General features: G+C 70.6%; 51 protein-coding genes (2 of these 51 running past the window's edge). 31 read left to right on the top strand and 20 right to left on the bottom strand.

Annotation, left to right across the window (positions count from 1 at the left end):
- Window positions 1-916 carry the 5' portion of an acetoin utilization protein AcuC gene (locus tag FVE25_RS21505; protein WP_157248790.1) on the bottom strand. The gene continues 248 nt to the left of window position 1, outside the view, so the window shows 916 of its 1,164 coding nt (coding positions 1-916); it begins with the start codon at window positions 914-916; the stop codon falls past the left edge of the window.
- A 108-nt stretch (window positions 917-1,024) separates the two neighbouring features.
- On the opposite strand from FVE25_RS21505, the gene FVE25_RS21500 reads away from it, so the two are divergent.
- The 6 genes from FVE25_RS21500 (at window position 1,025) to FVE25_RS21475 (ending at window position 6,331) form a co-directional block, all read left to right on the top strand.
- Window positions 1,025-2,161 (top strand): sensor histidine kinase, encoded by a 1,137-nt coding sequence (locus FVE25_RS21500; RefSeq protein WP_157248789.1) that lies wholly within the window; start codon window positions 1,025-1,027, stop codon window positions 2,159-2,161.
- The gene (locus FVE25_RS21495; RefSeq protein WP_157248788.1) at window positions 2,158-2,811 is read left to right on the top strand and encodes a response regulator transcription factor; all 654 of its coding nucleotides are present in this window, start codon (window positions 2,158-2,160) and stop codon (window positions 2,809-2,811) included. The genes FVE25_RS21500 and FVE25_RS21495 overlap by 4 nt, the downstream gene beginning before the upstream one ends.
- Window positions 2,812-2,891: 80 nt before the next feature.
- Window positions 2,892-3,782 carry an ABC transporter ATP-binding protein gene (locus FVE25_RS21490; protein ID WP_157248787.1) on the top strand — a complete coding sequence of 297 codons (891 nt, stop codon included), beginning with the start codon at window positions 2,892-2,894 and terminating at the stop codon, window positions 3,780-3,782.
- Window positions 3,779-4,540 carry an ABC transporter permease gene (locus FVE25_RS21485; RefSeq protein ID WP_157248786.1) on the top strand — a complete coding sequence of 254 codons (762 nt, stop codon included), beginning with the start codon at window positions 3,779-3,781 and terminating at the stop codon, window positions 4,538-4,540. The genes FVE25_RS21490 and FVE25_RS21485 overlap by 4 nt, the downstream gene beginning before the upstream one ends.
- 88 nt (window positions 4,541-4,628) lie before the next feature.
- Complete coding sequence (locus FVE25_RS21480; RefSeq protein ID WP_157248785.1) at window positions 4,629-5,573, top strand: ATP-binding cassette domain-containing protein; 945 nt, start codon at window positions 4,629-4,631, stop codon at window positions 5,571-5,573.
- Window positions 5,570-6,331, top strand: a complete 762-nt coding sequence (locus FVE25_RS21475) for an ABC transporter permease (protein WP_219825596.1) — start codon at window positions 5,570-5,572, stop codon at window positions 6,329-6,331. The genes FVE25_RS21480 and FVE25_RS21475 overlap by 4 nt, the downstream gene beginning before the upstream one ends.
- Window positions 6,332-6,369: 38 nt before the next feature.
- On the opposite strand, the gene FVE25_RS21470 is transcribed toward FVE25_RS21475, so the two are convergent.
- The 6 genes from FVE25_RS21470 to FVE25_RS21445 form a co-directional block, all read right to left on the bottom strand.
- Window positions 6,370-9,513: an AfsR/SARP family transcriptional regulator gene (locus tag FVE25_RS21470; RefSeq protein ID WP_157248784.1), complete on the bottom strand. Its 3,144-nt coding sequence runs from the start codon at window positions 9,511-9,513 to the stop codon at window positions 6,370-6,372.
- 55 nt (window positions 9,514-9,568) lie between these two features.
- Complete coding sequence (locus FVE25_RS21465; protein ID WP_157248783.1) at window positions 9,569-10,753, bottom strand: ABC transporter permease; 1,185 nt, start codon at window positions 10,751-10,753, stop codon at window positions 9,569-9,571.
- A complete protein-coding gene (locus FVE25_RS21460; protein WP_157248782.1) occupies window positions 10,750-11,481 on the bottom strand; it encodes an ABC transporter ATP-binding protein in 732 nt (243 codons plus the stop codon). The genes FVE25_RS21465 and FVE25_RS21460 overlap by 4 nt, the downstream gene beginning before the upstream one ends.
- A complete protein-coding gene (locus tag FVE25_RS21455; protein ID WP_181019664.1) occupies window positions 11,478-12,830 on the bottom strand; it encodes an efflux RND transporter periplasmic adaptor subunit in 1,353 nt (450 codons plus the stop codon). The genes FVE25_RS21460 and FVE25_RS21455 overlap by 4 nt, the downstream gene beginning before the upstream one ends.
- Before the next feature lie 65 nt (window positions 12,831-12,895).
- Entirely contained in the window at window positions 12,896-13,690 is a 795-nt protein-coding gene (proC, locus tag FVE25_RS21450; protein WP_157248780.1) for a pyrroline-5-carboxylate reductase, read from the bottom strand.
- A 33-nt stretch (window positions 13,691-13,723) separates the two neighbouring features.
- Window positions 13,724-14,605: a proline dehydrogenase family protein gene (locus FVE25_RS21445; RefSeq protein WP_157248779.1), complete on the bottom strand. Its 882-nt coding sequence runs from the start codon at window positions 14,603-14,605 to the stop codon at window positions 13,724-13,726.
- 171 nt (window positions 14,606-14,776) lie between these two features.
- On the opposite strand from FVE25_RS21445, the gene FVE25_RS21440 reads away from it, so the two are divergent.
- The 8 genes from FVE25_RS21440 (at window position 14,777) to FVE25_RS21405 (ending at window position 26,776) form a co-directional block, all read left to right on the top strand.
- On the top strand, window positions 14,777-15,109 hold the full coding sequence (locus FVE25_RS21440) for a hypothetical protein (RefSeq protein ID WP_246267262.1): 333 nt from the start codon (window positions 14,777-14,779) through the stop codon (window positions 15,107-15,109).
- 110 nt (window positions 15,110-15,219) lie between these two features.
- A complete protein-coding gene (locus tag FVE25_RS21435) occupies window positions 15,220-18,999 on the top strand; it encodes a LamG-like jellyroll fold domain-containing protein (protein ID WP_157248778.1) in 3,780 nt (1,259 codons plus the stop codon).
- 269 nt (window positions 19,000-19,268) lie between these two features.
- On the top strand, window positions 19,269-21,140 hold the full coding sequence (gene dnaK, locus FVE25_RS21430; RefSeq protein WP_157248777.1) for a molecular chaperone DnaK: 1,872 nt from the start codon (window positions 19,269-19,271) through the stop codon (window positions 21,138-21,140).
- The gene (gene grpE, locus FVE25_RS21425) at window positions 21,140-21,790 is read left to right on the top strand and encodes a nucleotide exchange factor GrpE (protein ID WP_157248776.1); all 651 of its coding nucleotides are present in this window, start codon (window positions 21,140-21,142) and stop codon (window positions 21,788-21,790) included. Before dnaK ends, grpE begins: the two co-directional genes overlap by 1 nt.
- A gap of 15 nt (window positions 21,791-21,805) precedes the next feature.
- Complete coding sequence (dnaJ, locus tag FVE25_RS21420) at window positions 21,806-22,984, top strand: molecular chaperone DnaJ (RefSeq protein ID WP_157248775.1); 1,179 nt, start codon at window positions 21,806-21,808, stop codon at window positions 22,982-22,984.
- A gap of 4 nt (window positions 22,985-22,988) precedes the next feature.
- Window positions 22,989-23,339, top strand: coding sequence for a heat shock protein transcriptional repressor HspR (locus FVE25_RS21415; RefSeq protein ID WP_157248774.1), 351 nt, complete (start codon window positions 22,989-22,991; stop codon window positions 23,337-23,339).
- A gap of 6 nt (window positions 23,340-23,345) precedes the next feature.
- A complete protein-coding gene (clpB, locus tag FVE25_RS21410; RefSeq protein ID WP_157248773.1) occupies window positions 23,346-25,949 on the top strand; it encodes an ATP-dependent chaperone ClpB in 2,604 nt (867 codons plus the stop codon).
- Between the two features lie 212 nt (window positions 25,950-26,161).
- Window positions 26,162-26,776 carry a hypothetical protein gene (locus FVE25_RS21405; protein WP_157248772.1) on the top strand — a complete coding sequence of 205 codons (615 nt, stop codon included), beginning with the start codon at window positions 26,162-26,164 and terminating at the stop codon, window positions 26,774-26,776.
- Between the two features lie 56 nt (window positions 26,777-26,832).
- On the opposite strand, the gene FVE25_RS21400 is transcribed toward FVE25_RS21405, so the two are convergent.
- Window positions 26,833-28,281 (bottom strand): catalase, encoded by a 1,449-nt coding sequence (locus FVE25_RS21400; protein ID WP_157248771.1) that lies wholly within the window; start codon window positions 28,279-28,281, stop codon window positions 26,833-26,835.
- 86 nt (window positions 28,282-28,367) lie between these two features.
- Window positions 28,368-29,732 (bottom strand): MFS transporter, encoded by a 1,365-nt coding sequence (locus tag FVE25_RS21395; protein ID WP_157248770.1) that lies wholly within the window; start codon window positions 29,730-29,732, stop codon window positions 28,368-28,370.
- Between the two features lie 72 nt (window positions 29,733-29,804).
- Here FVE25_RS21395 and FVE25_RS21390 point away from each other — a divergent pair, with 72 nt between their 5' ends.
- The 4 genes from FVE25_RS21390 (at window position 29,805) to FVE25_RS21375 (ending at window position 34,172) form a co-directional block, all read left to right on the top strand.
- A complete protein-coding gene (locus FVE25_RS21390) occupies window positions 29,805-30,629 on the top strand; it encodes a helix-turn-helix transcriptional regulator (protein WP_157248769.1) in 825 nt (274 codons plus the stop codon).
- Between the two features lie 49 nt (window positions 30,630-30,678).
- Window positions 30,679-31,740 carry a CapA family protein gene (locus tag FVE25_RS21385; protein WP_157248768.1) on the top strand — a complete coding sequence of 354 codons (1,062 nt, stop codon included), beginning with the start codon at window positions 30,679-30,681 and terminating at the stop codon, window positions 31,738-31,740.
- A gap of 10 nt (window positions 31,741-31,750) precedes the next feature.
- Window positions 31,751-33,472: an SDR family oxidoreductase gene (locus FVE25_RS21380; RefSeq protein WP_157248767.1), complete on the top strand. Its 1,722-nt coding sequence runs from the start codon at window positions 31,751-31,753 to the stop codon at window positions 33,470-33,472.
- A 127-nt stretch (window positions 33,473-33,599) separates the two neighbouring features.
- Entirely contained in the window at window positions 33,600-34,172 is a 573-nt protein-coding gene (locus tag FVE25_RS21375; protein ID WP_157248766.1) for a TetR/AcrR family transcriptional regulator, read from the top strand.
- Between the two features lies 1 nt (window position 34,173).
- Here the strand turns inward: FVE25_RS21375 and FVE25_RS21370 are convergent, their stop codons facing one another.
- Window positions 34,174-34,497: a hypothetical protein gene (locus FVE25_RS21370; protein WP_157248765.1), complete on the bottom strand. Its 324-nt coding sequence runs from the start codon at window positions 34,495-34,497 to the stop codon at window positions 34,174-34,176.
- 163 nt (window positions 34,498-34,660) lie between these two features.
- Between FVE25_RS21370 and FVE25_RS21365 the strand changes: the two genes are divergently transcribed.
- Entirely contained in the window at window positions 34,661-35,191 is a 531-nt protein-coding gene (locus FVE25_RS21365) for a tetratricopeptide repeat protein (RefSeq protein ID WP_246267260.1), read from the top strand.
- 467 nt (window positions 35,192-35,658) lie between these two features.
- Here FVE25_RS21365 and FVE25_RS21360 read toward each other — a convergent pair whose 3' ends face one another.
- Window positions 35,659-35,874 (bottom strand): DUF397 domain-containing protein, encoded by a 216-nt coding sequence (locus tag FVE25_RS21360; protein WP_157248764.1) that lies wholly within the window; start codon window positions 35,872-35,874, stop codon window positions 35,659-35,661.
- A 66-nt stretch (window positions 35,875-35,940) separates the two neighbouring features.
- A complete protein-coding gene (locus tag FVE25_RS21355) occupies window positions 35,941-36,801 on the bottom strand; it encodes a helix-turn-helix domain-containing protein (protein WP_157248763.1) in 861 nt (286 codons plus the stop codon).
- A 716-nt stretch (window positions 36,802-37,517) separates the two neighbouring features.
- Between FVE25_RS21355 and FVE25_RS56350 the strand changes: the two genes are divergently transcribed.
- From FVE25_RS56350 to FVE25_RS21330, 6 genes are all read left to right on the top strand, one after another.
- Window positions 37,518-37,649, top strand: a complete 132-nt coding sequence (locus FVE25_RS56350) for a hypothetical protein (RefSeq protein WP_281367870.1) — start codon at window positions 37,518-37,520, stop codon at window positions 37,647-37,649.
- Window positions 37,650-38,300: a hypothetical protein gene (locus FVE25_RS21350; protein WP_157248762.1), complete on the top strand. Its 651-nt coding sequence runs from the start codon at window positions 37,650-37,652 to the stop codon at window positions 38,298-38,300.
- 134 nt (window positions 38,301-38,434) lie between these two features.
- Window positions 38,435-40,621: a molybdopterin-dependent oxidoreductase gene (locus FVE25_RS21345; protein ID WP_157248761.1), complete on the top strand. Its 2,187-nt coding sequence runs from the start codon at window positions 38,435-38,437 to the stop codon at window positions 40,619-40,621.
- Window position 40,622: 1 nt separating this feature from the next.
- Window positions 40,623-41,234: an HD domain-containing protein gene (locus FVE25_RS21340; protein WP_157248760.1), complete on the top strand. Its 612-nt coding sequence runs from the start codon at window positions 40,623-40,625 to the stop codon at window positions 41,232-41,234.
- Between the two features lie 30 nt (window positions 41,235-41,264).
- Window positions 41,265-42,173 (top strand): Rieske (2Fe-2S) protein, encoded by a 909-nt coding sequence (locus FVE25_RS21335; RefSeq protein ID WP_246267258.1) that lies wholly within the window; start codon window positions 41,265-41,267, stop codon window positions 42,171-42,173.
- A gap of 33 nt (window positions 42,174-42,206) precedes the next feature.
- Window positions 42,207-42,935 carry a Rossmann-fold NAD(P)-binding domain-containing protein gene (locus FVE25_RS21330; RefSeq protein ID WP_157248759.1) on the top strand — a complete coding sequence of 243 codons (729 nt, stop codon included), beginning with the start codon at window positions 42,207-42,209 and terminating at the stop codon, window positions 42,933-42,935.
- Here the strand turns inward: FVE25_RS21330 and FVE25_RS21325 are convergent.
- The 4 genes from FVE25_RS21325 to FVE25_RS21310 all read right to left on the bottom strand — a co-directional run bounded on the left by FVE25_RS21325 (window position 42,914) and on the right by FVE25_RS21310 (window position 45,780).
- Entirely contained in the window at window positions 42,914-43,126 is a 213-nt protein-coding gene (locus FVE25_RS21325) for a hypothetical protein (protein ID WP_246267256.1), read from the bottom strand. The genes FVE25_RS21330 and FVE25_RS21325 overlap by 22 nt on opposite strands.
- Window positions 43,127-43,180: 54 nt before the next feature.
- Window positions 43,181-43,936 carry a sulfite exporter TauE/SafE family protein gene (locus FVE25_RS21320; RefSeq protein WP_157248757.1) on the bottom strand — a complete coding sequence of 252 codons (756 nt, stop codon included), beginning with the start codon at window positions 43,934-43,936 and terminating at the stop codon, window positions 43,181-43,183.
- A gap of 45 nt (window positions 43,937-43,981) precedes the next feature.
- Window positions 43,982-44,902: an SPFH domain-containing protein gene (locus FVE25_RS21315; RefSeq protein ID WP_157248756.1), complete on the bottom strand. Its 921-nt coding sequence runs from the start codon at window positions 44,900-44,902 to the stop codon at window positions 43,982-43,984.
- A gap of 89 nt (window positions 44,903-44,991) precedes the next feature.
- Complete coding sequence (locus tag FVE25_RS21310) at window positions 44,992-45,780, bottom strand: ABC transporter ATP-binding protein (protein WP_157248755.1); 789 nt, start codon at window positions 45,778-45,780, stop codon at window positions 44,992-44,994.
- A gap of 85 nt (window positions 45,781-45,865) precedes the next feature.
- Here FVE25_RS21310 and FVE25_RS21305 point away from each other — a divergent pair, with 85 nt between their 5' ends.
- Complete coding sequence (locus FVE25_RS21305) at window positions 45,866-46,588, top strand: hypothetical protein (RefSeq protein WP_157248754.1); 723 nt, start codon at window positions 45,866-45,868, stop codon at window positions 46,586-46,588.
- Here the strand turns inward: FVE25_RS21305 and FVE25_RS56345 are convergent.
- Window positions 46,575-49,028, bottom strand: coding sequence for a protein kinase domain-containing protein (locus tag FVE25_RS56345; RefSeq protein WP_157248753.1), 2,454 nt, complete (start codon window positions 49,026-49,028; stop codon window positions 46,575-46,577). The two genes, FVE25_RS21305 and FVE25_RS56345, sit on opposite strands and share 14 nt — an antisense overlap.
- Before the next feature lie 138 nt (window positions 49,029-49,166).
- Here FVE25_RS56345 and FVE25_RS21295 point away from each other — a divergent pair, with 138 nt between their 5' ends.
- Window positions 49,167-49,823 carry a hypothetical protein gene (locus FVE25_RS21295; RefSeq protein ID WP_157248752.1) on the top strand — a complete coding sequence of 219 codons (657 nt, stop codon included), beginning with the start codon at window positions 49,167-49,169 and terminating at the stop codon, window positions 49,821-49,823.
- Window positions 49,824-49,873: 50 nt separating this feature from the next.
- On the opposite strand, the gene FVE25_RS21290 is transcribed toward FVE25_RS21295, so the two are convergent.
- Entirely contained in the window at window positions 49,874-50,506 is a 633-nt protein-coding gene (locus FVE25_RS21290; protein WP_157248751.1) for a response regulator, read from the bottom strand.
- Window positions 50,503-51,618, bottom strand: coding sequence for a GAF domain-containing sensor histidine kinase (locus tag FVE25_RS21285; protein WP_219825595.1), 1,116 nt, complete (start codon window positions 51,616-51,618; stop codon window positions 50,503-50,505). The genes FVE25_RS21290 and FVE25_RS21285 overlap by 4 nt, the downstream gene beginning before the upstream one ends.
- A gap of 93 nt (window positions 51,619-51,711) precedes the next feature.
- Between FVE25_RS21285 and FVE25_RS21280 the strand changes: the two genes are divergently transcribed.
- The 4 genes from FVE25_RS21280 to serB all read left to right on the top strand — a co-directional run bounded on the left by FVE25_RS21280 (window position 51,712) and on the right by serB (window position 55,481).
- Window positions 51,712-52,368 (top strand): SDR family NAD(P)-dependent oxidoreductase, encoded by a 657-nt coding sequence (locus tag FVE25_RS21280; protein WP_157248750.1) that lies wholly within the window; start codon window positions 51,712-51,714, stop codon window positions 52,366-52,368.
- Window positions 52,365-53,516 carry an S-adenosylmethionine:tRNA ribosyltransferase-isomerase gene (locus FVE25_RS21275; RefSeq protein WP_246267250.1) on the top strand — a complete coding sequence of 384 codons (1,152 nt, stop codon included), beginning with the start codon at window positions 52,365-52,367 and terminating at the stop codon, window positions 53,514-53,516. The genes FVE25_RS21280 and FVE25_RS21275 overlap by 4 nt, the downstream gene beginning before the upstream one ends.
- 90 nt (window positions 53,517-53,606) lie before the next feature.
- Window positions 53,607-54,155: a DUF11 domain-containing protein gene (locus FVE25_RS21270; protein WP_157248749.1), complete on the top strand. Its 549-nt coding sequence runs from the start codon at window positions 53,607-53,609 to the stop codon at window positions 54,153-54,155.
- Between the two features lie 105 nt (window positions 54,156-54,260).
- Window positions 54,261-55,481, top strand: a complete 1,221-nt coding sequence (gene serB, locus FVE25_RS21265; RefSeq protein WP_157248748.1) for a phosphoserine phosphatase SerB — start codon at window positions 54,261-54,263, stop codon at window positions 55,479-55,481.
- Between the two features lie 243 nt (window positions 55,482-55,724).
- Here serB and FVE25_RS56340 read toward each other — a convergent pair whose 3' ends face one another.
- A protein-coding gene (locus FVE25_RS56340; protein ID WP_157248747.1) for an FUSC family protein crosses the window boundary here: on the bottom strand, window positions 55,725-57,671 show its 3' portion. It continues 213 nt past the right edge of the window; 1,947 of the gene's 2,160 nt are visible here — the last part of the coding sequence; its start codon lies off the right edge, out of view; its stop codon occupies window positions 55,725-55,727.

Genomic DNA, 57,671 nt, shown 5'->3' with positions numbered 1-57,671 from the left:
CCCTCGGCACGACCTGGACCAGCTCGTAGCCGCCGCCACCGGTCGCCAGCCACCTGCCGCCCGCCGTCTCGTGCGCCAGCCGGTGCAGCATCGCGTAGGCCGTGCGCTGGCCGTCCAGGCTGAGCATCAGGTTGGCCAGCGGATCCAGCGCGTGGCTGTCGCAGCCGTGCTGGGTCACCAGGATCTCCGGCCGGAACTCGCGCAGCAGCGGCGGCACCACCGCGTCGAAGGCGCGCAGCCAGCCGCCGTCACCGCAGCCGGCCGGCAGCGCCACGTTCACCGCGCTGCCCTCGGCGCCCGTCTCCTCCGGCCAGCCGGTGCCGGGGAAGAGCGTGCGCGGGCTCTCGTGCAGGCTGATCGTCAGCACCCGCGGGTCGTCGTAGAAGATCGCCTGCACGCCGTCGCCGTGGTGCACGTCCACGTCCACGTAGGCGACGCGGGAGACGCCCTGGGACAGCAACCAGGCGATCGCCACCGCCGGGTCGTTGTAGACGCAGAAGCCGCTGGCCATGGCCGCCATCGCGTGGTGCAGGCCGCCGGCGACGTTCACGGCGTGCTCCGCCGTACCCTCGAAGACCGCGCGGGCGGCGGCCAGCGTCGCGCCGGCGATCAGCGCGGATGCCTCGTGAACGCCCGCGAAGGCCGGGTTGTCCGGCGTGCCCAGCCCCGCCGACAGGTCCGCGGCGCCCGCGGCCGAGACCTGCCTGACCTTGTCGATGTAGCCGCGCTTGTGGACCATCGCCAGCTCGTCGTCCGTGGCGGGGGCGCAGCCGGTCAGCTCCACCGCCTCCAGCACGCCCAGCTCGCGGGCCAGCGCCATCGTCAGTTCGACCCTGACGGGGGCAAGCGGATGCCCGGGTCCGAAGTCGTAGGAGGTCAGGGCGTCGTCCCAGATCACCCTCGCCGCACCAGACATGAGTCTCCCTCTTCGCCTTGCGCCGACGTTACCGCAGCCGGGCGCCACCGGCCCACGGCCATGATCGCCGAATCCCGTGGAGCCTCCGGCGGCGCATAAAGTCGAGGCATGCGCTTCCCCCGGCTGACCCGCTTCCTGGGCAACCCGTGGGTCCAGGACATCGCGCTGGTCGCCCCCTTCATGATCGCCGGTGGCTTCACCCTGGCCTACACCCTCGTCAGGCCGGGCCCCGTGGGCCCGCTGAGCCCTGCGCTGCTGCTGATCACCTCGCTGCCGCTGGTGTGGCGGCGGCGTCATCCCCTCGCCGTCGCCGCGCTCGTCGTCGCCCTCGACGTCACCGGTCCGTTGCTCACCGGGCCCGACAGCATCTACCTCGGCGTTCAGGCGATGATCGCGCTCTATTCGGTCGGCCGGTACCGCGCGGGCCGGGCCGTGCTGTTCACCGGGCTGGCCGCCGGGCTCGCCTACGCGACCCTCGTCACCATCAGGGACTACGACCCCGCACGGCCCTTGATGGTCATCACGGCCATCGTCTTCAGCGTGCTGATGCCGTTCTTCAGCCTCGGGATCGGGCAGTTCGTACGGCTGCGCGGCGAGCTGAAACAGCGCAGGCAGGCGGAGATGCGCGAGGAGGCCATCCGCGGCGAGCGCCGGCGCATCGCCCGCGAGCTGCACGACGTCGTCGCCCACCACCTCAGCGTGATCAACGCGCTGGTCGGCGGCGCCCGCACGGTGCTGCCGCCCGAGCCCGCCGAGGCCCGCGAGGCGCTGGAGGCCGCCGAGCAGAGCGCCAGGCAGGCGCTGTCGGAGATGCGTCAGCTCCTCCAGGTCCTGCGCGCCGACACCGCCGACGGGCCCGACGCGGCCACCGGCGTCGGCGCCTCCCGCCTGCCCGAGCTCATCGAGAAGTCCGGCAACGCCTCGCTGCGCGTGCACGGCGAGCCGGTGCACCTGCCCACCGCCATCGACCACGCCGTCTACCGAGTCGTCCAGGAGGCGCTCACGAACACCCGCAAACACGCGCCTGGCTCGCGCGCCGGGGTACGGCTGGCCTACCTGTCCCAGGCCGTCGAGGTCGAGGTCGTGGACGACGGCTCGCCGGTCAAGAGCGCGGCCGCCGGTTCCGGGTTCGGACTGGGCGGCATGGCCGAGCGTGTGGCACTGTGTGGCGGTCGTCTGGAGACCGGGCCGCGCCCCCGTGGCGGGTTCCGGGTGTACGCGCTGCTTCCGTTGGAGAGGGCATGATCAGGGTGTTACTGGTCGACGACCAGGCGCTGGTGCGCACCGGGTTCCGGCTCATGCTCAACGCCCAGCCGGACATGGAGGTCGTGGGCGAGGCCGGCGACGGCGAGGAGGCCGTCGCGCGCAGCCGCGAGCTCCGCCCCGACGTCGTGCTCATGGACCTCCACATGCCCGTCCTGGACGGCGTCGCCGCCACCGAGCTGATCACCGCCGAACTGCCCGGCACCCGGGTCCTCGCGCTCAGCACCTTCGACCTGGACGAGAACGTCCTCGCCGCGCTCCGGGCCGGGGCCGGCGGCTTCCTGCCCAAGGACATCTCCCCCGAGGAGCTCGTCGAAGGCGTCAGGGTCGTGCACCGGGGCGAGTCCGCCGTCGCCCCGCGCCTGCTCACCAGGCTCATCGGCACGTTCGTGCGCGCCGTCAGGACCCGCCCCGCCCCGGCGGTCCTGCCCGAGCTGACCGACCGGGAGCGCGAGGTGCTGGTCCACATCGCCAAGGGCCGCTCCAACCCGGAGATCGCCGAGCGGCTGGACGTCTCCCCCTCCACCGTGAAGAACCACGTCACGAGCGTGTTCGGCAAGACAGGGGTACGCGACCGGGCCCAGGCGGTGATCCTCGCCTACGAAGCGGGCCTGGTCAGCCCCGGGGAGTAGGAGCACGATCCCAGACGGGCGGCCGGGAAACAGTTCTCGGGCAGGACGCCCTGCCGCGATCCGCCCGACACCCTTGAACCATGACCTCCATCAAGGCTACGGACCTCACCAAACGCTACGGCCAGACCACCGCGGTCGCCGGTCTGTCGTTCACCGTGGAGCCCGGGCAGGTGACCGGCTTCCTCGGGCCCAACGGCGCCGGAAAATCGACCACCATGCGCATGATCCTCGGTCTTGACCATCCCAGCGGAGGCTCCGTGGTCGTGGACGGCGTGCCGTACCACCAGCTCAAGCACCCGCTGCGCAGGATCGGCGCGCTCCTCGACGCCAAGGCCGTGCACGGCGGGCGCAGCGCGCGCAACCACTTGCTGGCCATCGCCCAGAGCAACGGCCTGCCCGCCTCCCGGGTCGAGCAGGTCCTGGAGACCGTCGGCCTCAGCCAGGTGGCCAGGCGCCGCATCGGCGGCTTCTCCCTCGGCATGTCCCAGCGCCTCGGCATCGCCGCCGCGCTGCTCGGCGACCCGGAGATCCTCCTCTTCGACGAGCCGGTCAACGGCCTCGACCCCGACGGCATCCTGTGGATCCGCACCTTCATGCGCAAACTCGCCGCCGAAGGGCGCACCGTCTTCGTCTCCAGCCACCTGATGAGCGAGATGGCCCAGACGGCCGACCACCTCATCGTCATCGGCAAGGGCGAGCTCATCGCCGACACCAGCATGTCGGAGTTCATCGGCCGCAGCTCCCAGGGCTTCGTGCGGGTGCGCTCGCCCCGGCTCGCGGAGGTGGCCCAGCTGCTCAAGACCGGCGAGCTCCACCACGACCACCTGCGCGTGACCGGCCTGGAGCCGCTGGAGATCGGCACGCTCACGGCCCGCGCCGGCCTGCCGCTGGAGGAGCTCACCTATGTCCAGCCCACGCTGGAGGCCGCCTACATGGAGCTGACCAAGGACAGTCTGGAGTACACCTCATGATCGACGTGATGCGGTCCGAATGGACCAAGCTCCGCAGCCTGCGCTCCACGGTGTGGACGCTCGCCTCCGCCTTCGTCATGATGGTCGGGCTCGGCGGCCTGGTCACCGCGGTCACGGTCGCCAACGCCTCCGCCGACGCCCAGGCCGGCCCGGCCGGCGCCGTGCAGCTGGCCACCGTCGCCCTCCCCTTCGCCGCCATCGCCATGGCGACCCTGGGCGTGCTGGTCATCTCCGGCGAATACCGCACCGGCATGATCCGGACCTCGCTGCAGGCCGTACCCCAGCGCCTGACCCTCCTGTACGGCAAGGCCGCCGTGTTCACCGTGGCCGCGGTGGTGGTCGGCCTGCTGTCGGCCTACACGGCCTTCTTCGTGGCCCAGATCATCCTGGCGACGAAGGACCTGGACGCCTCGCTGGGCGACCCGGGGGTGTTGCGGGCCGTCACCGGGACCGGCCTGTACCTCGCGGCCAGCGGCATGTTCGGCCTCGCCCTGGGCTCGGTGATCCGGCACACGCCCGGCGCGATCGTCACCGCCATCTCGCTGACGCTCGTCCTGCCCCAGCTCACGACCATCCTGCCCGGCGCGTGGGGGGAGACGGTGGCCAAGTTCTTCACCTCCAACGCCGGCCTCCAGGTCACCTATGTCAACCCCCGGCCGGAGTGGCTGGAGCCCTGGGCCGGGTTCGGGGCGTACCTCGCCTGGGTGGTCGTCACGCTGCTGGCCGGCTCCGTGCTCCTGCGCCGCCGCGACGCCTGATCCACCGGGCGGTGCCGCGCTCGCGTGTCAGCCGCCGTGTCAGCACCACGACGGCCCCGTATCAGAGGGGTCGTCGAAGGTAGCGGACATGAACGGTTCAGCGATCGCGGCCACGGGGCTGCGGAAGGCGTACAAAGACAAGATCGTGCTGGACGGCGTCGACCTGAACGTCCGGACCGGCACGATCTTCGCGCTGCTCGGGCCCAACGGCGCGGGCAAGACGACGACGGTGAACGTGCTGACCACGCTGCTGACGCCCGACGCGGGCAAGGTGGTCGTGGCCGGGCACGACGTGGTCACGCAGACCAGGGCGGTGCGCGCGGCGATCGGCGTCACCGGGCAGTTCTCGTCGGTGGACGACCTGCTCACCGGCGAGGAGAACCTCCTGCTGATGGCCGATCTGCTGCACCTGCCCAAGGCGCAGGGCAAGGCCATCGCCCGCCGGCTGCTCGAGCGCTTCGAGCTGGTGGAGGCGGCGGGCAAGCCGGCCGCCTCCTACTCCGGCGGCATGCGCCGCAAGCTGGATCTCGCCATGACCATGGTCGGCAAGCCGCAGATCATCTTCCTGGACGAGCCCACGACCGGACTCGATCCGCGCAGCCGCCGCACGATGTGGGAGATCATCCGGGAGCTGGTCGCCGACGGGATGACCATCTTCCTGACCACCCAGTACCTCGAAGAGGCCGACCAGCTCGCCGACCGCATCGCGGTGCTCGACCAGGGCCGGCTGGTGGCCGAGGGCAGCGCCGCCGAGCTCAAGCGCCGGGTCCCCGGCAGCCACGTGCGGCTGCGCTTCAGCGATCGGCCCGCGCTCGACCTCGCCGCCCGCGTGCTGCCCGAGTCCGCCAGGGACGACGACGAGCTGACCCTGCGGGTTCCCGGCGACGGCGGGGTGCGGTCGCTGCGCGCGCTGCTGGATCGGCTGGACGCGCACTTCATCGAAGCCGAGGAACTGTCGGTGCACACACCGGATCTGGATGACGTCTTCCTGGCCCTCACCGGTCACGCACGCACGGAGGTTACCGCCCGATGAATGCCGTCTCTGCCACCCTGACCGACTCCGCGACCATGCTGCGGCGCAACTTCCGGCACACGATGCGCAACCCGCTGGCCCTGTTCAACGGCATCATCATGCCGCTGGTGCTGATGTTCCTGATGATCTACATCTTCGGTGACGCGTTCAGCGTCGGCGTCAACTACGCCGACTACGTGACGCCGGGGCTGATCCTGACGACCATCTGCTACGGGGTCGGCCCCACCGCGACCGCGGTGAACTCCGACATGACGACCGGGTTCATCAACCGGCTGCGCGTCATGCACGTCTCCCGGGCCGCGGTGCTGAACGCGCACGTGATCGCCACCATGTTGCGCAGCCTGGTGGCCATCGCGTTCATCATCGGGGTCTCGTTCCTGATGGGCTTCCGGCCGTCGGCGAACCTTCCGCAGTGGCTCGGCGTGATCGGCATCATCGTCCTGGCGGTCCTGGCGATCGGCTGGCTCACCGTCGCGTTCGGCCTGGCGGCCAAGACGCCGGAGAGCGCGGGTTTCGCCGCCGTCCCGCTGATGCTGCTGCCGTTCCTGAGCAGCGCGTTCGTGCCGGCCGACAAGATGGGCGCGGGTGCGCGGCAGTTCGCCGAATACCAGCCGTTCACCCCGATCATCGAGACCCTGCGCGGGCTGCTGAGCGGCACGCCCTCGTGGAGCTCGGCCATCACGGCGATCGCCTGGTGCGTCGGGCTGGCCCTGGTCGGCTACCTGTGGGCGCGCACGTCGTTCGCGAAGCGGGCGTGATCAGCGAAGCTCAGGGTGAGCCACGTGGCAACCGCGATCTACGACCCGAGCGTGGCCTCGGCCAGTTCCCGCCAATCCCGCTGCCCGCCCTCCCGCATCGCCTCGGTGAACCCCGGTTCACCGAGGCGATCGCGCGTGTCCGCGGCGATCCTGGAGGCGTCCAGCTGCGAACGGTCCGGCGTGCCGCGCACGGTGTCGCTCGCCCCGAGCAGCCGCGCGGCCTGCTCATACTGCCCCTGACGGAGCGCGAGATCCGCGATGCCGATCAGCACCTGGGCGATCAGCGGCGGATGCGTGCTCTCCGTGGCCGCGCGGAACGCCTCGCTCCGATAGGCGCGGGCCTTCTCGAGATCCTCGGCGAGGTAGCCGTACATGTCGTTGGCGGCGGCGTGGACGAACGCGCCCAGTTCCCCGTTGTCCAGCATCGCCAGCACGGTGGCCAGGTGCCGGTGGGCCTGGTCCGGTTCGCCGCGCCAGCGCGCCAGCCTCGCCTTCGACAGCGATAGCTCCGCCAGCGCGTCCGGCCAGGTGATCCCGTCCGCCCACCGCTCCGCCTCCGCCATGGCGGACGCGCTGGCCGCCTGGTCGCCCATCAGCCAGTACAGCTGAGCCTGCCGCGCCCGCGTGATGGCCACGTCCTCGGTCGAGCCCAGCTCGGTCAGCGCGACGACCGCCTCATCGAAGTACTCAACCGCACGGGCGAACTCCCCGCGCATGGCCAGCCGATCGGCCAGGAAGCCCAGCGCCAGCGAGATCCCCCACCGGTCACCCAGCGTGCGGCTCTCGGCCAGGGCGGTCTCGGCGTCGGTGTCCACGTCGGTCTCGTCGCCGCCGAGCGTGAGCCGCAACCGGCCACGGGCCAGCCTGGCCTGCGCGCGGACCCACGGATCGTCGGCGACGACGAGCGCGTCGAACGCGGGCAGGAACTCCTCCGGCCCCTTCAGCATCGCCGCCAGCGGCGCGACGAACCCGAGCAACGGATTGCGCGACCCGCTGCGCTGGGCGAACCGGTGTGCTCCCTCGATCCACTCCCGCGCCTGGTACTGATCGCCGCCGACGCCGGAGCTCACGAACACCGCCGCCTGGGTGTAGGCCAGCGCCCGCACGTCATCGGGCACCTCGCCCGGCAGCGAGGAGGCCGCGATGCTCAGCTCCGTGCCCTCGCCCCGGCGCCCGCTGAGGAAGTAGTACCAGCCCACGGCCCCGAGCAGCCGCATCGCCTCCGCCGCCCAGCCCGCGGCGATCGCCCCGCGCAGGGCCGTACCGATGTTGTCGTGCTCGGCCTCGAGCGTGGCCAGCCACGTCAGCTGCTCGGCCGTGCGCAGGTACGGATCAGCCGTCTCGGCCAGCTCGGTGAAGTAGGCGAGGTGGGCCCGGCGCGCCGACTCGGTCTCCCCGGCTTCGGCGAGCCGGTCGTCCGCGTACTCCCGGATGGTGTTGAGCATGCGGTACCGCGGCAGCCCCTCGCCGTCGGCCAGCAGCAGCGACTTCTCGATCAACGCGGTCAGCAGGTCGAGCACCGGCTCCCCCGCCGCCTCCGCGTCCTCGCACACCCGCTCGGCCGCCTCCAGGCTCACCCCGCCGGAGAACACCGACAGCCGCCGCAGCACCCTGCGCTCGTCCTCGGACAGCAGGTCCCAGCTCCAGTCCACGACCGCGCGCAGCGTCTTGTGGCGCGAGAGCGCCGTACGGCTGCCGCCGGTCAGCAGCTGGAACCGGTCGTCGAGTCGGCGGGCCAGCTGATCGACGGACATCGTGCGCAGCCGTGCCGCGGCCAGCTCGATCGCCAGCGGCATCCCGTCCAGCGCCCGGCAGATCCGCGCCATGGCCGCCAGCGTGGGCGCATCGGAGCCGATGTTCTTGCGCACGAGCTCGGCGCGGTCGCGCAGCAACCGCACCGCGGGCGAGGAAGCGATCTCGGCCGGGTCCGCCGCGTTCGCGGGCAGCGCGAGCGGCTCGACCTGCCACAGCACCTCCCCGGTGATGCCGAGCGGCTCCCTGCTCGTGGCCACGATCCGCAGCCTGCGGCACTCCCCGAGCAGCCGATCCGCGAATGCCGCGGCCTCCTCGATCACGTGCTCGCAGTTGTCCAGGATCAGCAACATCGCGCGCTCCCTGAGCACGGCGATCAGCTGGTCCATCGGCTCTCCGGCCCGCGCGTCACCGAGCAGTGCCTGCTCACGCAGGCCGATCGCGGTCAGGGCGGCCTGCGCCAGGTCGCCGCCGACCGGCACCGAGGCCAGTTCGACCAGCCACGCGCCGTCCGGCAGCTCGGCCAGCATCGTCCGCGCGGTCTCCGTGGCCAGTCTCGTCTTGCCGGTGCCGCCCGGTCCCGTCAGGGTGACCAGCCGGTGCCCGATGGCCAGAACGGCGACCGCGGCGACGTCGGTGTCCTTGCCGACGAAGCTCGTCAGCTCGGCGCGCAGGTTCGTCCTGCGATTCTCCGCCCGTTCGCCCAGTTCGCCGCGCAGCAACGCGGTGTGCAGCGCCGACAGCTCAGCCGACGGGTCGGCGCCCAGTTCGTCGGCGAGCCGCTCCCGCGTCCGCTGGAACAACGTCAGCGCCTCGGCCTCACGCCCTGCCTCGGCCAGGGCCCGCATCAGGGCCGCCACGAACCCCTCGCGCAGCGGATAGGCGGCCACCAGCTCGGTCAGCTCGGACACCAGCTCCGAGCCGCGGCCCAGGCGGATGTCCGCGGCCACCCGGTCTCCGAGCACGGCGACGTGCAGCTCGTCCAGCCGCGCCACCGCGGCGTCGAACACCTCACTGTCGTGCAGGGCGATGTCGGCCATGGCCTTGCCGCGCCACAACGCCAGCGCCGAGCGCAGCAGTTCCGCCTTCTCCGCGGGCTCGGCGGCACGGGCCTGACCGACCAGGTGCTCGAACCGGCTCACGTCCACGGCGTCGCGGTCCACGGCCAGGCGGTACCCGCCGGAGTCCGCCTCGATCACACCGTCCGGCAGCACCCTGCGCAGCCTGGACACCAGCGCCTGCACGGCGTTGACCTCGTCGGCGGGCGGCTGCTCCCCCCAGATCCAGTCCACGAGCCGCGCCCGCGAGACGATCCGGCCGGGTTCGAGGGCGAGCGCGGCCAGCAACGCGCGCAGCCGTCCCCCCGGAACCTCCACAACATCCCCGTCAAGGTTCCGGACCTCGAACGGCCCGAGCAATCCGACTCGCATGCAGGCAATTGTGCCGGACCGAAACGACGACCCACGACCAACGCCCCCACCAAGGCTATTCGGCGCGGAGCGCGGTGACGGGGTCGAGCTTTCCGGCCCGGCGGGCGGGGGCGACGCCGAAGAAGACGCCCACGCCCGCTGATACGCCGAAGGCCAGGGCCAGCGACCACAGGGTGACGGAGGCGGGGACCGGGGTGAAGGTGTCGATGGCCAGGGAGCCGCCCACGCCGAGGAGGATGCCGATGGCGCCGCCGATGGTCGTCAGCAGGACGGCCTCGATGAGGAACTGGCGGAGGATGTCGCCTTGCCGGGCGCCCAGGGCCTTGCGCAGGCCGATCTCCCGGGTGCGCTCGCGGACGCTGACCAGCATGATGTTGGACACACCCACCCCGCCGACCAGCAGGGAGATGCCGGCGATGGCCGCCAGGACGCCGGTCAGCATGTTGATGACGGTGCCGATGGTGCCGAGGAGCTGCGTCTGGGTGACGGCGGAGAAGTGCTCGCCGGGGTAGCGGTCCACGAGGGCGTCCACCACCTTGTGCTGGAGGGGTTCGATCTCGTCCGGGCCGGAGGCGCCGACGGCCATGCCGTTGATGCGCGGGATGCCGAGCAGGCGCTGGGCGGTGGTGACCGGCATGTGGATCTCCTGGTCGCGGGCCACGCCGAAGGCGGAGCCCAGCGGCCCGTACACGCCGACGACGCGGAAGCGGGCGCCGGAGATCGTCACCTGGCGGCCCAGGGGGTCGATGTCGCCGAAGAGCTTCACGGCGACTTCCGAGCCCAGCACGGTGACGCGGCGGCGGGTGTCCACGTCGGTCTCGCTGAGATAGCGGCCCTTGGCCAGGGGGCGGGCGAAGATGTTGGGGAGGTTCTCGTCGGTGCCGATGATCGTGGAGAACGTCTCGGCCCTGCCGACCCGCACGGTTTCGCCCGACTGCAGGGACACCGTCACCTTGCCCGGATCCCCGACCACCCGGCGCACGTAGGCGACGTCGGTGAGGTCGAGGCGGCTCTGCGTGGGGGCGGCGCCCATGTTCAGCCGGCCGGGGACGATCAGGATGATGTTGCTGCCCAGGCCGGAGATCTCCCGCTCGACGGTGTCCTTCGCCCCGGTGCCCACCGAGACCAGGATCACGACCGACAGGACGCCGATGATCACGCCCAGCATGGTGAGCAGGCTCCGCATCCGGTTGACCCGTAATGCCTCCAAGGCCATGCCGAACGCCTCGCGCCCTCTCACCGGTCCTCCTCACGAGCAGTGGCGGTGTCGGCTTCGATGCGGCCGTCGCGGACGTGGATCTGCCGGCGGGCGTGGGCGGCGACGTCCTGCTCGTGGGTGACCAGGACGATGGCGACGCCGCTGCCGGCGTTGAGGCGGTCGAGCATGGCCATCACCTCGGCGCCGTTGCGGGTGTCGAGGTTGCCGGTGGGCTCGTCGGCCAGCAGCACCTTCGGCTCGCCGACCAGTGCCCGGGCGATGGCCACGCGCTGTTGCTCCCCGCCGGACATCTGGGAGGGGCGGTGGTCCAGGCGGTGGCCGAGGCCGACGGCCTCCAGCGCGGCTCGCGCCCGCTCGCGGCGTTCGGTACGGCCCACGCCCCGGTACACCAGGGGCAGCGCCACGTTGTCCAGCGCCGACGTGCGGGCCAGCAGGTGAAAGGACTGGAAGACGAAGCCGATGGTCCGGTTCCTGAGCTCGGCCAGCTCGGTGTCGGACAGGCCGGACATCTCCACGCCGTTGACCCTCAACTGCCCGGAGGTCGGCCGGTCCAGGCAGCCCAGCAGGTGCATGAGCGTCGACTTGCCGGATCCGGAGGGGCCGACGATGGCGGCGAACTCCCCTTGGCCGATCCGGAGCGAGACACCGCGCAGCGCCTCGACGGCCACGCCTTCGAGCTGGTAGCTCCGCGTGAGCTCAACCGCCTCCAACGCCGCCGGCCCGGCGCCCGCCGCAGGTTCCGCTGTCATGACAACTGCTGGCCTTGCCGTACCGAGTCCGCGCCCTTGACGACCACACGCTCGCCGACCGTGAGGCCGCTGAGGACCTCCACCACCGCCTCGCCCTGGGCGCCCAGCTTGACCACGCGCCGCTGGGCGGCCCCGTTCGCGGTCGCGGCCCAGACGACGCTTTCGCGGCCGCTGGTCACGATGGCCGAGGCGGGGACGGACACGGCGGCGGGCGATTCGCGGACGATCAGGCGGGCGACGGCGCTCATGCCGGGTTTGGGGGCGGGGGCGGCGGTCGAGTCGTCGAAGGTTCCCGGCCCCAGGGTCAGGCGGACGGGGTAGCTGACGCCGCCGGTGCTGGACTGCAGGGGCGTGACCCCGATGCCGGCGACCTTGGCGGTGTAGGTGGCTCCGGGGACGGCGTCCAGTTCGACCTCGGCCTTGGCGCCGGGCTTCACCAGCAGGATGTCGGTCTCGTCGATGTCGGCGGAGAGCGTCAGCTCGGAGATGTCGGTGACGGTGACGATGGTGTCCCCGGCGGAGACGGGTACGCCGGCCGCGACCGTGGTGCCGCCGGTGGAGGGCGTGGCGGGAAGGGCGGCACCGCCTCCGCCGGGGATCTGGCTCAGGAGACCGCCGAGCGCCGCGGAGCCGCCGGAGCCGGAGCCCGAGGCGCGGCCCAGGGTGATCACGCCGGAGAACGGGGCCTTGATGGTGAGCGCGTCCACGGTGCCCTTGGCGACCTTCACCGCGGCCTTCGCCTGGGTCAGCGAGGCGGCCTGAAGGGAGGACATCGACGCGCTGAGGCCGCTGGTGGTCTGGGAGAGCACCTGGGAGACGGTCCGTCCTAACTGGGCGGTGATCCCGGCCAGCGCCTTGGTCTGGGCGCGGTACTGGGTCCGGGCGAGGTCGACGGCCTCGAGCACCTGCTTGCGCAGCCGGAGCTCGCGGATCTTCCTGGCCTCGCGCCGGGCCTGGGCGAAGTGCGCGAGCACCTTGCGGTCGAGCGCGGAGGTGTCGAAGGCGGCCAACTGAATGCGGGGCACGCCGATGGACGGCATGCGCGCGGGGCGGGCGGCCTTCTTGGCCTGGGTGAGCTGGTCCTCGGCCTGGGGAGAGCGGATCTTGGCGAGGATCTGGCCCTTCTTCACGGGTTCGCCGTCGCCGACGTACAGCTTGGCGATGGTGCCCTGGGCGGGGGCGCGCAGGGCTGCGGTGGCGCGGGCGCCGATCGTGGCCGGGGCCTCGACGACCTCGGTGACGGGCGCGCGCCTGACTTCCGCGAGCTGTACGGCGGGCGGCACGTCGGCCGCGCAGCCGGTCAGGACGAGAAGGACGAGCAGCGGGGGGATTCCGCGACGGATCGTCACCCCATCCATCGTAGGCACGCCCCCGTCGGGGTCGCAGGCGACGTCCGGCTAAGCAGCGTTTCCGGTCACCCGGCGGCCAGTTCCCTGCCCCGGTCGCGGGCCGCCTCGATGGCGGCCAGGAAGGCGGCGCGCACGCTGTGGCGCTCCAGTTCGGCGATGGCCGCGATCGTCGTGCCGCCCGGGCTGGTGACCGCCTCGCGCAGGATGACCGGGTGCTCGCCGGAGTCGCGCAGCATGATGGCGGCGCCGACGATCGACTGGGTGACCATGTCGAGGGCCGCCGCGCGCGGCATGCCGAGCAGGATGCCCGCGTCCACCATGGCCTCGACCAGGTAGAAGAAGTAGGCGGGGCCGCTGCCGGACAGCGCGGTGGCGGCGTCCTGCTGCGACTCGGGGATGCGCAGGACCTTGCCGACCGGCTTCAGGAGGTCCTCGGTGCGCCGCAGGTGCTCCTCGCCGGCGTGCGCGCCGGCCGAGATGACGCTCATGGCCTCGTCGAAGCGGATCGGCGTGTTGGACATGACCCTGACCACCGGCACGTCCACACCCAGGCGCTGCTCGACGAAGGCGGTGGTGATGCCGGCCGCGGCCGAGATGACCAGCCGGTCGTCGGGAACGTAGGGGGCGATCTCCGCCAGGAGCGTCGCCATGTCCTGCGGCTTGACGGCCAGGATGAGGGTGTCGGCCGTCTTGGCGGCCTCGGCGTTGGAGACCGTCTGCACGCCGTAGGTGTCGCGCAGCGCCTGGGAACGTTCCGGGCGGCGGGTCGTGGCCACGACGTCACCGGGCTTGAACCCGGCCCGCAGCAGCCCCGACAGCAGCGCCTCGCCCATCTTGCCCGTGCCCAGAATCGCGATCATGTCAGCCTCTCCGAGGGTAGGCAGACAGCCTATCTAGCTTCGCGAGAGCAGGGATCGGGCGAAGAAGGCGAGGTTCGCCGGGCGCTCGGCCAGGCGGCGCATGAGGTAGGGATACCAGTCGGCGCCGAACGGCACGTACACGCGCACCTGGGCGCCGACCCCGGCCAGCCGCTCCTGCTCGGCGGGACGCACGCCGTACAGCATCTGGTACTCGAAGGCGGTGGCGTCGCGCCCGTTGAGCACGGCCAGCGCGGCGGCGATCTCGATGAGGCGCGGGTCGTGGGTGGCGACCATGGGGTAGCCGGTCCCGGACATGAGGATCTTGAGGCAGCGCACGAACGAGCGGTCGATCTCCCGGGCGGAGGTGTGGGCGCCGGGCGCGGTGTAGGCGCCTTTGCACAGCCGTACGCGGGCGCCGTCGAGGCGGGCGCAGCGCTCGGCGGCGTCGCGCAGGTACGCCTGGACGACGATGCCGACGTCGGGGTGTTCCTTGCGCAGGGTGGCGTGGACGGACTGCAGCCCGGGGATCGTGTCGTGTTCCTCGGCGTCGAGCGTGAGCGTGATGCCGCGGCCGGTGACGGCGTCGCAGATCGTGGCGGCGTTGTCCAGGGCGAGCTGCTCCGACAGCCGCAGGCCGAGCGCGGTCAGCTTGACCGAGACGTCGGCGCCGGGCGGCAGCCGGTCGAGCAGGGCGAGGTAGGCGTGGACGGCGTTCTCGGCCTGCGCCCGGTCACGCACCTCCTCCCCCAGGTGGTCGACCGTGACCAGCAGCCGCCGGTCGGTCAGCTCGGTGACGACCGCGCCGATGTCGTCGGCGACGTAGCGCCGGACCAGTTCCCTGGTCAGGCGGGAGGAGGAGACCACACGCTCGGCGCGGTCACTTGTGGAGGCGGCGATGAGAGCCCGACGAAGCACGCCCATCACCCTAACTTCCGCCCCCGTGAACCTGGGCACGATCGCATCCGTCGAAGGGTTATGCGGACAATCCTCCTGGCTGGATGCCTGGTTCTGGCAACGAGTTGCGGTACGGCGACGCCGCCCCAGAATCTGGCCAGCTCCAAGGTCGCCACTCTGACCTCGGGGCCGGTGACGCAAACCCCCACCAAGGGCCCGGAGCCGGTGAAACCCATCGGCAACACGATCAACACCCGCAAGATTCCTTACCTGAAGGCCAAGGCATACGACCGCGGCAGGAAGATCAGGCTCACCTGGTGGTCGGGCGTGGCTCCCTGCACGGTGCTCGACCGGGTGGAGGTGAAGGAGTCCGGCAGCAGGGTCACGATCACCCTCTACGAGGGCACGGACCAGAAGGCCCAGAACGTCGCCTGCATCGAGATCGCCATCCAGAAGACGACGACCGTCAAGCTCAAGACCCCGCTGGGCAAGCGCAAGATCGTCGACGGCGCAAAGCTCAAATAGGCAGTAAAAGCTTAAACAAGCAGGAAAATGTCCAGAAGAGGACATCCCCAGTGACTTCCGCTTCATTCATTGCGTAGATCAAGACAAAACCCGGTCACTGGGGGGTTCTCTTGAAACGGCTCTTACGCACCCTGACGTCCCTGCTCTTACTCATCGCCGGCGTGGCCGCGCTCACCGCGACACCCGCACAGGCCCTGCCGGCGCAGTTCCAGAAACAGGTCGTCTTCAGCGGCCTGACCCGCCCCACCAACGTCGAGTTCGCCGCCGACGGCCGCGTCTTCGTGGCCGAGAAGAGCGGCATCATCAAGGTCTACGACTCCCTCGCCGACACCACCGCGACCGTCTACGCGGACCTGCGCACCCAGGTGCACAACTTCTGGGACCGCGGCCTGCTCGGCATGGCGCTCCACCCGTCCTTCCCCGCCGACCCCCGGCTGTACGTCCTGTACTCCTACGACGCCGTCCCAGGTGGGACCGCTCCACGATGGGGTACGGCCGGCGCCACCGACGACCCGTGCCCCACCCCGCCCGGCCCCACCGGCGACGGCTGCCTGATCACCGGCCGCCTGTCGGTCATCTCCCCGACCGGCGCGGAAACGCCCCTGATCACCGACTGGTGCCAGCAGCACCCCAGCCACTCGATCGGCGACCTGCAGTTCGGCCCCGACGGCATGCTGTACGCGACCTCCGGCGACGGCGCCAGCTTCAACTTCGCCGACTACGGCCAGGACAACCTGCCCGCCTCCGACATCACGCCGGACAACCCGTGCGGCGACCCGCCCTCCCCGGTGGGCACCGCGCTGACGCCGCCGGCCGCCGAGGGCGGCGCGCTGCGCTCCCAGGACATCCGCACCACGGGCGACCCGGCCGGCCTCGACGGCACGATGATCAGGATCAACCCGGACACGGGGGCGGCGGCGCCCGGCAACCCCAACGCCGCCAGCCCCGACCCGAACGCCGCCAGGATCGTCGCCACCGGCCTGCGCAACCCCCTCCGCCTGACCAACCGCCCCGGCACCGCGGAGATGTGGACGGGCGAGGTCGGCTGGAACACCTGGGAAGAGGTCAACCGCGTCGCCGCGCCCACCTCAGGGGTGACGAACTTCGGCTGGCCCTGCTACGAAGGGCCCAACCGGCAGGGCGGCTACGACGCGCTCAACCTCACCCTGTGCGAGAACTTCTACGCGGCAGGCCCGTCCGCGCACGCCGCGCCGTACTTCACCTGGAACCACAGCACCCGGCCGGCGCCCAACGACCCGTGCCCGACCGGCCTGTCCGCGTCCACCGGCGTGGCCTTCTACGAGGCCGGGCCGTACCCGCCCGCCTACGACGGCGCGCTGTTCGTCTCCGACTACGCCCGCGCGTGCATCTGGGTCATGACCAAGGGCGCGAACGGCCTGCCGGACCCGGCCACGATCCAGACGTTCGACAACGGCGTCGTCGTGGTCGACCTGGAGACCGGCCCGAACGGCGACCTGTTCGCGGTGGACTACAACGCCGGCACGATCGTGCGGTACCTGTACAACAACACCCCGCCGACGGCGGCGATCACGGCCAGTGCCACCTCCGGCGACGCCCCGCTCGCGGTGACCTTCTCCGGCACCGGCTCCGGCGACCCCGACGGCGACCCGCTCACCTACGCGTGGGACCTGGACGGCGACGGCGAGCTCGACGACTCCACCTCGGCCACCCCGTCGCACGCCTACACGCAACCGGGGTCGTACGTGGTCCGGCTACGCGTGAGCGACGGCAGAGGCGGCCAGGGCGACGCCACGGTCACGATCAACGTGAGCAACACCCCGCCCACGGCCGCGATCACCAGCCCGACGTCCGCCAGGACCTGGGCGGTCGGCGAGACGGTCACCTTCTCCGGCACCGGCACGGACGCCCAGGACGGCACGATCCCCGGCTCGCGCATGCGCTGGTCGCTGATCCTGCACCACTGCCCCGGCGGCTGCCACGAGCACGAGATCACCACGTTCACCGGGACCGGCGGCTCGTTCCAGGCGCCCGACCACGAGTACCCGTCACACCTGGAGCTCAAGCTCACGGTGACGGACGCGCACGGCCTGACCGACACCAAGAGCGTGCTGCTGCAGCCGAAGACGGTGAACCTGACCTTCCAGACCAGCCCGCCGGGCCTGCTGCTCGGCTTCAACGCCGAACAGACGGTCGCCCCGTTCACCCGCACGGTCATCGTCGGCTCGAGCGTCAGTGTCTCGGCGCCCTCGCCCCAGGGTGACCAGGGCTTCGTCTCCTGGTCGGACGGCGGCGCCCAGGCCCACAACATCACCGCCCCGGCCACGGCGGCCACGTACACGGCGACGTACCAGACCGTGCAGCACCCGCCCGGTCTCGTGGCCGCGTACTCGATGAACGAGGGCGCCGGCACGACGGTCGGCGACGCCTCGCCGTCGGGCAACAACGGCACGGCCACCGCGACCACGTGGGCTCAGACCGGCAAGTACGGCAAGGCGCTGTCGTTCAACGGCACGTCCAGCTGGGTCACGGTCGCGGACTCACCCAGCCTGCGCCTGACCGGCGGCATGACCCTGGAAGCCTGGATCCGGCCGACGACCACGACCGGCTGGCGCACGATCGCGATGAAGCAGTACGCCAACGACCTGGCCTACTCGCTGGACCTCAACGACCGGGCCCACAGTACCATCCACACCACCGCAGAACGCGGCCTCTACGGCACCACACCCCTGCCGGTGAACACCTGGACGCATGTCGCCGCTACCTACGACGGCGCCACCCTGAAACTGTTCGTCAACGGCACAGAAGTGAGCTCCGTCACCGCATCCGGAAACATCCGGACCGACAACGGCACCCTCCGCATCGGCGGCAACGCCGTCTGGGGCGAATACTTCACCGGCCTCATCGACGAAGTCCGCATCTACAACCGAGCCCTCACCCCAGCCCAGATCACCGCCGACATGAACACCCCGATCGGCACCCCGCAACCGCCCGACACCCAGCCGCCCACCGCCCCCGGCTCCCTGACGGCCGCCGGCGGCGCCGGCTTCGCCACCTTGTCGTGGACCGCCTCCACGGACAACGTGGGCGTCGAGGGTTACACCGTCCACCGATCGGCCACCCCGAACTTCACCCCGTCCGGGGCCAACCAGGTCGGCTCCACCCCGTCGACGTCGTTCACCGACTCCGGCCTGGCCGCCGGGACGTACTACTACCGCGTGCGCGCCTTCGACTCCGTTCCCAACACCAGCGCCTCATCCGGAGAAGCGACCGCCACGGTGACGGCGCCGCCGACCGGCCAGGGCCTGGTGGCCGCCTACGGCATGAACGAGGGCATCGGGGTCACGGTCGCCGACTCCTCCGGCATCGGCAACAACGGCACCTCCACCGCCGCCGCGTGGTCGACCACCGGCAGGTACGGCACCGCCCTGTCGTTCAACGGCACCTCCAGCTGGGTCACGGTCCCGGACTCACCCAGTCTCCGCCTGACCGGCGGCATGACCCTGGAAGCCTGGATCCGGCCGACGACCACGACCGGCTGGCGCACGATCGCGATGAAGCAGTACGCCAACGACCTGGCCTACTCCCTCGACCTCAACGACCGAGCCCACAGCACCATCCACACCACCGCAGAACGCGGCCTCTACGGCACCACACCCCTCCCGGTGAACACCTGGACACACGCCGCGGCCACCTACGACGGCACCACCCTGAAACTGTTCGTCAACGGCACAGAAGTGAGCTCCGTCACCGCATCCGGAAACATCCGGACCGACAACGGCACCCTCCGCATCGGCGGCAACGCCGTCTGGGGCGAATACTTCACCGGCCTCATCGACGAAGTCCGCATCTACAACCGAGCCCTCACCCCAGCCCAGATCACCACCGACATGAACACGCCCATCACCTGACCGCGCACCCCTTGGGCAGGCTGGGCCGCTCGTCGGTCCAGCCGCCCCCTTGACCGCAGCAGGACCAGGGTCGCCGGCGACGTCCGGAACCCCGGGCCAAGCTGCGGCGTTACGGGTGGTGTCAGCGATGACCCCTGTCGTGCCGGATAGGGGGAATGCCGGCGCACCCACCGTGGGTTGAGCCGGGTACGCTCAAGTCGTTTGACAAAGACGACTCTCATTCGTAACTTGAGTGCAACGGACTCAACTTTGACTACAAGGACGTACTCATGGCACGTGCGGTAGGTATCGACCTGGGGACGACCAACTCTGTCGTCTCGATCCTCGAGGGCGGTGAGCCCACGGTCATCGCCAACGCGCAGGGCTCGCGGACCACGCCGTCCGTGGTCGCCTTCGCGAAGAACGGCGAAGTCCTGGTCGGCGAGGTCGCCAAGCGGCAGGCCGTCACCAACGTGGACCGGACCATCCGCTCCGTCAAGCGGGAGATGGGCACCACCTGGTCCCAGGAGATCGACGGCAAGAAGTTCTCGCCTCAGCAGATCAGCGCGTTCGTGCTGCAGAAGCTCAAGCAGGACGCCGAGGCGTACCTCGGTGAGAAGATCACCGACGCCGTGATCACCGTCCCCGCGTACTTCAACGACGCCCAGCGCCAGGCGACCAAGGAAGCCGGCACGATCGCGGGCCTCAACGTGCTCCGCATCATCAACGAGCCGACCGCGGCCGCCCTCGCCTACGGCCTGGACAAGGACCAGGACCAGACGATCCTGGTCTTCGACCTCGGCGGCGGCACCTTCGACGTCTCGCTGCTCGACGTCGGCCAGGAGGACGGGCACGGCTTCGTCGAGGTCAAGGCCACCTCCGGTGACAACCACCTCGGTGGCGACGACTGGGACCAGCGCGTCGTCGACGAGCTCGTCAAGCGCTTCCAGAACGCCCACGGCGTGGACCTGTCCAAGGACAAGATGGCTCTCCAGCGTCTTCGCGAGGCCGCGGAGAAGGCGAAGATCGAGCTGTCCAGCCAGTCCGAGACCAACATCAACCTGCCCTACATCACCGCTTCCTCCGAGGGCCCGCTGCACCTCGACGAGAAGCTGACCCGCAGCGAGTTCCAGCGGCTCACCGCCGACCTGCTCGAGCGGACCAAGGGCCCGTTCCACCAGGTCATCAAGGACGCCGGCATCAAGGTCTCCGACATTGCGCACGTGGTGCTCGTCGGCGGCTCGACCCGCATGCCCGCCGTCTCCGAGCTCGTCAAGGAGCTGACCGGCGGCAAGGAGCCCAACAAGGGCGTGAACCCGGACGAGGTCGTCGCCATCGGCGCCGCCCTGCAGGCCGGCGTGCTCAAGGGTGAGGTCAAGGACGTCCTGCTGCTCGACGTGACCCCGCTGTCGCTGGGCATCGAGACCAAGGGCGGCATCTTCACCAAGATCATCGAGCGCAACACCACGATCCCGACCAAGCGCTCCGAGGTCTTCACCACGGCCGAGGACAACCAGCCGTCGGTGCAGATCCAGGTGTACCAGGGCGAGCGTGAGATCGCTTCCTACAACAAGAAGCTGGCCACCTTCGACCTGACCGGCATCGCCCCGGCGCCGCGCGGCATCCCGCAGATCGAGGTCACCTTCGACATCGACGCCAACGGCATCGTCAACGTCTCCGCCAAGGACCTCGGCACCGGCAAGGAGCAGACAATGACGATCACCGGCGGCTCGGCGCTGCCGAAGGACGACATCGATCGCATGATGCGCGAGGCCGAGTCCTACGCCGAAGAGGACAAGAAGCGCCGCGAGGAGGCCGAGGTCCGCAACAACGCCGACGGCCTGGCCTACCAGACGGAGAAGTTCCTCCGCGAGAACGACGACAAGGTCCCCGGCGAGATCAAGACCGAGGTCAACGAGGCGCTCGCCGAGCTGAAGAAGGCTCTCGAGGGCACCGACACCGACGTCATCCGCACCAGCGCCGAGAAGCTCGCCACCGTCAGCCAGAAGATGGGCTCGGCGATCTACGCCCAGAACCAGGGGCAGCAGGGCGGCGAGGGCGCTCCGCAGGACGCCACGCCCGGCTCCGAGCAGGGCAAGGCCGATGACGACGTGGTCGAGGCCGAGATCGTCGACGACGACCAGCCGAAGAAGGACCAGTGATGCCGGGGGATGAGGAGCCGGTGATCCGCGACAACCGCAAGATCGACCCGGAGACGGGCAAGGCACGTCACCCCGCCGACGCCCACGACACCGAGTCCGAGACGGTCAGCGAAACCGGCGACGGCATGGCCGACGCGTGGGCCTCGGCGACGGCCGCGGGCCCGGCGGGCTCCGACGCCAACGGGCTGACCGGGGCCGAAGCCGGCCTGCTGGCCGAGCGCACCGCCGATCTCCAGCGACTCCAGGCGGAGTACACCAACTACCGCCGCCGGGTCGAGCGCGACCGCGCCGCGGTCAAGGAGATGGCGGTGGCCTCGGCCCTGGCCGAGCTCCTTCCCGTCCTGGACGACATCGGCCGCGCGCGCGACCACGGTGAGCTCACCGGCGGCTTCGCGAAGGTGGCCGAGTCGCTGGAGGCCGCGGTCACCAAGCTCGGGCTCGCCTCGTTCGGCCAGAAGGGCGATCCCTTCGACCCGACGATCCACGAGGCGCTGATGCACAGCTACTCGTCGGAGGTGACGGAGCCCACGGCGATCGAGGTGCTGCAGGCTGGTTACCGCATGGGTGACCGGGTGCTGCGCCCGGCGCGGGTGGCCGTGGCCGAGCCCGAGGACGCACCCGTTAACGACGGCAACGACGACGACAACTAGGACGAAGGGCCATCGATGAGCACCAAGGACTACTTGGAGAAGGACTACTACGCCGTCCTTGGTGTGCCCAAGACCGCCACCGCAGACGAGATCAAGAAGGCATACCGGAAGCTGGCCCGGCAGTATCACCCCGACACCAACCAGGGTGACACCGCCAAGGAGGCCAAGTTCAAGGAGATCTCCGAAGCCAACGACATCCTGTCGGACGCCAAGCGGCGCAAGGAGTACGACGAGGCCCGGACGCTGTTCGGCTCCGGCGTCGGCGGCCAGCGCCCGGGCGGTGGCGGTTTCCCGTTCGACTTCGGTGACCTGTTCGGCGGCACCGCCGGGCAGCAGAGCGGAGGCGGCGCGGGCGAGCGGCTGGGCGACCTGTTCGGCGGCCTGTTCAACCGGGGTGGCACCGCCGGCCGTACGACCAGCTCGAGCAGGCCGCGGCGGGGGCAGGACATCGAGTCCGAGGTCACGCTGACCTTCACCGAGGCGGTGGAGGGCAGCACGGTCTCGCTGCGCCTGACCAGCTCCGCCGCCTGCAAGTCGTGCACCGGCACGGGCGCCAGGGCCGGCACCACGCCGCGCGTCTGCCCGACCTGCGAGGGCACCGGTACGGCCAGCCAGAACCTCGGCAACTTCGCCTTCTCCGAGCCGTGCCGCGACTGCAAGGGCCGCGGCTTGATCGTCGACGACCCGTGCCCCGACTGCGACGGCAGCGGCCGGGCCAAGAGCACCCGCACGATCCAGGCGCGCATCCCCGCCGGGGTGGCCGACGGGCAGCGGGTCAAGCTCAAGGCCAAGGGCGCGCCGGGCGAGAACGGCGGCCCGGCGGGTGACCTCTACATCGTCACCCACGTCAAGCCGCACGCCGTCTTCGGCCGCACGGACGCCAACCTGACGATCACCGTCCCGGTGACGTTCGCCGAGGCCGCGCTGGGTGCGGAGATCAAGGTCCCGATCCTCAAGGGCATGCCGGTCACGCTGCGCATTCCCGCGGGCACGCCCAACGGGCGCACCTTCCGGATCCGGGGCCGCGGCGCCGCCCGCAAGGACGGCACCAAGGGCGACCTGCTCGCCAGCGTCGAGGTGCTCGTGCCGGAGGCGCTCGACGAGAAGTCGCGCGACCTGCTGACGGAGTTCAGCACGGCGACCGCGGGTGAGGACCCGCGCGCCGAACTCATCCAGCGAGCCAGAAGCGAGTAAGCCGATGGACGCCAACTATTTCGACCTGTCCGACGACACCCCCGTCTACGTCATCTCGGTGGCCGCGCAGCTCTCGGGCCTGCACCCGCAGACGCTGCGGCAGTATGACCGGCTCGGACTGGTGAGCCCCGGCCGTACGGCCGGCCGCGGCCGCCTCTACTCCACGCGCGACATCATCATGCTCCGCGAGGTCCAGCGCCTGTCCCAGGAGGAGGGCATCAACCTCGCCGGGATCAAGCGCATTCTCGAGCTCGAGACCGAGGCCCTGCGGCTGCGCGAGGAGGTTCTCCGGCTCAGGGCCGAGATGCAGATGGTGCGAGCGCTGATCCGCTACGAGCTGCCACCGGGGGCGTAAGGACATATGGATTACAAGCTCACCCAGAAGAGCCAGGAGGCGCTTTCGGGGGCCATGCGGCGTGCCGCCGCGGAGGGCAACCCGGAGATCGCTCCTGCTCACCTGCTGACCACGCTGCTGGCCCAGACGGGCGGCACCGCCGTACCTCTGCTCGAGGCCGTCGGGGCCGACTGGAAGGCGGTGCGGGCGAAGACCGAGGAGATGCTGGCGGCGCTGCCGAAGGCGCAGGGCGCCACGGTGTCGGCGCCGTCGAGCTCGCGGCAGCTGCTGACCGTGATCAACACGGCGGCGCAGCGGGCCAAGCGGCTGGAGGACGAGTACGTCTCCACCGAGCACCTGCTGGTCGCGCTGGCCGCCGACGGCGGTCAGGCGGCCGAGCTGCTCAAGGCGCAGGGCGCGACGCCCGAGGCGCTGCTGGACGCCTTCGAGAAGGTGCGCGGGCACGCCCGGGTCACCAGCGAGACGCCCGAGGACACCTACCGGGCGCTGGAGAAGTACGGCGTCGACCTGACCGAGCGGGCCCGCACCGGCAAGCTCGACCCGGTCATCGGCCGCGACTCCGAGATCCGCCGGGTGGTCCAGGTGCTCAGCCGGCGCACCAAGAACAACCCGGTGCTGATCGGCGAGCCCGGCGTCGGCAAGACGGCCGTCGTGGAGGGCCTGGCGCAGCGCATCGTCGCCGGTGACGTGCCGGAGTCGCTGCGCAACAAGCGGCTCGTCTCGCTGGACCTCGGCGCGATGGTCGCCGGGGCGAAGTACCGCGGCGAGTTCGAGGAGCGGCTCAAGGCCGTGCTCTCCGAGATCAAGGAGAGCGACGGCCAGGTCGTCACGTTCATCGACGAGCTCCACACGGTCGTCGGCGCGGGCGCGGCCGAGGGCGCCATGGACGCGGGCAACATGCTCAAGCCGATGCTGGCCCGCGGCGAGCTGCGCATGATCGGCGCGACCACGCTGGACGAGTACCGCGAGCGCATCGAGAAGGACCCGGCGCTGGAGCGCCGCTTCCAGCAGGTGTACGTGGGCGAGCCGACGGTCGAGGACACGATCGCGATCCTGCGCGGCCTGAAGGGGCGTTACGAGGCGCACCACCAGGTCGTCATCGCCGACAGCGCGCTGGTGTCCGCCGCCGCGCTGTCCGATCGCTACATCACCAACCGCTTCCTGCCCGACAAGGCCATCGACCTGGTCGACGAGGCCGCCTCCCGGCTGCGCATGGAGATCGACTCGCGTCCGGTCGAGATCGACCAGCTCCAGCGCAACGTCGACCGGATGAAGATGGAGGAGCTCGCGCTCTCCAAGGAGACCGACGAGGCCAGCCAGCAGCGCCTGGAGCGGCTGCGCAAGGAGCTGGCCGACCGCCAGGAGGAGCTCAACGGCCTGGTCGGCCGCTGGGAGCGGGAGAAGGCCGGGCTCAACAAGGTCGGCGACCTGAAGAAGCAGGTGGACGAGGCGCGCAGCACCGCCGAGCGCTTCCAGCGCGAAGGCAACTACGCCGAGGCATCCAAGCTGCTCTACGACGCGATCCCGAAGCTGGAGAAGGAGGTCGAGGCGGCCAGCGCGGCAGCCCAGGGGGCGCATGGGGGGAATGAAAACGGGACCGAGTCCCAGCCGATGGTCAAGGAGGAGGTCGGCGCCGACGACATCGCCGAGGTCATCTCCTCCTGGACGGGCATCCCCGCCGGGCGCCTGCTGGAGGCCGAGACCGCCAAGCTGCTGCGCATGGAGGAGGAGCTCGGCCGCCGCCTCATCGGCCAGGCCGAGGCCGTGCGCGCCGTCTCCGACGCGGTACGGCGCAGCCGCGCGGGCATCTCCGACCCGGATCGGCCCACGGGCTCGTTCATGTTCCTGGGCCCGACCGGCGTCGGCAAGACCGAGCTGGCCAAGGCGCTGGCGGAGTTCCTGTTCGACGACGAGCGGGCGATGACCCGGATCGACATGAGCGAGTACTCCGAGAAGCACAGCGTGGCCCGGCTGGTCGGGGCGCCTCCCGGTTACGTGGGGTACGAGGAGGGCGGCCAGCTCACCGAGGCGGTGCGACGCCGGCCGTACACCGTGGTGTTGCTCGACGAGGTGGAGAAGGCGCACCCGGAGGTCTTCGACATCCTGCTGCAGGTGCTCGACGACGGGCGGCTGACCGACGGGCAGGGCCGCACGGTGGACTTCCGCAACGCGATCCTCATCCTGACCTCCAACATCGGCTCGCAGTTCCTGGTCGATCCGAAGCTGGAGAACGGCGCCAAGCGTGAGGCGGTGATGGGGGCGGTGCGGACCGCGTTCAAGCCGGAGTTCCTCAACCGGCTCGACGACGTGATCCTGTTCGACGCGCTCGGCTCCGAGGAGCTGGGCCGGATCGTCGATCTGCAGATCGACCGGCTGGGCGCGCGCCTGGCCGACCGGCGGCTCACCTTGGACGTCACCCCGGCCGCCCGCGAGTGGCTCACGCTCACCGGCTACGACCCGATGTACGGCGCCCGGCCGCTGCGCCGCCTCGTGCAGTCGGCGATCGGCGACAAGCTGGCCAGGGCGGTGCTGTCCGGCGAGGTGGTGGACGGCGACACGGTTCGGGTGGATCTGGGCGACGACGAGCTCACAGTGGCCCGGGCCGCCTGAGCCAAGCGCCGGTCAACGGCGAGGGGTGGGTTGGATCCCGGGCCGGGGGCGCTCGGTAAGGTCTGGCCCACCCTTCGGACAAGCGCCTCTCCCTGTCTCGGCCGCGTGACTAGCTTCAGCGTTCGTCGGATCACCAAGAACGATCAGGGGGACGTGAAGTGTCATCTCGGAGCATCCGGAGCATCCTTGCGGTAGCCACTCTGACCACGGGAGTGAGCTGGCTGGCGGCGGGACCGGCGAGCGCGGCCGGCCACTGCGCGAGCCAGGCGGCGCTGCTCAAGCCGCCGACCACGGTGGCCTCGATCTGCGACAACCTGACGCACACGCGGCTCAGCGGCACGTACGGCGAGCGGATGACCGCGCCGAGGGACAGCGACGTGGCTGTGTCGGCCGAGACTCTGGCCAGGAAGGCGGGCCTGCCCGGCCTGTCGAAGGCGACAGCGGTGTTCAGTCTCGCGGACATGGGCGGCGCTGCCGCGGCCGCGGGCACGCCGTCGCTGCCTTCCGGGATGCCCAGGAAGGTGAGCATGCAGAGCCTGCCCGCCGCGCCCGACCTGCCTGGCCTGCCCAGCAGCCCGGCCGTTCCCGGCGTCCCGGCGAAGCTGCCGCCGGTGTCGGGCCGGCTGAGCGATCTGCCGGACGCGTCCGGCGTGCCGGGCCTGAAGCCGCCGATCGCGCTGCCGGAGCCGGGCGAGTCGGCGACCGCGACGGTCGGCCGCACGCTGCCGAAGTCGCCGGACAAGGCGCTGAAGGCGGTGCCGCTGCCCGAGGGCAACGAGGTGACCGACGGGGTCACCCAGTTGCTCAGGGGACTCAGGCTGTCCTGACCCCGTGGCGATGATCAGGGCCGCGACCTCACGAGGGTCGCGGCCCTGATCCGTTGTCAGGACAGGCCGAGGCCCTGGGAGACGCCCTGGCCGAGGTCCTTGTGGACGTTGCTCCAGTACTCGACGACGCGCTTCTTCATGTCCGCGCTCACCTCGGGCGCCGAGGCGTGGCCGACGATGTTGGAGACCAGGTGGGCCCGGTCGGTGTCGGACAGCACGTTCTCCCAGAGGGCGCGCGGCTGGGTGTAGTCGTCGTCCTCGGCGTGCAGCCGGTAGGCCGAGCGGATGATCTCACCGGCCACCTCGTACTCGCTGCCGGCGTACCGGGCGGGGTCGGCGACCGGGCCGTTGACGCTGTTGGGCGCGTAGACCGGGTCCCGGGGGTTGCGGACGGTCATGGGGCCGTCGAAGTTGTAGCTGTTGACCGGTGACGCGGGCGCGTTGATCGGCAGCTGGTTGTAGTTCGGGCCGATGCGGTAGCGGTGGGTGTCCGGGTAGGAGAACAGGCGCCCTTGGAGCATCTTGTCCGGGGAGGTGTCGATGCCGGGCACCAGGTTGGACGGCTCGAACGCGGCCTGCTCGACCTCGGCGAAGTAGTTGTCCGGGTTGCGGTTCAGGGTGAGCGTGCCGATCGTGATCTCGGGGTAGTCGCTGTGCGGCCACACCTTGGTCAGGTCGAACGGGTTGAACCGGTAGTCCGCCGCCGCCTCGAACGGCATGATCTGCACGTTCACCGTCCAGGACGGGTGGTCGCCCGCCTTGATGGCGTCGTGCAGGTCGCGGATGTGGTGGTCGGGATCGCTGGAGGCCAGCGTGGCGGCCTGGTCGGCGGTGAGGTTCCTGCTGCCCTGGTCGGTCTTGAAGTGGTACTTGACCCAGTACTTCTCGCCGGCGGCGTTGTACCAGAGGAAGGTGTGTGAGCCGAAGCCGTGCATGTGCCGCCAGCTCGCCGGAGTGCCGCGGTCGGTCATCAGGAAGGTGACCTGGTGCGCGGACTCCGGCGAGAGCGTCCAGAAGTCCCACTGCATGTTGTGGTCGTGCAGGTGGTTGTCGGCGCGGCGCTTCTGGCTGTGGATGAAGTCGGAGAACTTCTGCGGGTCGCGAATGAAGAAGATCGGCGTGTTGTTGCCGACGATGTCGTAGTTGCCGTCCTCGGTGTAGAACTTGATCGCGAAGCCGCGCGGGTCGCGGGCGGTGTCGGCGCTGCCGAGTTCCCCGGCCACGGTGGAGAAGCGCAGGAACAGCGGGGTTTCCGTGCCCTGCTGGAAGAGCTTGGCCTTGGTGTACTGGCTGACGTCCTGGGTGATCCGCAGGACGCCGTGGGCGCCGCCGCCCTTGGCGTGCACCACGCGCTCGGGCACGCGCTCGCGGTTGAAGTGCGCCATCTTCTGGATCAGGTAGTGATCCTGGAGCAGCAGGGGGCCGTTGGGTCCGACGGACAGCGAGTGTTCGTCACTGGGTGCCGGGATGCCGGCGTCGTCGGTGCTGATGGGCCTGATGGTCATCGCGTTTCCCCCGAAAAGTCGTCGGTGGAGGTCTTCGCCCCCTACGGCAACCTATGCCCTAAACCCGAATGACTCAACTAAAGGAGTCACCCAACTTTCGGCCGAACCAGGAAAAGAGATGACAAACCGGCCAAAGCGGCCAGCCCTGCCAGCGCGATCGCCGTGGCGCCCTGACCCTGAGCCATGAACAACGTGCCCACGGTCGCGACCCCGATCACCTGCCCGAGCTGCATGACCGTCAGCAGCGCGCCGCTGGCGTCGGCGGCGAAGTCGTCCGCGACCGCCTGGGTGGCGAGGTTGGTGACCGCGATCTGCACGCCCAGCCCGGCGCCGATGAGCGCGCTGAGGGTCGCGTATGGCAGGCCGCCCCCGCTGACCAGCCCCAGCCCGAAGTAGGCGGGCGCGGCCACCACGTACCCGAACGGCACGAGGGTCCGCTGCAACCTGGCCGGCAGCTTCGGCCACAACAACCCGACCCCGGCGAAGGCCACCGCGCACGGCACCATCATGAGCCCCGACTCCAGCGGCGACAGGCGCACCTCCCCTTGCAGGTGCAGCGCCGAGGTGAACAGGAAGGCGCCCCACGTGGCCGGCCCGAACAACAGCACCCCGAGCCCCGGCTTCATCCCCGGCGCCCGTAGCACGGAGGCGTCCACGAGCGGCCGCCCGCCTCGCCCGGACACCCAGCGCTCCACGCGGACGAAGGCCAGGAAGACCACCGCGCTGAGCCCCATCGAGATCCAGCCCCACAGCGGCCAGCCCAGTTGCCTGCCGAGCACGAGCGGCACCACGAACAACAACACGGCGGCGGACAACGTGATCAGTCCGGCGGGGTCGAGACCGGTCCGGCCGCCCCCGCCGTCCGGCGGCAGCACCCGCAGCCCGGCGACCAGCAGGATCGCCGCGATCGGCACCATGATCAGGAACAGCACCCGCCAGCCGAGGCCGAGGCCGAGCAGGATGCCGCCGAGCGCCTGCCCGACCACGATGCCGCCGCTGACCACGGCCGACCACAGCCCCAGGGCCCGGCCCCGGGCGGCGCCGTGGTAGTTGCGCTGGATGAGCGTGAGCACCTGCGGCATCATCAGCGCGGCGCCGGCGCCCTGGGCCAGCCGGAAGACCACCAGCCAGCCGGTCGAGGGCGCCAGCCCGGCGCCCAGCGTGGTCACGGTGAACAACGCCAGCCCGGTGAGGAAGGCGTTGCGGTAGCCGAACAGGTCGCCGACCCGCGCGCCGGTGATCAGCAGGACGGCGTAGACGATGGTGTACCCGGCGACGATCATCTGCAGGCCGGCGCCGGAGGAGTGGATGTCGCCCTCGATGGTCGGGATGGCGACGTTGACGATGTTGACGTTCAGAATGGCCAGGAACTGCCCGACGAGGATGATCGTCAGGAGGATTCCGCTGGTCTTCGTCCTTTCGGGTGAGGGAGCAAGCGTGCCAGTAGTCATGACGACCAGAATGCGACAAACTGGATACCAGTAACGAGAGCCCGCTTATACTGGTATTGGGGATACCTGGTTATGAAGCGCACAGACCTGGCCGCCTTCCTTCGCAGCCGCCGGGAGCGCGTCACCCCCGGGATGGCCGGCCTGCCCCCGGGCACCCGGCGGCGCACCCCCGGCCTGCGCCGCGAGGAGGTCGCCCAGCTCGCCGGAGTGGGCGTCACCTGGTACACGTGGCTGGAGCAGGGCCGCCCCATCAACGCCAGCATCCACGTGCTCGACGCCGTGGCCCGCACGCTCCAGCTCGACCCCGCCGAACGCCTCCACCTGTTCCGCCTGGCCGGGCACCAGGACCCGATCCCCGCCGCCGACTCCAGCCGGGTCACCGCGGAGATGCGGCAGATCCTCGACCAGCTCAGCCCGATGCCCGCCTGCATCGCCACCAGCCGCCACGACGTCCTGGCCTGGAACGCCGCCTACGCCACGCTGTTTCCCGAGATCACCGGAAGCCAGCAGCACAACACGCTGTGGCTGATCTTCACCCGGCCCGGCGACCTGTCCACCCGGCTGGTCAACGACGAGGAAGAGCTGGCCAGGACGGTCGCGGTCTTCCGCGGCGCCTACAGCAGGCACGCGCACGACCCCTGCTGGCGGGAGTTCACCGAGAAGCTCATCGCCGCCAGCCCGGTGTTCGCCCGCATGTGGGCCCGGCAGGACGTGGCCGACCCCGGACGCCGGACCAAGATCTTCACCAACGACGCGGTCGGCGAGCTCCGCTTCACCACCACCAACTTCAGCTGCGACGCGGCCACCGAAACTCGCATGATCGTGTACAGCCCGGCCGACGAGGCCACTCGCTCCGCGGTCATCTGGTTGACGGCACACGCCCGCGAATCGGTATGACATGGCATGCTCAATCCCTGAAGTGTGGGATCGAGAAAAGTGGCCATAGATGACCATCAGCCGTGTCCTCCTGGCATTAACCATGACCATCGCCATCGGCGCCTGCGCCGCGGCCGCCTCCGAACCCAGCAAGTCCCCCGCCCGCAAGGCCATGCCGACCTCCCCCACCGTCCCGACCAAGAAGACGCCCGTGCGCCGGCCGTACACGATCTCCTTCGGCGGGGACGTGCACTTCGAGGGCATTCTGCGGACCCGGCTGAACGCCAACCCCCGCACCGCGTTCGGCCCGATCGCCACGGTGCTGAGCCGGGCGGACCTGGCGATGGTCAACCTGGAGACGGCGATCACGACCGGCGGCACGAAGGCGCCGGGCAAGGAGTACACCTTCCGGGCGCCGGAGAGCGCCTTCGCCGCGTTGAAGGCGGCCGGGGTCGACGTGGTCACCATGGCCAACAACCACGGCATGGACTACATGCAGACCGGCCTGGCCGACTCGCTGGCGGCGATCAAACGGGCGAGGTACCCGGTCGTCGGCATCGGCAGGAACGAGGACGCCGCCTACAAGCCCTGGCGCAAGACGATCAACGGCAACCGGGTCGCGATCATCGGCGCCACCCAGGTGATGGACGCGGAGTTCATCCAAGCCTGGACCGCCACCGACGCCCAGGGCGGCCTGGCCTCGGCCAAGAACGAGCCCCGGCTGATCCAGGAGGTCAGGAAGGCCCGCAAGAACTCCGACACCGTCATCGTCTACCTCCACTGGGGCACCGAGCTCATGACCTGCCCGAACCCCGCGCAGCGCGCCCTGGCGCCGAGGCTGGTCCAGGCGGGGGCGGACGTCGTCGTGGGCGGGCACGCGCACGTGCTGCTGGGCAGCGGCTACCTGGGCAAGTCCTACGTCAACTACGGCCTGGGCAACTTCCTCTGGTACGGCAACAGCGCCACCGGCGTCCTCACCCTGACGATCAACGGCCGCAAGGTGACCAAGGACGAGTGGACACCCGCCGCGATCCAGGGCGGCACCCCGATCCCGCTGACCGGCACCGCCCGCACCCAGGCGATCACGAGCTGGAAGGCGCTCCGCTCTTGCACGGGCCTGTCCGCCCGTTAGTCTTTAGACTGTGCGTCTAATACCGTCTGGCGAGGTACGGCTAGCGCTCTACGAGGAAGGCGAGCGCGCCAACCCGACCATCCTGCTGGTACACGGCTACCCGGACACCCACCGCGTCTGGGACGAGGTCGCCGGGCTGCTGCGCGACCGCTTCCACGTGGTCCGCTACGACGTGCGCGGCGCCGGCCGCTCCAGCGCGCCGCGCGACCGCCGCCACTACACCTTCGACCACCTGGCCGCCGACCTCGGCGCGGTGCTCGACGAGATCGGCAAACCCCGCGTCCACCTGGTCGGCCACGACTGGGGCTCACTGCAGAGCTGGGAGGCGCTCGGCCGCCCCGGCATCAGCGAGCGCGTGGCCTCCTACACCTCCTTCGGCGGCCCCGGCCTCGACCAGGCCGCCCACTTCCTGAGGTACGGCAGGCGGCGCGAGGTCGCCGGCCAGCTCGCCAGGTCCTGGTACATCGGCGCCTTCCAGCTCCCCCTCCTGCCCGAGCTGGCCTGGCTCGGCCCGCTGCCCCGCGCGCTCGCCCGCACGATGCGCCTGGCCGAGGGCATCGAGCCGCGCCCCGGCCACCCGGACGAGACGCTGCGCCGCGACGGCCGCAACGGCCTGGGCCTGTACCGGCAGAACTTCCTCACCCGGCTGCGCGCCCCCGGCGACCCGGGCGTGGAGGTGCCGGTCCAGCTCATCGAGACCACCCGCGATGTCTTCGTCTCCCCCAAGCTGCTGGCCTCGCTGCGCCAGTGGGCGCCGGAGTTCTGGCACCGCAGGCTCGCCGCCGGGCACTGGGCGCAGCGCAGCCACCCCGAGGCCGTGGCCAGGATGATCACCGAGTTCGCCGTCCACGTCGACGGCGGCGAGGTCTCCCGCTCGCTGCGCCGCGACCGGGTGCGCGAGGGCCGGCCCACGTTCCAGGACCACCTGGTCGTGGTGACCGGCGCCGGCAGCGGCATCGGGCGGGCCACCGCGCGGGCCTTCGCCGCCCACGGGGCCGAGGTGATCTGCGCCGACCTCGACCGCGAGGCGGCCGTGCGGGTGGCTGAGGACATCGGCAAGGTCTTCGGGCGTACGGCTCACGCCGTACAGGTCGATGTCGGGTCGGCCACCGACATGGAAGCGTTCGCCGGAAATATCGTGGCACGGTATGGCGTGCCGGATGTGGTGGTCAACAATGCGGGAATCTCGGTGATCGGGCCGTTCCTTGACCATTCCCTCGACGATTGGCGGCGGACCCTGGACGTGAATCTCTGGGGCGTCATTCACGGCTGCCGCCTGTTCGCCCGGCAGATGGTCGCGCGCGGCGAGGGCGGCCACATCGTCAACGTCGCCTCGCTGGCCGCCTTCGCGCCCTCCCGGCCCCTGCCCGCGTACTCGGTCTCCAAGGCGGCGGTGAAGATGCTCGGCGACTGCCTGCGGGCCGAACTGGCCGGGCACGGCATCGGGGTGAGCACGATCTGCCCGGGCTTCGTCTCCACCGCCATCGCGCGCAACGCCACCTTCGTCGGCGCCGACCTGCGGGCGGAGGCCGAGCTGGGACTCCAGCGGCGCGGGTATCCTCCGGAGCGGGTGGCGGCCCACATCTTGCGAGCCGTACACCGGAATGACGCGGTTGTCCCGGTCAATGCGGAGGGGAAAATCGGATATGCGATGTCGCGGATCTCGCCCAAGGCGATGCGAGCTTTCGCCCGGTTATCCGGCGTGGTGAGAAATCCCGTCATTGGACGGTAACGATCGCCGACTTCGGGGGAAGATGGATTTCGTGTCCACCCCCGAAATTGAAGACGACGGCTGCGCGCAACCTCAGCCACTGCGCCGCCGGCCAACCCAGCGACGCAGTGCACGACGGGTGGAGCGCATGCTCGACGCGTGCGCGACCCTGCTCGACGAGATCGGCTACGAGGCCCTGTCCACCACCCGCATCGCCGAGCGGGCCGGGGTCGCGATCGGCTCGGTCTACCAGTTCTTCCCCGACAAGCGGGCCATCACCCAGGAGCTGACCCGGCGCAACGTGGAGCAGTTCGTCTCCCGGGTGGGCCGCAGGTTCATGGAGGAGGACTACCGAGGCTGGTGGGAGGCGGTCGACGCGATCATCGACGAGTACGTCGACATGCACAGGACCGTTCCAGGCTTCAAGAGCCTGCACTTCGGCGACGCGGTCGACCTCAACCTGCTCGACGTCGACATCGACAACAACGCCGTCATCGCCGGCCGGCTGCGCGGCCTGCTGCTCAGCGAGTACGGCCTGGCCGACAGCGACGAGCTCGACGTCGGCGTGCTCGTCGCGGTCGAGGCCGGAGACGCGGTGCTGAAGCTGGCCTTCCGCCGCGACCCCTCGGGTGCGCCCGAGATCATCGAGGCGGCCAAGCAGATGGTCCGCGGCTATCTGTCCCGCGAGCTCAAGCACCTGTCACCCAGGGGCGAGACCTGACTCACCTCCGCAGCCAGGCGGGCGGCGGCACCACCGGCGGCCGCTCGCCCTTATCGGGTTTGTACTCCGGCGCCGGCACGAACGCCGCGGGCGGCAGCTCGCGCGCGGGGCGGACGGTCTTGCCCTCGCACGGCGCCGGGTAGGCCACCTGTCTGGTCTCGCGGGCGAGCCTGGCGTTCAGCCGGAGCTCCTGGGCGTGCAGTTTGCGCTCGGCCGCCTCGATCGACTCGATGCGCGCGGACAGGTAACCGGCGATGCCGGGGATCACCGCGGACAGCGCCACGGCACAGGCCAGTGAGAAGGTCACCTGCTTGGACACGCCCATCACAGCCCCCTCCGTCGCGGTTCGCGCGACGCGTATATGCCCTACCGCCTGGGAGAACACGCTGAATGTAAGCAGACTTGCACAAGGTGTTACCGAATCTGTGCGTGTCTCGCCCTGTGCATTGCCCAGCAAAGACACCTGGTGGCTCGGTAGTCTCGGCCATGTGGCGTATGTGACCCGTGAGCACCTTGATCGCCTGCTTGAGCGGGCCCTCCTGGCAGACGACCACAGCTCGCTGGCCAGGCAGCTCGACGACCTCGCCCTCGCCTACTCGGCGGGCGACGTCTCCCGAGCGTCCATCCTGGTTCTGGCCGCCGAGGAGTGGCGGGCCGCCGGTCAGCCCGCGAGGGCCATGGAGTGTTTCCAGCGCGCGCTGGAGGACGGCGGAGAGGCCAGCATCGACCCCCGTGCCGGCATCGCCGACACCCTGTTCGAGCTGGATCGCCCCGACGAGGCGCGCAAGGTCATCGAGGCGCTGCGCGCCGACCCCGGCCTCCAGCCGGCCACCGCGCACAACATCGCCGAGACCCTGGTCGCCTACGGGGATCTGCGGGCGGGCCTGGAGTGGGCCACCCAGGCGGTGCTCGCGTGCGACGAGGACGACCCGGAGCACGTGGCCCTGCTGCGCACGCGTTACCGCATCCGCGTCGACCTCGGCCTGCCCGAGGACGAGCTGGACGCGCTGGTCTCCTGAGCGTCGGCGCCGCCGGGGCGGCGGCGCGGGGCGGCCGGGGGCCGGCGATGCGGGTCGGCCGACCGGGTGGCGTGGCTGATGCCCGTCGCCACCCGGCGAGGTGGGCCGGTGGAGTCGGCCGGTGGTGCCAAACAGTGCGCAGATGTCATCTCAAGGCCCGCGATCGTCACGCGGCACGCGACCGCGTGTAGTGGGGTGGCAACGCCACGATTAGGGGCTGAACCACAGAGGGGCCTCGCCGGCCACCAGGGGCGCGGGCATGGTGGCGGCGTTCCGGGGTTCAGAAGATCGTCAACAGGTTCGGCCATGGCGGGAGCGTGATCAGCTATGCCAGAGATGACCTTGCTTGTGCCATGATGGTCCTCGTCTTCGCGCCGGGCTGGTGTGAGACAGCCAAGAGGCCGGTCAGAGCCTCTCGTCGGAGCGGTCCTGCGGTTGTGTCAGCAACATGCACGGGCCGCTCTGATCTATGCGCCGACGGAAAGCGCGGCGAGGTCGAATTCACCAGCGCGGACGCCCTGGGTGAAAGCGTCCCACTCCTCGGGAGTGAAGACGAGCACCGGGCCGTCCTGCTCCTTGCTGTCCCTCAAGGCGACGTTGCCGTCGGCGAGGTGAGCAAATTCAACACACGCGGAATTGCCGTTGCAGAAACGGCTCTTCCTCCAAGCGGGCGTGACGTTCATTAGGTTGATCCTTATCGTAAATAGCGCATCAACAGCCCCATTGGTGTTGATTGCGCCGTCAGCGGCTCAGCGCCACTGCATGATCTTGCGTTGGATGAGTACCCGAGATTCGTCCTCGGACAGTGCCGTGGCACGAAGATGCTCGAATGCCCGTTCGTAGTCGGCCACCACATCCAGTGCCTCTACGAAGCGAGCCCCGTAGAGCGACTCCAAGTAAACAGCATCATCGAGATCCACGAACTTGAGATGGACGAAGGCACCGGTGTTGACGGGATGCTCGCCATCCAAAGGCAACACCTGGACGCTCACGTGCGGGAGCAAAGACATCTCCAGGAGGTGTCCGAGCTGCTCACGCATCACCGAGGGCTCGCCGAAGCGCCGCGTCAGCACCGATTCGTCCAGGACCACGGCGAGCAACGCCGGGTTGGTCCGGTGCAGGACACGCTGCTGCCGGTCGAGTCGGGCCTCGACCCGGCTGCGGACACCGCTGTGCGTGATCCGCGCGATGCCGCGGGTGGCCAGGATGACCTCCCTGGCGTAGTCCTCGGTCTGCAGCAGGCCCGGCACCAGCTGGGGTTCCCAGCCGCGATGAGCCGTGGCCTCTGCTTCCAGCCCCAGGAATGTCGTGTATTCCGAGGGCAGTGCGTCCTCGTAATCCTCCCACCAGCCACGCTGATCGGCATCCCTCAACAGCCCCAGAAGCTCTGCGCGTTTCTCGGCGTCGACCTTGAACAACTGGGCCATCGCCTCGATGTCGTCGGCGCTCGGCATGGTCTTGGAGGATTCGATCCTGCTCACCTTTGAGGCCGACCAGCCAAGGCTCTCGGCCGTCTTCGCCCCCGTCAGCTTCCGGCGCTCACGAAGGTGACGCAGCTCCTGGCCTAGCCTGAGCCTGCGGACAGTCGGGCTGCCCTGCTCTGATGGCACCGTCCACTCTCCTCATCGGGAATGAAGGTGTAGCGGTCGAGGACCGTTTGGAGCCCGAGTTTCTGGGCCGTTCACCCAATCTTACACTGCAACTTGCACGGGCAGTGCCACTTGGGCTTGCCTAAAGAGTTCCACGGGTGGACGGTGGAGGCAAGACGTCTTCACCCGTAGACGGTGGAGTCCACATAGCACCCCCTGACAGTTCTGATGCAAGTTGCACAGCAAGCAAGACGGCAAGATGCGAAGAAATGTAAATCTTCTCTTGCTCGGAGTATTGCAGCAGGAACAACCCGGGAGGACGATCGGGCCAGGAGGAGATAGCGAGGTGCAGAGGGGGCCGAGATGGACATACGGCCTCACGCCCCACATCTCCCGCTGAAACCGTGCGGCCGCGGCCGCTTCACCGGCAGCGTCGCCGTCCCGGATATGTGGATCCACCCCAGGGAGGCCGATTGCCGGAAGGACTACCTACGCAAGTAGCGCCGCGAAGAAGCTCGTTCGAGCACAGAAATGCCGGACCGTGGCTGACCACCACGCCGCCGCATCCAGGGCTGCCACCCTGCGACGACCTGCGCCAGCCAGCGGCCCGGCACAAGAAGCCACCTCGAGTAATGCCGCGAAAGGGGTCTTCTATGTACTCACAAGGTACCAAGAGGCCAAGCCGAATCAAGTCCTGGATCCAGGAACTCATCGTGCGAGCGGACCGGGAAATCTGCATGGAGCCAGACGAGTTCGCCCACCGGCGCGGCTGGACCGTGACCAGAACCGGTTTCGGCGCACGCCGTTACCGCGACCCGCGCTTCGACCAGCTCAAGATCGGCACCCGCGTCCCGGAGGAGGTGTCCTAGATGTCGCCGAGGAACCCGCGCAACCAGATCTACCCCGGCTACGAGGACCTCCCCGCCCCGGGACGCCAGGGAGTGCTCACCGGCCTGTGGCGGGTGCGCACCGAACTCCTGCTGATCGCCGTCTTCGCGCTGTTCGTCCTGGCGGTGCTGGCCGCGGTGCGGGAAGGCGCATGGTTGCCGTTCATCATGCTGAGCACCGCGATGACCGTCCCGGCCGCCACCCGCTACGGGCGCGGCTGGTTCGTCGGCCACATGTGGTGCCTGGTCACCCGGCACCGCCTGCAGCGGACCTGCCTGGAGACCACCATGCACACCAGGGCCGGCCGCATCCCCCTGGTTCTGTGGATCACGCCGACCACCACCGGCGAGAAGGCGCTCATCATGACCAGGGCGGGCATCTGCGCGGAGGAGTTCGAGGCATACGCGGAAGAGATCGCCGCAGCCTGCTGGGCCAGGAGCGTGAAGGTCCACCGGCACCGCAAGTGGGCCAGCCTGCTCATCGTGGAGACGGTCCGCCGCGACGCCGCGCCGGGCGCCGCCTCCCCGGGGCTCGACCGCCTCTACGGCCGCCGAGCCTGGATCACCGTCAGACCCGATGCCGAGGAGCCGCCTGATCTTCCCCGGCAGATCCTCGTCCCGCAACTGGGCTGACTCCTTGAAGCAAGCCCCGGAGACCGCGGGGGCTCCGGGGCTTCCCCGTTCCCGGGCACGGATTCCGGACTGGGTCTTCACGTGAACGGGCTACCCCTGGAAGATGAGTCTAGATAGCGAACCCAGGAGTTCCCATGGCGATCGTGCACCGTACCTGCCCGCTCTGCGAGGCCGTCTGCGGCCTGACCCTCACCCTCGACGACGGCGGTCACGTCACCGGCGTGCGCGGCGACAAGGACGACCCGTTCAGCAGAGGCTTCATCTGCCCGAAGGGCGCCAGCCTCGGCAAGCTGGACGAGGACCCCGACCGCCTGACCAGACCCCTGGTGCGCGAGGGCGACCTGTGGCGGGAGGTCGGCTGGGACGAGGCGTTCGCCGCGGTGAAAGCGGGCTTCGAGCGCGTCACCGAGGAGCACGGCCGCGAGTCCTTCGCCGTCTACCTGGGCAATCCCAACGCCCACACGATGGCCGGCGCACTCTACGCCGGCCCGCTGATCCGCTCGCTCGGCACCCGCAACGTCTTCTCCGCCAGCACCGCCGACCAGATGCCCAAGCACGTCTCCAGCGGCCTGATGTTCGGCCACCCGCTCACCATCCCCGTGCCCGACCTCGACCGCACCGACTACCTGCTCATGCTGGGCGCCAACCCCCTCGACTCCAACGGCTCGCTCTGCACCGCCCCCGACTTCCCCGGCCGCCTCAAGGCGCTGCGCGGGCGCGGCGGCCGCCTGGTCGTCGTGGACCCGCGCCGGACCAGGACCGCCGCCCTGGCCGACGAGCACGTCTTCATCCGCCCCGGCACCGACGCCTACCTGCTGTTCGGGATCGTGCACACGCTCCTGGCCGAAGAGCTCACCGACGTGCGGCTGGAGGTCAACGGGCTGGCCGAGCTCACCGAGGCGGCCAAGCACTTCGCCCCCGACGTGGTGGCCCGCCGCACGGGCGTGCCCGCCGAGGTGATCGTACGGCTGGCCCGCGAGCTGGCCGGAGCCCCCACGGCGGCGGTCTACGCGCGCATCGGCACCTGCACGGCCGAGTTCGGCACGCTGGCCCAGTGGCTGGTGGACGTCGTCAACGTGCTGACCGGCAACCTGGACCGGCCGGGCGGCGCCATGTTCCCGATGCCCGCGACCGAGGGCGGGCGGCGGCGCAAGCCGTACCGGACGGGCAGGTGGCACAGCCGCGTCAGAGGGCTGCCGGAGGCCAACGGCGAGCTGCCCGTGGCGACGCTCGCCGACGAGATCGAGGTTCCGGGGCAGGGGCAGATCCGGTGCCTGGTGACGGTGGCCGGCAACCCGGTGCTGTCGTCGCCGAACGGGGCGCGGCTGGATCGGGCCCTTCCCGATCTGGGGTTCATGGTCAGCGTCGATCCGTATCTCAACGAGACGACGAAGCACGCGCGGGTGATCCTGCCGCCGCCTCGGGTGCTGCAGACCGGGCACTACGACTTCGCGCTGCTGGGGCTGGCCGTACGGAACTACACGCGGTATTCGCGGCCGTTGCTGCCGCTGGCCGACCGGCCGTCCGAGGGCATGATCCTGGCCCGGCTGGCGGTGATCGCCTCGGGGCTGGACGGCGACCTGGACGCGTTCGTCATCGGGCAGACGCTGGCCGGCGCGGTGCAGACGCCGGGCTCCGGCGTCGAGGGGCGGGACGCCGACGAGCTGGCGGCGCTGCTGGACGGCGAGAGCGGCGCCGAGCGGCGGCTGGACATGATGTTGCGGCTCGGCCCCTACGGCGAGTGGTCGGGGCGGGGCGAGTTGTCGCTGCGCAAGCTGCTGGAGCATCCGCACGGCCTGGACCTCGGGCCGCTGCGGCCGCGGCTGCCCGAGCTGCTGACGACCGCCTCGGGCAGGGTGGAGCTGGCGCCGCCGCAGCTCATCGAGGACGTGCATCGGCTGCGCGAGGGGCTGGACGCCGAGCAGCCGGCGTTCGTGCTGATCGGGCGACGGCAGCTGCGCTCGAACAACAGCTGGATGCACAACGTCGCCCCGCTGGTGGGCGGGAGCAACCAGTGCACGCTGCAGATCAACCCGGCGGATGTGGACCGGCTCGGGCTGGACGGCCACGCCCGGGTCAGATCGGCCACCGGCGAGCTGACGGTGCCGCTGGAGCCGACCGACACGATCATGCCCGGCGTCGTCAGCCTGCCCCACGGCTGGGGGCATTCCGGCAGCGTGCAGCGCGTCGCGGCCGAGCACGCGGGGGTCAGCGCGAACGTGCTCACGGACGAGTCCACCGTGGATTTGCCATCAGGAAACGCAGTGTTCAACGGGGTTCCGGTCATGATTTTGCCAACCGGTGTGATCACCGCACATTAGGGTGTCGCGCGTGACTATCGCGCCAGAAGAGGACCGCCTGAACGCCCAGATCGCCTTCGCCATCGAGATCGACAAATTGAAGCGGGTGATCCGCCGCAACCATCTGATGGATGGCTCGCGGCGGGAGAACGACGCTGAGCACTCCTGGTATGTCGGGCTACTTGCGATGATCTTGGGTGAGCACGCCCCGGCGGGCACCGACATCCAGCGCGTGGTCGCGATGCTGCTCGTGCACGACCTGGTCGAGATCGACGCGGGTGACACCTTCATCTACGACGCCGCGGCGGTGGCGGCCCAGGCCGACGCCGAGCGGGCCGCCGCCGACCGGATCTTCGCCCTGCTGCCCGCCGAGCAGGGGGCGGAGATGCGGGCGTTGTGGGAGGAGTTCGAGGCCAGGCAGACGGTGGAGTCGAGGTTCGCCAAGGCACTCGACCGGTTCGCCCCGATCCTGGCCAACCACCACACCGAGGGTGGCACGTGGGGGCTGTTCAAGGTGAAGGCCGCGCAGGTGCGGGAGAAGGTGCGGATCATCGAGGAAGGCTCGCCCTCGCTCGGCGCCTATGCGCTGGAGCTGGTCGAACTCTCGGTGGCCCGGGGTCACCTGTCCGAGTGACCGTCCCGCGCCCGGGGTAGGTGACTTGTCGTGAAGGAGACTGTTCGAGCGGGACGTCGGCAGTTGCGGCGTTTCGTGGGGCCGGTCGACCTGGCCGACCGGCTCGAGAAATCCCGGGCCCTGGACGGCCCCATCCGGGTGCTGGCCAGGACCGTGCGCGAGAAGGTCGGCCCCGGGCGGGTGCGCGACCTGCTGCACGGCGTTCCCACGGGCAAACCGGTGCATCCGCCGCTGGCCACGGTGACACTCGGCTGCTGGTTGTCGGCCACCGTGCTCGACGCCGCCGGCGCCGACCCGCGGGCGGTCCGGCTGCTGCTCGGCGCCGGGGTCGCGGGCGCCCTGCCGACCGCGGCGGCCGGGCTGACCGACTGGTCCTCGCTGCACCGGGAGCAGCAGCGGGTCGGGTTCGTCCACCTGCTGGCCAACGCCGGGGCACTCACCCTGTTCTCCGCCTCCCTGCTGGCCCGGCTGAGCGGCTACGAGCGCGGCGGCCGGGTGCTGTCGTGGCTCGGGCTGGGCGCGGCCGGAGTGGGCGGCTACCTCGGCGGCCATCTGGCCTACCGGCAGGCGGCGGGCGCCAACCACGCGCCGCAGGTCGCCCATCTGGTGCCGCTCGGCTGGCACGACCTCTGCCCGCTCAAGGACCTGCCGCAGGGACGCCCGGTAGCCCGGCGGCTCGGCTACATCCAGCTCTTCGTCCTGCGGGCCGGCGAGTCGGTCACCGTGCTGGCCGACCGCTGCCCGCACCTGGCCGGTCCGCTGCACCAGGGCAGGCTCGTCGTGGAGAACGGCGAAGCCTGCGTGGTGTGCCCGTGGCACGGCAGCACGTTCCGGCTGGCCGACGGCACGGTCAAGCACGGCCCCGCCACCGCGCCCGCGCCCACGTTCGAGACCCGGGTCACCCGGGACGGAACCCTCCAGGTGCGGCCGGGCAGTTGACCTCAATCTTGCTTGAGGTCCTACCGTCGGTGCATGTGCGAGATCTTTGTGACTCCGGGGCTGGTCGGTGATCATGTTCATGCCCGGCTGAGCAGGGCCGGGATACCCGTGCGCCGGTACGACGGCGGCGAGCAGGACCCTTCCCGCATGGAGTCCGTCTTCCTGGACCACCTGCCGCTCACCGCCGAGCGGGCCGCGCCCCTGATCGACACGATCGCACGGCACGCCCGCCGGGTGGTCTACGTGTCCTCGGCCTTTCACTCCGAGGTCGAGAAGCTCATCGAGCACTCCGGGATCCCCTGGACGATGCTGCGCCCCGGGAGTTTCGCCGCCGACGCTCTGGCCTTCGCCGCGCAGGTCAGGGCGGGGGTGGTGCGCTGGCCGTACGGCGGGGCCGGGCGGGCGGTGATCCACGAGAAGGACGTGGCAGCGGTCGCCACGCACGTGCTGGCCTCGGCGGGACACGGCGGCAGGCGGTACGCGCTGAGCGGCCCGGAGACGCTCACTCAGGTCGAGCAGGTGCGCGTCATCGGTGAGGTGACGGGCCGGGAGGTGCGCTGGGAGGAGCCAGCGCCCGGCCTGGCGCGGGCGGAGTTGCTCAAGGTCTGGGCGGACGAGGCGGTCGTGGACGCGAAGCTCGAGGAGTGGGGCACCTTCGCCGGATCACCCGAGGTGGTGACCAACACGGTCCGGGTGCTGACCGGCCGGCCGCCGCGGACGTTCCGGCAGTGGGCGCAGGATCACGCGGACGCCTTCCGCTGACCGTCGGCGGGGTGTTCGACCAGGGCCAGGATGCGGCTGGACATGAATCGGGCGGTGCGCACCGCGCTGCCGCTCCTGGTCACCTCGCTGACCTCGACGAGCCCGCGGCGGGTGGCGACTTCGACGCGGCGACCGGCGCGGGTGGCCCTGACCTCGTAGGTGCGCGGGGTGGTTCCCCCGGCATCGATCACGATCTCTACCCAATCACCCTTCATGCCCTTATTTATCCCCAGAAAGGCTGAAATTTATCCGTACACCAGTTTGATAATCGCCAGAATTCCCACGCAGACGATGACGCCGCGCAGCACCGGGGCGGGGATCTTCCTGCCGACCTTGGCCCCGATGTACCCGCCGATCGTGGCCCCCGCGGCGATCCCGGCCACGGCCCACCAATCGACCTCCGCCACGAGGATGAACAACACCGCGGCCGCGCCGTTCACGATCAGCGAGAGCACGTTCTTGGCCGCGTTGACCCGCTGCAGGCCGTCGGCGAGGAAGCTGCCCAGCAGGCCGATCAGCAGCACGCCCTGGGCGGCGCCGAAATAGCCGCCGTAGACGCCCGCGCCCAGGACGCCCAGCCAGAGGGCCACGCCGCCGTCCGGGTGCGCGTGCTCGCGCCGGGCCGACAGCCAGCCGTTCAGCTTCGGCTGGATGACCACGAGCACACAGGCGATGCCGATGAGGATGGGCACCACGATCCCGAAGACGTCCGGGTCCAGCCACAGCAGCAGCAGGCCGCCGATCAGCGAGCCGACGAGCGAGGCCGAGCCCAGCTTGACCAGCCGTGCCCGCTGTCCCTGGAGCTCGGCGCGGTAGCCGTACGCGCCCGTGAAGGAGCCGGGCACCAGGCCGATGCTGTTGGAGACGTTGGCCACGACCGGGTCCACGCCCACCGCCACCAGGGCGGGGAAGGTGATCAGCGACCCCGACCCGACGACCGCGTTGATGGCCCCGGCTCCGATACCGGCCGCGCACACCGCGACCGCCTCCCACGGCGTCAATGACCCTCCTCGCTCCGGACTGGTGTCCCGAGCGAGCTTAGAGACCTACCCCTGTTCGTCCTTCTTCGGGGGGTTGAACAGGCCGCCGAGGTTCTCCAGCGCCCTGCCCATCTCCGACGGCACGATCCACACCTTGTTGGCATCGCCCTTGGCGATCTCGGGCAGCGTCTGCAGGTACTGGTAGGCCAGCAGCCGCTGGTCCGGATTGCCCTCGTGGATCGCCTTGAAGACCATGCCGATCGCGTCCGCCTGGCCCTTGGCCCGCATCGCCTGCGCCTCGGCGTCGGCCTGGGCGCGCAGCACCGCCGCCTCCGCCTCGCCCCTGGCCCGCAGCACCGCGGCCTGCTTCTCGCCCTCGGCCGCCAGGATCGCCGCCTGCCGCTGACCCTCCGCGGCCAGCACGGCGGCCCGCTTGTCCCGGTCGGCGCGCATCTGCTTCTCCATCGAGTCCTGGATGGAGGCGGGCGGGTCGATGGCCTTGAGCTCGACCCGGTTGACCCGGATGCCCCACTTGCCGGTGGCGTCGTCGAGCACGCCGCGCAGCTCGGTGTTGATCTCCTCGCGGGAGGTCAGGGTACGTTCCAGATCCATGCCGCCGACCACGTTGCGCAGCGTGGTGACGGTCAGCTGCTCGACGCCGACGATGAAGTTGGCGATCTCGTAGGTGGCCGCCTTCGGGTTGGTCACCTGGAAGTAGATGACGGTGTCGATCGAGACCACCAGGTTGTCGGAGGTGATCACCGGCTGCGGCGGGAACGAGACCACCTGCTCACGCAGGTCGATGACCTCCTTGATGCGGTCGATGAACGGCACCACGAGGTTGAGGCCGGGATCGAGCGTGCGGTGGTAGCGGCCCAGCCGTTCGACGATCGCCGCCGTCGCCTGCGGGATGATCCGGACCGTCCGCCACAGAGCCACGCCCACCAGAAGCACCACGGCGAGAATGACGACGAGCTGCGTGGTCATGGCAAAGCTCCGGGGAAGTCGTGGGGGCCCGACCACGGAGATCCTATGTGGTTTTAACCGGCCGCGATCGGTAACCGCACAAATACGATCTAGTGCGCCCTGGCGTACCAACGGCCTTCGGCGCTGCGCTCCAGCGACAGCGGAACGCCGAACGTGCGGGACAGGTTGTCGGCGGTCATCACCACGTCCAGCGGCCCCTGGGCCACGACCGACCCGTGCCGCAGCAGCAGCCCGTGCGTGAACCCGCTCGGCACCTCCTCCACGTGGTGCGTGACCAGCACCAGCGTCGGCGCGCGATGGTCACCGGCCAGCAAGGCCAACCGGCGCACCAGATCCTCCCTGCCGCCCAGGTCGAGCCCGGCCGCGGGCTCGTCCAGCAGCAGCATCTCCGGGTCCGGCATCAGCGCCCGCGCGATCTGCACCCGCTTGCGCTCGCCCTCCGACAGCGTGCCGAACCTGCGCCGGATCAGATGCGCGGCGCCCATCATGTCGATCAGCTCGACCGCGCGGGTGACGTCGTGGGAGTCGTACTCCTCCGTCCAGCGCCCGAGGATCGCATACGACGCGGTCAGCACCAGGTCGATGACCTTCTCCTCCGCCGGGATGCGCTCGGCCAGCGCCGCGCTGGCCAGGCCGATGCGCGGACGCAGGTCGAACACGTCCGTCTGCCCCAGCCGCTCGCCCAGCACCTCGACCAGGCCCTCACTCGGATACAGCAGTGTCGCCGCGACCTGCAGCAGCGTGGTCTTCCCCGCGCCGTTCGGCCCGATGACGACCCACCGCTCGTCCTCGTTGACCGTCCAGTCGATGCCACGCAAGAGGGCCGCACCGTCCCGTCTGACGGCGACGTCCTGAAGCCGCAGCACCTGACCGCCCATCCCCGATACCTCCTCAGGCCGCGTGTCCCGATTGCCGGAACGCACGGGACAAACCTATCGCCGGGCGAGCACATATCGTGGATCAGTGCCCGCTGAATCCCTTGTCTCCCCCACACTCGTGGCCTGGGGCAACGCCTGGCTCCTCGGCCACGTGACCTTCGACGAGGTCATCGACCAGGTCAGGTCCGTCGCAGGACCCACCATGGTCGACGACGCGCCCATCACCGCGCGCCTCGTCGACCTGCGCCTGACGCAGGGCCTTCGCGAGGTACGGCTGGCGTTGCCCGCCCCCGGCGACCCTCTGGGCCTGTCGGGGCCGCCCGAGTTCAACGCCGCCGCGCTCGACGCCGGGCAGGGCGTCATCTGCGTGCTCGCCGACCGCAACGTGGGCCTCGTGCCGGCGCCCGACCTGCGCGGCTCCTCCTACGAGGGCACCGCGTTCACCACCTATCCCGCCGGGGCCGTCCGCGCCGACCTGCCCTCGTTGTCCGAGGCGGAACGCGACCTGACCGACGCCATGCGCGCGGCCACCGAGGCGCTCAGCGGCGTCGAAGGCCCCGGCCAGGCCCACCCGGGACGTCTCGAGGCCGGCGGCGAACTCGCCCCCGGCTACCCCGCCCGCGCCCACCGCGTCTCCGTCCTGGCCGCGCGCCTGTCCCTGATCGTCCGGCTGGCCGACGAGGACGTCGGCCTGACCTCCGGCCAGATGGCCACCCGCGCCGAAGCCCTGCGTCAGCTCGACCGCGCGATACGGCGGGCCATCGTGGCCGCCCACCACGCGATCTTCGAGCCCCTCAGGAGCCAGTGAGCCGCCACAGCCGGATCTGCTTGTCCTTGCCCGCGGTGACGATGGCCGGCCGACCCGACATCGTCACCACCGCCACCAGCAGCACGCCCTTCTTGTGCGCCTTGACCGGCTTGCCGAGAGGTTTGCGGGTCTTGGCGTCCCACAGCCGCATCGTCCCGTCGGTGCTCCCCGACAACAGCACCACCCGCTCACCCACCACGCCGAACGACAGCGAGTAAACGATCTTCTTGTGGCCGGTCAGCGGCTTGCCGATCGACTTGCCGCTCTTCGGATCCCACAGCCGGATCTTGTTGTCCTTGCCCCCCGACGCCACCACCGGCCGCCCGTCGAGCGCGCCCATGGCGATCGCGTAGACACCCTTCGTGTGTCCCTTGTACGGCTTGCCGTACTTCTTGCGCTTGGCCAGATCCCACAGGCGCAGCGTCTTGTCCTCGCTGGCCGAGACCGCGACCACCCGAGCACCGACCCGGCCCACGCCCAGCCAGTTCACCGACCTGCCGTGGGCCCGGACGGTCTTGCCGGTCGCGCGTTTCTTGCCCAGGTCCCAGAACTTCAGGTAGCCCCTGGCGTCGCCGGTCGCCGCGATCCACTTGCCGCCCGCCTTGCCGATGGCGGCGGCGTAGACGGAGTCGTCGTGGTAGCCGAGGATCTTGCCCTTCCTGGTTTTCAGGTTCCACAGGCGCACCGTGCCGTCGTAGCCGCCCGACAGCGCCATCGGGGTCTTGCCGATCGTCACACAGGCGACGGCGTAGACCTCCTGGCTGTGGCCTTTGAGCTTGGCCACGTACTTGTGGTCTTTGGCGTTCCAGATGCGCAGCTGGCCGTCCTGGCCGCCGGACACGAGCATCAGCTTGCCGCCGATGGTGATGGCCGAGACGGTTTGCACGGCTTTGGTGTGGCCCTTGAGGGGCTTGCCGTCTTGCTTGCCCAGGGTGAGGGGCTGGGTTACCGGCGGGGTGGGGGTTGGGGTCGGGACGGGGGTGGGGGTCGGTGTCGGGGTCGGGGTCGGGGTCGGGGGTGGGCTCGGGGTGATGGAGGTGGTCACGTCGGCCGCGGTCGGGCGGTCGGGTTTCTCGGAGGCGAACAGCCTCGGGACCACGACCAGGAGGGTCGCGCTCATGGCCAGGGCCACGACCAGGGCGGCGGCCACCAGGCCGGTGCGGGTGCGCTTGGCCGGGGTGGCGGGCTGGGGGACGTCCCTGAAGAAGGCGTCGTTGTCGCCCTGGCGCGGCTGGAAGCCCGGGGGTCGGGCGGGCTGCCGGTAGGGATGCGGCCCCGCCGGAGCGGCCGGGGGCGGCTGACCGTAGCCGGGTGGAGCGTAGCCAGGCTGAGCGGGGCCTTGCTGGGGGTGGCCGGGCTGGGGGTGGCCGGGCTGGGGGTGGCCGGGCTGGGGGTGGCCGGGCTGGGGGTGGCCGGGGCCGGGGTGGCTGGGGCCGGGGTGGGCGTGGGGCTGAGCGTGGCCGGGGTGGGGTGGTGGGAGTGGCCGGCCGTACTCGCCTGAGGGGTTGGCCCAGGCGGTCGGCGGGGTGGCGGGGTGCGGCGGGATGGAGGGCGGGTCGGCGGCCACCTGGGAGCCGGTGGTGAGAGCCACGTCGGCGTCGTGGATCGGGCCCTGGTTCTCCAGCAGGGCGAAGAGGGTGTCGGGGGCCGTGGGCCGGTCTTCCGCGCGTTTGCGCAGGCAGGCGGCGACGATGGGGCGGAGGTTGTCGGGCAGGGCGGAGAGGTCGGGCTCCTCGTTCATCACCCGGTAGATGACGGCCGGGAGGCTGTCCTGGCCGAACGCGGGCCGGCCGGTGGCGGCGAAGGTCATGGTCAGGGCCCAGCTGAACATGTCGCTGGGCGGGCCGACGCGGGCGCCGGAGACCTGCTCGGGTGACATGTACGCGGGGGTGCCGACGACGCCGCTGCTGATCGTGATGGCCGAGTCGAGTGCCCTGGCGATGCCGAAGTCGATGACCCGGGGGCCGTCGCTGCCGATGAGCACGTTGCTGGGCTTGAAGTCGCGGTGCACGATGCCCGCGCGGTGGATGGCGGCCAGCGCGGTGACGGTGCCGACGGCCAGCCGGTACAGGGCGCCGCCGGCGCGTGGCCCTTCTGACTGCACCACCCGCTGGAGGGAGACGCCATCGACGAGTTCGCTGACGATGTACGGGGCGTCGCCGTCCATGTTGGCGCCGAGGACCTGCGCGGTGCAGAACTGGGCGACCCGGCGGGCGGCGGCGACTTCGCGCATGAAACGTTCGCCGTCGATGCCCGGTTGGTCCAGCCGGGTGTTGAGCAATTTGATCGCCACGAGCTGACCGCCGGGCGCCTCGGCTTTGAAGACCACCCCCTGGGCGCCCTTGCCCAGCCGTCCCAGAAGCCGATAGTTCCCTAATGAAACCGGATCACCCGGCTGTAAAGGGTGTGTATCCGGCACGTGTCCTCCCCCTTCGTGCATCACAGGGTGACCAGCCACCCTAATCCCCCGCAAGCCCCAGCAGATCACGAAAGATCATCACTCTTTGCTGGATATTGCCCCTGGGCAATAATCAGCCCGACAATCGGGGATTTCCAGCACCGTAGGGGGAAGCCGCCCATGCGCAAGACTCTCAGCACGCTCTTAGGCGTCAGCCTGGCCACCGCCGGAACGCTGACCGCCGTCACCCAGCCCGCCCAAGCCGCCGCTCCGGTCACCACCACGACCGTCGTCCAGCAGGCGGGCGAGCCGTACTCCAAGTTCAAGGTCAGCGTCTCCCACACCAAACGCACCAAGCGCGGCGGAAAGATCCTCTACAAGATCCGCGCCAAGAACCTCGGCCCCCACTACGCCGACTACTTCTGGATCGGCGGCCAGGTTCCCAAGGGCGTGGTCCCGACCCTGCGCTGGGGCGGAGCCAAGGGCACCAAGTGCACCTGGGAGGGGCGCTGGTTCTGGTGCTGGGGCAAGTACGCGCTCGAGGTCGGCGACACCGAGTGGCTCAACTTCCAGGTGACCATGAAGCGGAACACCAAGGGCGTCGCCGTGGCCAAGCTGGGCGTGGTGGCCTTCGACGTCCCGCTGGGCGCCGAGCGCCTGGACGAGGAGGAGCTTGAGCGCATCGGGATCAAGGGCTGGAGGTGGCTCAAGACGGCCAAGACCAGCGTCGTCTGGCCGCCCAAGCGCCCCACCCGCGGATGGACCCCGCCGCCGGTCGTCAAGGAGTACAACCCGCCGGCCGTGAAGGAAGAGTCCAACAAGAAGAAGGACACCTGATCCGCTGAGCCGGCCGGGCGCCTGCTCCGGCGCCCGGCCGCCTTTGCCCTTCAGGCGAGACCGTGGCGGACGGCGTAGAGGGCGGCCTGAGTGCGGTCCTGGACGCCGAGTTTCATCAGCACGTTGGAGACGTGGGTCTTGACCGTCTTCTCCGCGACCGCCAGCGACCGGGCGATCTCCCGGTTGGAACGGCCGGCCGCGATCAGCGCCAGCACCTCGCGCTCGCGTTCGGTCAACTGGACCGGGCCGGGAACCTGGGGCGCGAGGGCGGCGCCGGCCGCGGCGGTCATCATGGCCTCGGCCGCCTCCGGCGCCAGTAGGACCTGGCCGCCGTGGACCGCGCGCACCGCCTGCACGAGCGCCGACGGGTCCACGTCCTTGTAGAGGAACCCGGCGGCGCCGGCGCGCATCGCCGGGGCGACGTCGGAGCGGTCGCTGACCGAGGTGAGCACGACCACCCGGGTCGGTGCGCCGCTCAGCTGCTCCAGAGCGCCCAGGCCGTCCAGCACCGGCATCTTGAGGTCCAGGAGAAGGACGTCCGGCTCGAGCTCCGCGACCAGGTCCACAGCCTCGCGGCCGTCGCCGGCCTCGCCCACGACCGTGATGTCCTCCTGCAGATCGAGGAACGTGCGCAGCCCCTGGCGCACCACCGGATGGTCGTCGGCGATCAGCACCTTGATCAAATTTCCACCTCCACCAGGACCGTGGTCCCCTGGTCGCGGGCCGAGGTGACGGTCAGGGAGCCGCCCACCGACTCGGCCCGATCCTTCATGGACGCCAGCCCCAGCCCCCGGGAGCCGGCCTGGTCGAAGCCGCTGCCGTCGTCGGCCACCGACAGCGACAGCTTGCCGTCCGAGTACGCCAGCCGTACCCAGACCTGACGGGCGCCGGCGTGGCGCAGGGCGTTGTGCAGGGCCTCCTGCGCCACCCGCAGCACGACGACCTCGACCGCCGGGTCCAGCGGCGGCAGTCCGTCGCAGTCGAAGCTGATCTGCGCGGCCTGGAGGCGGTCGAGCATGCGCACGTGCTTGCGCAGCGTCTCGGACAGGCCGTGCCGGTCGAGGTCGGCCGGCCGCAGCTCGATGATGACCGCGCGCAGCTCGGCCAGCGCCTCGCCGGCCAGCATCTGGACGCGGTCGAGCTCGGCGGCGGCCTTGTCGGGGGCGGTGTGCAGCATCGTCGCGGCGGCCTGGGCGGTCAGGCGCAGCGAGAACAGCTTCTGGGTGACCGCGTCGTGCAGCTCGCGGGCCATGCGGTTGCGCTCCTCGACCAGCGCCAGCTCGCGGCCCTGCTCATACAGCCGGGCGTTGATGAGCGCGATGGCCGCGTGCGCGGCGAACAACGTCAGCAGGTCCTGGTCCTCCTGCGTGAAGCCGCCGGGCGTGCGCTTGTTGGCCAGGAAGATGATGCCGAGGATCTGCTCGCCGTCGCGGATGGGGACGCCCAGGAAGTCCTTCATGACCGGATGCGCCTTCGGCCACCACTCGAACCGCGGATCCGTGCGCAGGTCGGGCAGCCGGGCCGGGGTCCCCTCGCGGAGCATCGCGCCGAGCATGCCGTGCTGGCGGGGCAGCGGCCCGATCGCCTCCCACTGCCGGTCGGTCAGCCCCTCGGCGACGAACTCGGCGAACGACCCCTCCTCGTCGGGCACGCCGAGCGCCGCGTAACGGGCGTCGAGCAGCCGCTGCGCGGAGCGCACGATCACCTGCAGCACCTCGCGAACCGACAGGTGCCGGGTCACCGCCAGCACGGCCGTGCTCACGGCCTGCAGGATCTCGTCGCGATCGGGGGTCACCCGACCACTCTATGGTCCTAGGTCGATGTGCCCAGTCCCGGGCAGGACTTCAGCCCGATGTACGGCGGGCCGCCCCTTTTTACCGTCGTGGACATGACGAACACCGCACTCATCACCGGCGCTTCCCGCGGTCTCGGCCTCGCCCTCGCGAGGTCCCTGGCAGGTGCGGGATGGAATCTCGTCCTCACCGCCCGCGGGGCCGAGGACCTGGAGAAGGTCGCGGCCGAGCTGGGCGCCACCGCGATCCCCGGCGACGTGGCCGACGCCGCGCACCGCGAACGGCTGGCCACGGCCGTGCCCACGCTCGACCTGCTGGTCAACAACGCCAGCGGGCTCGGGGCGACCCCGCTGCCCAAGATCGCCGGGTACCCGCTGGAGGCGTTCCGCGTGCTCCTGGAGACCAACGTGATCGCCCCGCTCTCCCTCATCCAGGCGACGATCCCGGCCGTGCGGGCGGCGCGGGGAGCGATCGTGAACATCACCTCCGACGCCGCCACCGGGGCCTACGAGGGGTGGGGCGGCTACGGGGCCACCAAGGCGGCGCTGGAGCAGCTGTCGAACGTCCTGGCCGCCGAGGAGCCCGACGTGGCCGTCTGGTGGGCGGACCCGGGCGAGATGAACACCCGGATGCTGGCCGACGCCGTGGGGGCCGAGGAGGCGGCGGGGGCGGCCGATCCGGAGGACGTGGCGCGGGCGCTGCACGAACTCATCGAGCGTCGTCCGGCCAGTGGCCGGGTGAGCCTGCAATGACGGCGACCCTGCATGGTGACGCCTCCGGGCCGCACGTGTCTGCAGAGCCGGGGAAGCCCGGGGTGGGGCCGGAGGGGGCATCCGGCTTCACGGCGCCCGGCTCCACGATGCCCGATCTCGCGGCGCCCGATCTCGCGGCGCCCGGATCCGCGGTGCTCGACTTCGCGGTGCCCGAGGAGTTGGAGGCTCACGCGCCGCCGGAGTCCCGGGGGGTGCCGCGGGACGGGGTACGCCTCCTGGTCAGCAGGGGTGGCGAGCACAGCCATCACCGCTTCCACGACCTGCCCGCTCAGCTGGACCCCGGCGACCTCATCGTGGTCAACAACTCGGGCACGCTTCCTGCCGCCGTGCGGCTGGACCGGCTGGCCGTGCACTTCTCCACCGCCCGGGAGGACGGGACCTGGCTGGTGGAGCTGCGCCGCCGTACCGCGAAGGGCTCGGCGCCCTACGGTGGCGGCGCGCCCGGCGAGTGGCTGCCGCTCCCGGGGAACGCCACGCTGCAGCTCATCGAGCGCGAGACCCCGCGGCTGTGGCGGGCCCGGCTGGACCAGAACGTCGAGAAGTACCTGGCCAGGAAGGGCGTCCCGATCCGCTACTCCTACGTGGAGCGGGACTGGCCGCTGGCCGACTACCAGACGGTGTTCGGGACCGTCCCGGGCAGCGCGGAGATGCCGAGCGCCGGGCGGCCGTTCACGGCGGAGCTGGTGACCGCGCTGGTGTCCAGGGGCGTCCGGGTGGCGCCGATCACCCTGCACACCGGGGTCGCCTCGCCCGAGCACGACGAGCCGCCGTACGCCGAGCGGTACGACGTGCCCGAGCACACGGCCCGCCTGGTCAACCTGACCCGGCGCGACGGCGGCCGGGTGGTGGCAGTGGGCACCACCGTGGTCAGGGCCCTGGAATCGGCGGTGGGCCCGGGCGGCCTGGTCCACGCCGCGGCCGGCTGGACGACGCACCTGGTCACCCCGCGCACGCCGCCGCGGGCGGCCACCGCGCTGATCACTGGTTTTCACGAGCCGCGATCCAGCCACCTGCTCATGCTGACCGCGTTCGCGGGCCACGAGGCGCTCACGGACGCCTACGCACAGGCGCTGAAGGAGAGGTATCTGTGGCACGAGTTTGGCGATGTCCACCTGATAATGAAATAAAGTACTTTGCATAGATTTTGCTCACGTGATAGGAAAAGCCGACATTTGTCGGGGGCCTAATCGCGTCCCTCATCCTCACGGAGCACCTGAATGCCGAAGTCCATCACGAAGGCCGCAGCCTTCACTCTCATTGCGGGCGCCCTGATCCTGCCGGCCGTCCCCGCCTCCGCCTCCGCCACCGCGGCCGTCAAGGCGAGCGCGGACGAGCCGTACTCCGTCATGAAGACCACCATCACGGCGCCCAAGACGGTGAAGCGCGGCGGCAAGATCACCTACCGGATCAAGGTTCTCAACACCGGGCCGCACCAGGCCGACGCCTACTGGCTCGGCGGCAAGCTGCCCAAGGGCATCACGGGCAAGATCTACTACGGCGGGCCCAAGGGCACCAAGTGCGAGACCGACACGGTCGAGTTCTGGTGCTGGGGCCCGTGGGAGCTGGCCAAGGGCGACGTCGACTGGCTCGGCATCGAGGTCACCCTGAAGAAGACCACCAAGGGCGTCGCCACCGCCGAACTCGGCGCGCTGGTCTACGACGTGCCGATCGGCATGGAGAACCTGGACAAGGAAGAGATCGACCGGATCGGCGGCTACGAGCGCTGGTTCTACGGCAAGAAGGTCAAGACCAAGATCGCGGGCTGACCCGCGGGCGCGGACGCGGAACCCCGGACCCGGTGTCCGGGGTTCACTGTCCGAATGATGGGCCTGGTGAGCAAGCAGCCGCGCGCGCCCAGTAGCGTGGCTCAAGTGGACCAGCGCACCCTCCTGATCACGCTCACCGGCCCGGACCGGCCCGGTGTCACGAGTCGCCTGTTCTCCGTCCTGGCCGGCTTTCCGGTCACCGTCTCCGATATCGAGCAGGTCGTCATCCGCGGCCGGCTCACCCTGGGCGTCCTCGTCGCCTACGTGGGCGGCCCCTCCACCGGGACCGGCAGCACCCTGGGCGCCATGTGGACGGCCGTCGAACGCGTCGCGGAAGACCTGGGGCTGGAGGTCGAGCTCTCCACCGGCTCCCTCACCAAGGAGCAGCGCCGCCGCGGCCGCCTGTCCGTCAGCGTGCTCGGCCCCTCGCTCCCCCCGGCCGCGATCGCCGGAATCGCCGGAAAGATCGCCGCCGCCGGAGCCAACATCGACCGCATCGAACGCCTGGCCCAATGGCCGGTCACCTGTATCGAGCTGTCCGTCTCCGGCGCCGACCCCGACGCGCTCCGCGTCGAACTGGCCGCCGAGGCGGCCGCCCAGCAGGTGGACGTGGCCGTCCAGCGCACCGGCCTGTCCCGGCGGGCCAAGCGCCTCATCGTCATGGACGTGGACTCCACCCTCATCCAGGGCGAGGTCATCGAACTCCTGGCCGCCCACGCGGGCTGCCTGGACGAGGTCGCCCGCGTCACCGAAGAGGCGATGCGTGGCGAACTGGACTTCGCCGAATCCCTGCGCCGCCGCGTCGCGCTGCTGGAGGGCCTGCCCGCGTCCGTCTTCGACCAGGTCCGCCAGGAGGTCGTCCTGACCGCGGGCGCCCGGACCCTGGTCCGGACCCTGAAGCGCCTGGACTACCGATTCGCGATCGTCAGCGGCGGGTTCACCCAGATCACCGACTCGCTGGTGGCCGAACTCGGCATCGACTACTCCGCCGCGAACGTCCTCGAGGTCGTCGACGGCCACCTGACCGGCCGCGTCACCGGCGACATCGTCGACCGCCCCGGCAAGGCCAGGGCCCTGGAGCGCTTCGCCATGGAGGCGGGCCTGCCCATCAGCCAGACGGTGGCCATCGGCGACGGGGCCAACGACCTCGACATGATCGCCGTCGCGGGGCTGGGCATCGCCTTCAACGCCAAGCCCGTGGTCCGCCAAGCCGCCGACACCGCGGTCAACAGCCCGTACCTGGACGCGATCCTGTACCTCCTGGGCATCTCCCGCGACGAGGTCGAGGCCGCCGACGCCGAGGACCTTCTTGCCCCTATGGGCTGACTGCTTTTTATTTACGGCGGGGCCGCCGCTCCCACCTCCCGCCGCCGTGAGTTACCGCCGATCGTCGGGCGCTTCTCACGTCGGACGTGGTCCTCACCGCTACGACGCACGTTTCCCGGCCGGTCCGGATTGGCGGCCGGAGGGGTGTGCGGGTGGTGGGATGGCGGCGGCCGCTCCCGGCTTGGGCACCTGGGTAGGTCGTGGTCGGTCGCTCCCGGCTTGGGTGCCGGGGTAGGCCGTTGGTCAGTCGCGGGCGGTGGTGAGGGCTCTGGTCAAGGACAGGGCGTCGTCTGTCAGGGTGCGGAGCGCGGGGTGTGCGGCAACGGCGTGACGCAACGCCCGCCGTACCGCGGAAGGCCCATCCCCAGCCGCCTCACCATCACCCCGTTCCACCCGGCCGACCTTGTCACCCGCCCGGCCGGCCCCCTCACTCCCGGAGCCGTCCACCCGGCCGGCTCCCTCACGCGGTGGGGCTCCTTGGCCCGCGGCCTCGCCCATCAGTTCGTCGACCCGTTCCCCCGCTTCCTCCAGCAGGGCGTCCAGGCCGTCCCCGTCTGTCCGGGGTGGCTGGGTGTTGTCGCGGACGGCGCGGGCGGTCGTGGACAGGCGGTCGGCCACCGTGTCCAGGACAGCGGTGGTGGCGTCCGAGCCCGCCTCGGAGCCGCGCAGCACGGCGGCCAGCAGCAGCGCGTCGTCCCGGAGTTTCCTGGACAGCGTGACGGCCTCCCGGAGTTCCGGCGGGGCCTTGCCGTTCGGCTCCTTGTCCAGCCGGTCGAGGGCGTCGCGGAGGCGGTCGGCGGACTGGCCGGCGGCTTCGGTGCGGTCGGGCATGGCGTCGAGGTCGCGCTCGGCCAGGGTGCGGATCATGGCGGCGTGGCCGCGCAGGAGGTCTCTGGCCAGGAGGTTCAGGTGGCCGGCGCCGCCTCGGGGCCACAGGACGCGGGCGGCTGCCAGGGCCAGGATGCCGCCGCCCGCGGTCATCAGCAGGCGGGTCCCGGCGGCCTGCCAGTCGATGCGGGTCGAGAAGTCGGTCAGCAGGAGCGCCAGCGGCGTGGCGAACACCGACCAGTACCCGTAGCTGACCTGCCGCAGCGCGAAGCCGAGGGTGGCGAAGACGAGCACGGTGGCCACGATCGTGTACTCGCTGGGCACCGCCCCGAGCACCAGCGCGGCCACCCCGGCGCCCAGGACGGTCCCGGCCACTCGGAGCACGACGCGGTCCACGGTGTCGCCATAGGTCGGGCGCAGCCCGATCAGCACGGTGAACACGAACCACTTGCCGTAGTGCTCGTGCACCCCGACCATCAACGCCATCGCGACGGCGGCGGCGATGCCGAGGCGGCCGGCGTGCTCGGGCGCGTTCCCTGCGGTGAGTTGCCAGGTGAAGCGGGGCAGCCGCGCGGGCGCCTTCACCCCTTCGCTGGCCAGCAGCCCGACGGTCCGGACGGCGACGGCGATCCGGTCCAGGCACCGCCGTACCTGGCCGAGCAGCGCGATCGTGCGCAGCGATTCCGGGTCGGACAGGTCGCGGGCGCGCAGGCGGGAGATGTGCTCGGCGAACCCGGCCAGCGCCGCCAGCGCGACCGGCACGCCCACGACGCTGCCCGCGGCCACCTGCCGCAGCGCGGCCGACAGCGCCTCGACGACCTTGTCGATCTCCTGCCGTTCGGCGCCCGCCTGGGCCCGGAGGGAGCGCAGCGCCACGGTCTCGTGGAAGATCCGCACGAGGGTCAGCACGTAGGCGTCGGGAGAGCGGTCGCCGCCCTCGTCGCTGTGGTAGGCGGCCGAGGCGGTGGCGGCGGCGTCCAGGGCCTGTGAGCCGTGCTCGCGCCGCTCGGCCCACTCCTCCTCGGGCAGGTCGAATCCGTCGAGCATGCCCGCCATGGCGTCCACGGCGGCGTCCAGCGCGTCCTTCAGCGGGTCGAGCCGGCGCACCGGCCACGCGGCCAGCGCCAGCACGCAGTACCCCAGCCCGCCGAGCCCGACCATGAGCGCACCGTCGAACCCCGCCGGAGACAGCACGTAGAAGCCGATGACCGTGGCCAGGACCGGCGGCAGGCCCACGGTCTGCCACTGCCCTCCGGCCGCCGCGACGAGCCCGACCACGCCGACGGCCCACCACGGATGGGGTGCGACGAGGGTCCCGGCCCAGAACCCGGCCGCGATGAGCCCCACCTTGATCGCCAGGTT

This window comes from Nonomuraea typhae (assembly GCF_009760925.1).
Classification (GTDB): Bacteria; Actinomycetota; Actinomycetes; order Streptosporangiales; family Streptosporangiaceae; genus Nonomuraea; species Nonomuraea typhae.
This window is presented reverse-complemented; position numbering and strand designations above follow the sequence as displayed.

Coding starts and splice junctions, on each gene's coding strand:
- FVE25_RS21500 (WP_157248789.1), top strand. CDS start 1,025: ATGCGCTTCCCCCGGCTGACCCGCTTCCTGGGCAACCCGTGGGTCCAG.
- FVE25_RS21310 (WP_157248755.1), bottom strand. CDS start 45,780: ATGGGCGGTCAGGTGCTGCGGCTTCAGGACGTCGCCGTCAGACGGGAC.
- FVE25_RS21280 (WP_157248750.1), top strand. CDS start 51,712: ATGACGAACACCGCACTCATCACCGGCGCTTCCCGCGGTCTCGGCCTC.
- FVE25_RS21395 (WP_157248770.1), bottom strand. CDS start 29,732: ATGACTACTGGCACGCTTGCTCCCTCACCCGAAAGGACGAAGACCAGC.
- FVE25_RS21490 (WP_157248787.1), top strand. CDS start 2,892: ATGACCTCCATCAAGGCTACGGACCTCACCAAACGCTACGGCCAGACC.
- FVE25_RS21485 (WP_157248786.1), top strand. CDS start 3,779: ATGATCGACGTGATGCGGTCCGAATGGACCAAGCTCCGCAGCCTGCGC.
- FVE25_RS21480 (WP_157248785.1), top strand. CDS start 4,629: ATGAACGGTTCAGCGATCGCGGCCACGGGGCTGCGGAAGGCGTACAAA.
- FVE25_RS21275 (WP_246267250.1), top strand. CDS start 52,365: ATGACGGCGACCCTGCATGGTGACGCCTCCGGGCCGCACGTGTCTGCA.
- FVE25_RS21345 (WP_157248761.1), top strand. CDS start 38,435: ATGGCGATCGTGCACCGTACCTGCCCGCTCTGCGAGGCCGTCTGCGGC.
- grpE (WP_157248776.1), top strand. CDS start 21,140: ATGCCGGGGGATGAGGAGCCGGTGATCCGCGACAACCGCAAGATCGAC.
- dnaK (WP_157248777.1), top strand. CDS start 19,269: ATGGCACGTGCGGTAGGTATCGACCTGGGGACGACCAACTCTGTCGTC.
- clpB (WP_157248773.1), top strand. CDS start 23,346: ATGGATTACAAGCTCACCCAGAAGAGCCAGGAGGCGCTTTCGGGGGCC.
- FVE25_RS21475 (WP_219825596.1), top strand. CDS start 5,570: ATGAATGCCGTCTCTGCCACCCTGACCGACTCCGCGACCATGCTGCGG.
- FVE25_RS21390 (WP_157248769.1), top strand. CDS start 29,805: ATGAAGCGCACAGACCTGGCCGCCTTCCTTCGCAGCCGCCGGGAGCGC.
- FVE25_RS21415 (WP_157248774.1), top strand. CDS start 22,989: ATGGACGCCAACTATTTCGACCTGTCCGACGACACCCCCGTCTACGTC.
- FVE25_RS21360 (WP_157248764.1), bottom strand. CDS start 35,874: ATGAACGTCACGCCCGCTTGGAGGAAGAGCCGTTTCTGCAACGGCAAT.
- FVE25_RS21385 (WP_157248768.1), top strand. CDS start 30,679: ATGACCATCAGCCGTGTCCTCCTGGCATTAACCATGACCATCGCCATC.
- FVE25_RS21370 (WP_157248765.1), bottom strand. CDS start 34,497: ATGGGCGTGTCCAAGCAGGTGACCTTCTCACTGGCCTGTGCCGTGGCG.
- FVE25_RS21495 (WP_157248788.1), top strand. CDS start 2,158: ATGATCAGGGTGTTACTGGTCGACGACCAGGCGCTGGTGCGCACCGGG.
- FVE25_RS21460 (WP_157248782.1), bottom strand. CDS start 11,481: ATGACAGCGGAACCTGCGGCGGGCGCCGGGCCGGCGGCGTTGGAGGCG.
- FVE25_RS21315 (WP_157248756.1), bottom strand. CDS start 44,902: ATGACCACGCAGCTCGTCGTCATTCTCGCCGTGGTGCTTCTGGTGGGC.
- FVE25_RS21295 (WP_157248752.1), top strand. CDS start 49,167: ATGCGCAAGACTCTCAGCACGCTCTTAGGCGTCAGCCTGGCCACCGCC.
- FVE25_RS56345 (WP_157248753.1), bottom strand. CDS start 49,028: ATGCACGAAGGGGGAGGACACGTGCCGGATACACACCCTTTACAGCCG.
- FVE25_RS21330 (WP_157248759.1), top strand. CDS start 42,207: ATGTGCGAGATCTTTGTGACTCCGGGGCTGGTCGGTGATCATGTTCAT.
- FVE25_RS21270 (WP_157248749.1), top strand. CDS start 53,607: ATGCCGAAGTCCATCACGAAGGCCGCAGCCTTCACTCTCATTGCGGGC.
- FVE25_RS21470 (WP_157248784.1), bottom strand. CDS start 9,513: ATGCGAGTCGGATTGCTCGGGCCGTTCGAGGTCCGGAACCTTGACGGG.
- FVE25_RS21375 (WP_157248766.1), top strand. CDS start 33,600: ATGCTCGACGCGTGCGCGACCCTGCTCGACGAGATCGGCTACGAGGCC.
- FVE25_RS21350 (WP_157248762.1), top strand. CDS start 37,650: ATGTCGCCGAGGAACCCGCGCAACCAGATCTACCCCGGCTACGAGGAC.
- FVE25_RS21400 (WP_157248771.1), bottom strand. CDS start 28,281: ATGACCATCAGGCCCATCAGCACCGACGACGCCGGCATCCCGGCACCC.
- dnaJ (WP_157248775.1), top strand. CDS start 21,806: ATGAGCACCAAGGACTACTTGGAGAAGGACTACTACGCCGTCCTTGGT.
- FVE25_RS56350 (WP_281367870.1), top strand. CDS start 37,518: ATGGAGCCAGACGAGTTCGCCCACCGGCGCGGCTGGACCGTGACCAGA.
- proC (WP_157248780.1), bottom strand. CDS start 13,690: ATGATCGCGATTCTGGGCACGGGCAAGATGGGCGAGGCGCTGCTGTCG.